Below are 57,075 nucleotides of genomic sequence, written 5' to 3' on the forward strand. Positions count from 1 at the left end.
GCCACCGGCACTGCCGACCGAAGCCGGCATCAATATGCCAAAAGCGACAATCCTGGGAGATGTTCAGACTGAAAAATGCTCCCTAAACTAATTGCAAAACCGGTCTCAAATAGTTTGACACGCTCCGAGCGACCAGGCGCAGTAGCCGCGCACGTCCACGCCCTTCTGTATTACTTCGTGGATGGCGCGCAGGTGCTTCTGGTAATAGTCGATCCGCAGCGGGTCGTGCACCCGCCCTCCTTCGGCCACCGGCGGATCGAAAAAGGCGGCGCCGTTCTCGGTGATGTACAGCGGCGGATTGCCGTAGCGCGCAGCCACCCATTCGAGCGTGTCGCTCAAGCCCCTCGCATACACCTCCCAGCCGGTCTCGGTGTAGGTGGCCAGCGGCTGGCGCACCGCCACCGCGCGCACCGGCAAGGCGGTGGCCTCGTCGCGCGTGACGCTGCGCGTGTAGTAATTGACACCGATGAAGTCGAGCCGCTGGCGAATCAGCTCGAAGTCTTCCGCCGGCCACTCGGGCCAGGCGTCGCCGTACACGTCCTTCATCTTTTCCGGATAACGCCCAAAGAACACCGGGTCGAGAAACTGGCCATTCATGTAGGCATGGCCGCGCGCGGCCGCTTGCTGATCGGCCGCGCTGTCGCTGGCCGGGTACTTCGGTTCCAGGTTCACCACCAGCCCGATCTCGTGCTTGCCCACCTCGCGGTACACCTTGACCGCCGCGCCATGGGCGCGCAGCAGATTGTGCGCGGCGATGGGCGCCTCGAAGCGGTTGTGGTGCCCCGGCGCCAGGGTGCCATTGAGGTAACCGCCGTCGGACACCACCCACGGCTCGTTGAGCGTGGCCCACGAGGTGACGCGGTCGTCGAGCCGCTCGAACATCACGCGCGCATAATCGGCAAACCAGTCGGCGATGTCGCGATTGAGCCAGCCGCCCTGGTTGTCCAGCGCTTCCGGCAAGTCCCAGTGGAACAAGGTGACCATCGGCTTGATGCCCTGCGCCAGCAGGCGGTCCACCAGCTCATCGTAGAAGCCGATCCCCACGGGGTTGACCGCGCCGCGCCCGGACGGCATGACGCGGCTCCACGAAATGCTGAAGCGGTAAGCCTGCAAGCCGATCTCGCGCATCAGCGCCACGTCTTGGGCGGAGCGGCGGTAATGGTCGCAAGCCACGTCGCCGGTGTCGCCATCGCGGATATTACCGGGCGAGTGAGCGAAGCGCTGCCAGATGCTCGGTCCCGCGCCATCGGCCAGCGGCGAGCCTTCGATCTGGTAGGCCGAGGTGGAGGCGCCCCACAGGAAGTTCTTGGGAAATTCGATTGCGTTGCTCATGGTTTTCCCTTGGTGTGATCGACTGCGATGAAAACGGTGGCCGGCAGCGCGCCGATGCGCAGTTCACCGCCGCGCCAGTAGGCGCGCTTGCCGTTGATGGTGGTGCGCGCGCCGCGCCAACGCTCGTCCAAGACGCGCAGCAGCACGCCACCCGGCGGCCGATTCATCTTACCGCCGATCGTCATGCTGATGCCGCGCGCTTCGGCCCGGATGGCGTAGTCCAGCGTTCCATACGTCGTGCGTAAACCCCGCACGCCGACACCGGCGCCGTCAAGCCATGCGGCTGGAATGCCGTCCGCGACAATCAAGGACTGATCGGACTCACGCTCGTACGCAAACAGGTCGAGCGCGGAGCGGATGTAGTCCGACGAGATCCAGCCGTGCGGCATATCGCCCACGAAGCGGGGCTCGCGCGCGTCGCGCCCCACCACTTCGGCCCACTGGTTCCACGCGACGGGCCGGCGGTCGCGCATGAAAAAATCGAGCAGTTCGTGTGCGCGCCCGCGCCATCCGAGCCGCACGAAAGCGGCCACGTTGCGCAGTTCGTACGGCGTGTAATCGTTCCACTCGCGCCGGCCGTCGCGCCGCGCCACCGCCTCACGCCAGTACCGCTCGAACGTCCCGTGCAGCAGGTCTTGCGGCAAGCGCTGTTGCAGGCCGCCCGGAGACAGTGCGATCGTGGTCGAGGTGGGATCGAAGTCGCCCAGTTCCGCCGCCCCGGCAAGGTAGTCGATACCGTGCGTGCTGGCGCTCAGGCGCAGGGACGCCAGCAGTTCGCGTTCGAACTGGTCGCCCTGTGCGCGCAGGGTGGCGGCGTCGCCGGTCTGGTTGAGCACCGTGGCCAGCATGGCGGCGTCGCGATAGCCGCGCAGGCCCCAAAAATTGTCCCAGTTCGAATGCATCGGCTTGGCCGAATAGCCTTCGTGGCTGATCGACGCCGGCAGCAAGCCATACAGCATGCGCCGCTGCGGCGCGAGATTGGCCGCGCTGCGTTCGGACTGGCGCTGCTGCTCCATGTAGGCCGCCGCCGCTTTCACGCGCGGCCACAGACGCGTCACCAGCTCGCGATCGTGGGTGTAGCGCCACATCTGCGCAAGCAGGAAAATGAACTCGCCCTGGCTGTCGTTTTCGGGCACCGGGTCGGACCCGCGCCGGTCCACGCAGCAGGGGATTTTTCCGTTTGCGAACTGGTATCGGGCGAACCAGCCGGCATAGTCGCGCGCGACGTTGTCGTTCCCGAGCCGCAGCATCGCTTCCGACATCATGGCGCCATCGCGTATCCACGAGCGTGCGTACGAGCGCGTGCCCGGCATCAGGGCCGCGCCGTCGCGCGTCATCAAGATGTGCGCCAGCGACGAACGCAAGGTATCGACCAGCGGCTGCGCCGCCGCCGGAACGGTGATCGACACGCGGTTCAGGCGCGCGCGCCACTGTTCGGCGACTTCATCCTGCATGGCCGTGAGCCAATGCCCGGGCGTGGCGCCGGCCAGTTGCGGTGCGCCCGGCTGGCCATTCAACGGCAGCGCAAGGCCGAACACCGCCGTCGCTCGCGGCGCCAGCGTGACGTCGTACGCCAGCGCGCCGGAGGCGAAACCGGCTTCGTCGTCCACCCGCCGCAGCGCGCTCCAGCCATCGCCCGCAAGGCGCGCCGGAATAGCGGCATGGTCGAAGGAGGACACGCCAGCCAGGCCGGGGACGGCAAGGCTCCAGACACGGGTGACGCCATCGACGGCGAAGCTGTCGCCATTCCACGCGAGCGCGCGGATCGGGCTTACGCCGGGAGGGGTATTCAAGAACTGCATCGGCGGATTGACTTGCAGGGGGCGCAGCGCCAACACCAGCCGCAAGGCCAAGGGAAGATCCGAGGTGTTGGCCAGGTCGTAGCGCGCAATCAGTTGCGAGGTGGCCGGCGTACCTTGCGCGAACGCGGTCGTGCGCAACTGCCAGCGCGGCGCCGTCCAGCTGACCGACGGTATCGGTAAATAGCCATCCTGCAGCGACTGTGAAATCGTCACATCGGCCCACGTGGCAAGCTTTCCGTTATCAATGACAAACGGCTCGATCGTAAAGCCCGCACGCGCCGCTTCGATGGCGCCGTCTTCCGAGATCAGCCCTGTCTCGCGGCCGCCGTCGACACCTAGCACGGTCCAGTAATTCTGCTGTCCCGACATGCCGCGCGGGTAATGGCCGCGCGGCGCTTCCTTCGCGAGCGCCTGGAAAAAGCTGTTGGCCGAGGCGCCGTAGGCCAGGTCCTTGAGTTCGATCCGCTCCAGCCAGTGCCGGTGCGCCGCAAGATCGGGCATCGTCACGCGCACGTAGCGCGCCTCCGACTCGCCCAGCAACAGCGGATCGGCGCCGCCCGTGCCATCGAGTACCCTGCGCACGGTGCGCCAGGTGCTGCCGTCATCGGAAAAAGCGACGTCGTAGCGGACGGCGTGCAGCCCGTCGGCCCAGTGCAGCACGATGCCGCCAAATTCACGCGGCACGCCGTAATCGACTGTCACCACGCCGGGTGTTGTTGAAATGACGGGTTCGGGCAGCGGTCCTGCCGGGGCAATGGCGCGCATGCGCAGGTCGTCGATCCAGAGCGACCCGCGCCCGCCGTCAGGCCCGGCGCTGACCACCAGTTCCATCTGCTCGGCGCGGCGCAAGGTGCGGTCCTTGGCCGGCCCCCAGGCAAAATCGATATGGCGCTTCTTGAAAGTGACCTTCTGCCACTCGCGCGAGATGGCGAAGTTGGGCCGGTTGACCCACCAGACGTTGTCGCCGCTGGCGTCGACCAGTTTCATTTCAAAATTGTTGAGCGGAGCGTCAGCGCGCATCCAGAACGAGATGGCATAGTCGCCGTCGAAGTCGAGCGGCAGTGCGCGCCGCGCGCTAGCGTAGCCGGCGGCGCTGCCGAAGTCGAAGTCGAAGCGCATGCCCTGCCCCTGCACGCCGGGCGCGCCCGACGCGCTGGCGGTGACCCCGTCCGACACTACCGCCTTCCACGCGAGGGGCTGTTCGAAGTCGTCGAGGATGCGTTCCTGCGCCTGCGCGCTGATCATGGCGCATAACAGCAGCGGCCACGGCTTCCTCATCCCTTCACGCTTCCCACCAGCAGGCCCTGGATGTAATAGCGCTGCAACACCAGGAACAGCAGCAGCACCGGCAGGATGGTGAGCACCGAGCCGGCCATCATCATCTCGTTATCCTGCACGTGCTCGCGCGAGAGCGACGCCAGCGCCACCGGCAGCGTATACAGGTCCTTGTCGGTGAGGACGATCAAGGGCCACATGAAGTCGTTCCAGCTCCCCAAGAAGCTGAAGATCGCCAGCGTCACCAGGATCGGCGCCAGCAGCGGCAGCACGATCGAGCGGAAGATGCGGAACTCGCTGGCGCCATCGAGCCGCGCCGCCTCCAGCAAGGCATCGGGAATGGTCAACGCATACTGGCGCACCAAAAAGATCCCGAAGATGCTGGCCGCCGCCGGCACCAGCACGCCGATGTAGGTATTGACCAGCCCCATTTGCTTCATGATCAAAAAGAGCGGCAGCATCGCCACCTGCCCCGGAATCACCAGGGCCCCAAGCAGCAGCTTGAAGATGCGGTCGCGCCCCGCGAAGCGCAGCTTGGCAAACGCGTAGCCCGCGCCCACGTTGAACGCCAGCGACAGCAGGGTCGCGGCCACCGCCAGCAACAGGCTGTTCAAAAAATAGCGCCCGATACCGGCCTGCGCGAACAGCTCCAGGTAATTGGCCAGCGTGGCCTGGCGCGGCAGCAGCGGCGGCGGAAAGTGGCTCGCTTCGCCGTGCGCCATGAACGACACGGACGTCATCCACAGCAGCGGAAACATGGCCAGCAGCGCGCACAGGACCAGCAGCGCATTGACCCACACGCCCCTAGGCATGGTCCCGCCGCGCGCGCTCATTCTTCCAGCCCGCGGCCGGCCACGCGCATTTGCAGCATGGTCACGCCGAACATCAGCAGGAACAGGATAAAGGCAACCGCCGTGGCGCTACCCAGGTTCCACCACTTGAAGCCCTGCTCGTACATGAAGTACAACACGCTGACGGTGCTTTGCAGCGGCCCGCCTTCGGTCATCATGTACGGCTCGGCGAACAACTGGAAGTAGCCGGCCATGGTGAGAATGCTGACCATGAACATGGTCGGCGCCAGGGCCGGCAGGGTGATGTGACGCAGCATGGCCACGCTGCGCGCGCCATCGAGTTCGGCGGCCTCGTACAAGTCGCCCGGTATGCTTTGCAGGCCGGCCAGGAAGATGATCATGTTGTACCCAAAATTCTTCCAGACCGCGAACAGGATAATCGAGGGCATCGCAAAACGCGGGTCGCCCAGCCAGTCCACCGGCGCCAGTCCCACCAGATCGAGCCCGTAGTTGATGAAACCATAGCGTGAGTGGTACAGGTAGCGCCAGATGACGGCGACGGCCACCATCGAGGTGACCACCGGCGCAAAGAAGGCGGTGCGAAACAGCGGCTTGAACCAGGCCAGCCGGGAATTGAGCAGCAGCGCCGCGCCGAGCGAGGCGGCAATCGACAGCGGTACGCCGACCAGCACGAAAAACAGCGTGTTGCCCAGCGCCTTCCAGAACAACGGCGTTTGCAGCAGTTCCGCATAATTGGCCAGGCCGATGAAGCGCAGGTTGTTCAGGTCCGCCAGCGCGTACAGATCGAAGTCGGTCATGCTCATCGCCAGCGCGGCGGCCACCGGCACGAAGAAAAACACGCCGATCACCAGCAGCGGCGGCCCCACCATCCACCATGCGGCGCAGCCCGTCTTCATGCCCTGCCCCGCTGGTCGAGCATCCAGCGGCGTTTTTCGAGGATGCGGTCGGTGCGCGCGTCGAGCTCCGTCACGGCCTGCTCGATCGTCATGCGGCCCGCCACCAGCGCCTCGGTCACGATGCGCATTTCGGTGCCGATGCGCTCCCATTCAGGCACCTTGGGCGGCGACTTGGCGCGCTCTAACTGCTCGCGAAAGGCCGCCGAATACGGATCGCCCTGCAGCGCCGGGTCGGCCCACGCGCTGCGGCGCGGCGGCAGGTTGCCGGTCATCTGGTAAAAGCGCCGCTGCACTTCCGGTTGCGACAGGTATTCGATCACCTTCCACGCCTCTTCCTTATGCTGCGACGCCTTGAACACGACCAGGCTGGCGCCGCCGGCCACCGAGGCGCCTGGGCCGTGCGGTCCGGGCAGGGGCGCCGTCATCCAGGTGTGCTGCTTGTCGGGCGCCAGGCGGCGCTTGAATTCGCCGATATTCCACGGCCCCGAGATATAGAACGCGAAAAAGCCCTTCGCAAATTCATCCCACACGTTCGAAATCGCCGTGGCCGACAAGCGCGGCGCCAGGCCATTTTTAAACAGGTCGAGGTAGAACTGCAGCGTAGCCCGAAAATCGGCATGGCGGAAGTCGCCGAAGCGCCCGCCATCGCGCAGCAGCGGCGCATCCTGCTGCAGCGCCAGCGACAGCAGTTGTTCGTATTCGTTCAGCGGCAGCAGCACGCCATAATTCTGCGGGCTGCGCTGCTTGATCGCGCGCATGGCGCCCGTCCACTCGGCCCAGCTGGCGGGCGGCGTGGCAAAGCCGGCATCAAGCAGCAAGTCCTTGCGGTAGTAAACCAAGCGCGTGTCGACATACCAGGGCACGCCGAACAACTGGGCGTCGATCTGGTTCGAGGCCCAGATGCCGGGAAAATAGTCGGCGCTCGTGACGCCATCGGCACGGTCGATACGATCTCCCAGCGGCTCGATCGCGCCCAGCGCCGCGAACTGGGGTATCCACGTGTTCCCGAGCTGGCACAGGTCGGGCGTGACGTCGCCGGCAAAAGCGGTCAGCAGTTTTTCCTGCGCCGACAGCCACGGCAACTGCTGCACCTTGATGCGGATGCCGGGGTTGAGGTTTTCGAAATCGGCCAGCAGTTCTTTGACCACTTCACCCTCGCGCCCCATGGCCCACAGGCGCAGCTCCACCGGGCCGCCGCTGCGCCGTTCGCAGCCCGCCAGCAGCAGCGCCAGCGCCGAACCGGCGACCCAGTGGCGCCGCCGCAGATTCATGGCTTGGCCCCGGTCTCGAGCCAGCCGCCCGAAAAGCCGGCGCGACGCAAGCCGGTGCGGATCACCGGATTGCCGCGCATGACGCGCCACACCGATTCGTCGCGGTGGTTGGCGATCATCGCCAGGATCGGGCCCTGGTCGATGCCCAGGTAGTCGGTATCGATCCAGCCGAAGCCCGGTACGCGCCGTCCGCTGGCCAGCTTGATGCCGAAGTCGAAGCTTGGATTGAAGGCGTCGAGGAAACCGTATTTACCGTAGATCTGCTTGCCGTAACGCGCATGCATGTCGGTTATCGCCGGAATCGCGATCTCCGGTGCGAAGGCGATCGACGCCGCCGCGCCGGTCGGCGCGATGGTGCAGTCGTCGTAGTGCTCCTTGCCCATGCCGCGCCCGGCGTAGCTGCGGAACTTGCGCCGCTTGCCGCCGTCGGTAATGGTGGCGTCGGCCGGGCCGTCGCTGGCGGTCACGCCCCACAGATTGGCGCCGTAGCCCTTGCAGCCGAGCGGATTGGCGATCGCGTAGGCCTGCTGCGCGTAGGTCGCGCGCCGGCTGTTTTCAAAGTAATCGATGCCGCGCTTGCGCATGTAAGTATCCTGGATGCCGCGAAAATCGATCCACACGTGCGAATACTGGTGCCCGAAATGGGAGGCAAACGCCAGGTGCTCCTGGCCCCACGAGGTGCCCCAGGTCTTGTCGTAGGTGCTGGTCCACTCGTCCCACGCCTTCGGGTCGACCGGGTGGGTCGGCGACGCAAGCGCCAGCACGTACACCAGCATCGCTTCGTTGTAGCCGCGCCAGTCGTAGGGCAGCATGCCGGTTTCCGGATGCCAGCCAAGCACGATGGCCGGCGGGCGCGCCTGCGCCCACTGCCAGTCGACGCGCTGATACAGTTCGTCGGCCAGGCGACGGATTTCAACCTCCTGTTCGTCGGCGCCGTCGAAGTACGATTGCATATGCAGCACGCCGGCAATCAGGAGGGCCGTGTCCACGGTCGAGAGCTCCGAGTTGGAACTGCGCACACCGGTTTTCATGTCCAGGAAGTGATAGAAAAAGCCTTTGTAGCCGCTCATGCCCTGCGCCTGCTTGCCCTGCGGCGCATTGCGGAAGAAACGCAGGGTCGTCAGCACGCGCTCGCGCGCCTGCGCGCGCGTGATGTAGCCACGCTCGATGCCGATCGGATAGGCGGTCAGGCCGAAGCCCACCGCCGCGATGCTGGAGAACGACGGCGACGGATAGCGGTCGGGCACCAGCCCGTTGACCGGATTGGCGGTCTCCCAGAAGAAGCGGAAGGTGCGTTCGGACAGGTCGTCCAGCAGGGCCGCCGCCGGCCCCGTAGCCGCACCAGCACCCGCAGGTGCGGCATGGGCCGGCGCCAGCGGCATCGTCGCGATGGCGCCAACCAGCGCGGCCATCGGCATCAAGCGTTTTCTCATCGACTTCCCTTATTCAAAATGCATAGCGCGCGGTCAGTTTGACTGTGCGCATCGGGCCGGTGATGGCGCCCGCGGTTCCCAGCTTGACGTTGTCGCCGCCAAGGTAATTGGGATTTTTGGTGGTCGGGCCGCCGCCCCAGGCATCGTAGGCGGCGTAGTTGACCGTGTTGAACACGTTGAGCACATCGAAGCGCACCGACACCTTGCCGAAACCGACGCCGACATCCTTGGCCATGGCCACGTCGACGGTGCGGAACGGGCCGCCGTCGCCCTTGCGCGAGACGCAGTCGTTAAAGCCTTTGGCGCAGTCGGTGATCCGGTACGGCAGGCCGCTGCCGAGCGTCAGTTTGGACGAGAGCATGATCCCATAGGGCAGCAGGCGGTCGCTCATCCCCGCCACCACCAGGCGGTGGCGCTCGACGGTGGTCGACGGATTCCATGAATAGGCGTACCGACCGTAGGTCCAGTTGAACATGTCGTTGTTCCACTCCTTGTTGGTGGTCTCGCCCTCGGAGTAGGTGTAGGTCGCGGCCAGGCCCCAGCCCGACGCGCTGGAAAACGGCTTGTCGCCTTTCAGATACGCGGACGAGGTTTTCGCCTGCGAGATGAAGTCGCCCAGGATCAGGGTGCCGTAGCCCGGCACGGAGCTGAACATCGGGTCGATCGGGCTGGCATTGCCCCAGCCGCCGTTGACGTCGCGGTTACCGCCGAACCAGTTGAACTGGTTGCGGCTGCGCGACACGGTCGCGCCAAACTCGGTATTCCACGCGCCCAGCGCCTGGCGCACGCCGAGGCCGAACTGGTCGGTGTACGGCAGCTTGTGTTCGCTGCGGATCAGCCGGATCTCGCCGCCCGGCTGCGAATTCTTTTGCAGTTCGTCCAGCGCCACGTTGGCGATGGTGCGGTCGTAGGCGCGCCCGGCGCCGGCAAAAAACACCGTATTGCTGTCGCCGAAAAGGTCGTACGACATGCCCACGCGCGGCTGCCACGCATCCTTGAACGACTTGCGGTTCGAGCCGGTGCTGATGTAGTCGCCGATGGTCACGCCGCCCTTGGCCAGCGACTGCGCATAGGTCTGGCCGCTAGGGGCGCCCGGGCGCGGGTCCTGCTTGCCGAACAGGCCCGCGCGGTCGGCTGGCGTGACATAGCTGTCGTTGAGCATATTCGTCTCGTAGTCCCAGCGCAGGCCCAGGTTCAGTTCGAGCTGCTTCGTCACTTTCCAGTCGTCCTGCAAATACACGCCGTACTGGCGGTCGGTGTAGCTCACGCCCGTGGGCGCCAGTGCGCGCGAAATTTCGAAGACCTGTGGAATGCCGGTCACGTTGTCGATCATCTCGCGCCGGATATCGATAGCGTTCGAGGTGCCGTACAGCTTGAAGTCGACCTTCTTGATCTTGACCCCGCCCTTGATGGTGTGGCCCGCAAGACCGGTCCAGGTCAGGCTCTCGCTCAACGACAGGCCTTTTTGCATGCGGTCCTGGGCGTCGGGCGAGCCTCCGGTAAACAGCACGTCGACCACGTTCTTGGTCTCGTTACTCGGCGAGACCACGTACTTCACATAAGGCGTCGACAACAGCGCGCTCGGATTCCAGTGGAATTTTTCGTAGCCGATGCGCGCTTCGTTCAGGAAGTCGCCGCGCGCAAATTCATGTTTCAGGTCGATCCGGGTTTCGTCGTTCTTGCGGTCCTTCTCGTTGCCCGGCACCGACAGCTTGAAGTCTTCCGGCACCAGGTCGTTCTCGCGCCGCACGCGGGTGGTCAGTTCGATCAGGTGGTCTTCGCCGATGCGCGTGGTGATCTTACCGAGCACCAGGTCTTCCTTGAACTTGGCCGTGGCCGATCCGGCCTGCGCCAGCAGGGACGGCACGATGCCGGCGTTGGGCAGCAAGTCCTGGCGCTGGGCGACGACCTGGCGCGGCGTGTCGATCCGCTTGCCTTCGTACGCGATGAAGTAATGCATCACGTCTTCCTTGATCGGCCCACCGAGCGTGGCCCCGTACTGCTTTTGCGAGAAGCGCGGGCGCTCCACGCCGTCGGCCTTGTTCTTCTTCTGGAACGGATCGTAGGCGGTCAGGTTGGCGCCGGTGCGGTCGAAAAACACATCGCCATGCAGTTGGTTGGTGCCCGACTTGGTGATCGCCGTGATCGCGGTCGAACTGACCTGGTCGAATTCGGCCTTGTAGTTTTGCGAAACCACCTTGTACTCGGCCACCGCCGATTGCGGGAACGGATTGCCGCGCGAGGAGTCGAGCCCGGACATGCCGCCGCGCAGGATGTAGTTCTTCTGGCCGACGCCGTCGATGAAGACGTTCACGTTATCCTGGTTCTGCGCCCCGCCCTGCAAGGTGCCGTAGCCGGTCTTGGCCTCGACATCGAAGCGCACGCCCGGCGCCAGGTCGGCAAAGGCGAGGAAGTTGCGCGACACCTGCGGCAGGCTGTCGATCTGCGCGCGCGACACACTGGTGCCGACTTCCGAGGTCTTGACGTTGCGGCGCTGGGCCGAACCCAGGATCACCACCTGCGCCATGTTGGCCGAATTGGCCGGATCGGCCGCCCCCACCGACAGGTCGAGCGAGGCGGTCTGGCCGATCGACAACGTGACCTTTTCGGTGCTCTGGCCGCCGACCTTGATCGCATACTCGCCCGGCGGCAGGCCGGTGAGCACGTAGCTGCCGTCGGCGCCGGTGCTGGTGCGGTAGTTGTAACCGGTGGCCGTGTTGCTGGCGACGACCGGCGTGGCCGGCGCCGCGGGCGCGCCGCTCTGCGTGATTTGTCCCTTGATGGTGGCGCTGCTTAACTGCGCATACGCCGGCGCGGCGGCCAGCATGGCCACCGTCGACAGTCCCACCAATGCCCTGCGCAGTTCGCGCACGCCTGCTTTCATCTTCATGCATTTCTCCCGTTGTTTTATAGTTGTTTGCTACCGCTTGCCGTTTTCCGTCACGCCCTGCGCATGTGCGCCGCACGAGCGCCGCACCACCAGTTCGGTTTGCACCACCTGCACGGTTTTTTTCGTCCCCTGCGGGTTTTCAATTTCGAAGGCCAGGCATTCGAGCGCGCGGCTGCCCATTTCGGTGATCCGCACGCGCACGGTGGTCAGCGGCGGCGTGACGAAGCGCGCCGTCGGCACATCGTCGAAGCCGACCAGCGCAATATCGCGCGGGACCACCAGGCCGCCCTCGCCCAGCGCGAACAGGCAGCCGATCGCCATCATGTCGTTGGCGGCGAACACCGCGTCGGGCAGGCGCTTCAAGGCGCGCAGCTGCTGGCCGGCGCGATAGCCCGATTCCTCGCCGAAGTCGCCGCGCAGCACTTGCGGCTCGAACGGCGGCGCGCCGGGCAAGAGGCGCGCCATGGTCTCGCGAAAGCCGCGCAAACGTTCTTCGGCGTCGAAGTTGTCGGCCGGGCCGGCGATCATGACGATGCTGCGGTGCCCCATCTCGACCAGGTGCTGCACCATATCGGCCGCGCCGCCGTGGTTGTCGACCGCAAGGGCCGAACAATCGTGGCCGGTGGCGCGCGTATTGACAAGGACGATGGGCAGATTGCCCGCCAGGTTGTCGGCCAAAAAACCGGCATCCACGTGCGGCGACATAACAACCAGGCCATCGACCCGGCCGCTCATGGCGCGCATGGCCAGCGCCGCTTCGCCGGCGTCGCCGTGCGAACTCGATACCAGCAGGTGCAGGCCGCGCCGGTGCGCCGCCATGTCGATGCCGCGAATGAGCTCCGAAAAGAACTCGCCATGCAGGTCGGGCAGCACCACGCCGATGGTCTCGGTGCGGCTGGTCGACAGGCTGCGCGCGCCGCTGTGCGGAATGTAGCGCAAACTGCGCGCCGCATCCAACACCAACTGGCGCGTTTCGTCGGTGACGGTGTCGCTGCCATTGAGCGCGCGCGACACCGAGGCGACCGACACCTTGGCCGCCCGCGCCACATCCTTGATCGTTACCGCCATAAAAACACCACGCTTTCATTCTTCCCGCATAAAACCCCGGTAACCGATTACATTTTTCTTAATGTACCGCAATCGAGCTCAGCACACCGTGGTTTTTATGTAAATTTTTCACCAAAAAAAGCATGACTTCTGGTCGAAATTTTGTTCTTTACACAAAGATGTCATGTAAAATTTAGCCGGATGTAACCGCTTACATTGCGCCGACCCTATGCAAACCACCGTACCCTGCCCATGACTCCGATCCCGTTCAGTCCCGCCGCCGGCGCCCGCTTCCTCTCCAACGGCCACTTGCGGGTGCTGGTCACGGCTGCCGGAACCGGCGCGACCGACCTCGGCGCACATGCGCTGACGCGCTGGCAGGGCGACCCGGTGGAAGACGGCGACGGTTACTTTATCTACCTGCGCGACATCGATAGCGGCGAGTTCTGGTCGGTCGGCGCCCAGCCCTGCGCGGTCGCCGGCGCCCGCTACGGTTTCGGCAGCGACGATGGCGGCGCGTGGCTGTCGTGCCGCCACCTCGGCATCGAAGCGCGGCTCGACATCGTCGTCGCGCCCGAGACCGACGTCGAACTGCGCACCCTGACCTTGCGTAACACCAGCACGCGCGCGCGCCGCATCGAGGTCACCAGCTATCTGGAAGTGGTGCTCAACAAGCGCGCCGCCGAAGCCGCGCACCCGGCATTCTCGAAACTGTTCGTGCAGACCGAATCGGTTCCCGCCGCCGGCGCGCTGCTGGCGCGCCGCCGTCCGCGCGGCGCCGACGACGCCTGCATCTGGCTGGTTCATGCCGCCAGCGGCGGCGAAGAAGCCGGCATCGAGACCGACCGCAAACGCTTCATCGGGCGTGGCCGCAGCCTGGCCGCCCCAAACGCGCTGGCGTCAAGCGCGCCGCTGTCGGGAACCGCCGGCAACGTGCTCGATCCGTCGTTCAGCCTGCGCCGCAACGTGGTGCTCGAACCGGACGCGAACGCCGTCATCGCCTTTACCCTCGGCGCGGCGCCCGACCGCGACGCCGCGCTGGCCCTGCTGGCCAGCGCGCCAACGCCGGAACTGGCCGCGCGCATGGCGGGCGAACGGCGCGCCGCGCTCCTCACCGCGCTGGCGCTCGATACCGAGCAAGGCGCCTACGCCGAAGCGCTGGCCGCCGCCATTTTATATGGCGAAAGCGCCCTGCGCGCAGCGGGCGATACGCGCCTGTCCACCGACAGCCTGCCCGACGCCCTCGGGCTGCCCAAGGACCGCGTGCTGTGCGTGGTCAACGCCATCGGTCCGCGCGACCCGCACGCGCAAGCCTTGCTGGACGCGGCGCGTTACTGGGATGCGCTGGCCCTGCCGCTGCACCTGGTGCTGGTCGGCGCGCAAGCCGACTGGCCCGCCTTGCCAGGCCCGGTCACCCTGCTCGACCCGATGCAGGTCGACAGCGCCGACCTGGAACGCGTGGCCGCGCAGGCGCGCATGGTGGTCAAGGGCGAGCTGCCGGCGTTCGGGCCGCGCGCCAGCATCCTGCGCCCTCCGCGCCCGCCGCACCGCAAGCACCCACAAGACGACGCCGAACCGGCGCCGCTGCGGTTCTTTAACGGCGACGGCGGCTTTTCCAGCGACGGCAAGGAATATGTGATCCGCCTGGCCTGGGATGGCGCCGGGGGTCTCTCGCGCCCTCCCCTGCCCTGGACCAATGTGATCGCCAATGAACAGGTGGGCGTGCTGGTGAGCGAAACCGGCGCCGGCTACACCTGGAGCCGCAACAGCCGCGAACACCGGCTCACGCCCTGGTTCAACGACCCGGTGCGCGATCCGCACGGCGAAGCGCTGTATGTGCGCGACGAAGACGACGGCAGCTGGTGGTCGCCCATGCCCGGTCCGGCGCCGGCAGCCGCCAGCTACGAGGCGGTGCACGGCTTCGGCTACACCACCTTCCGCCACGCCAGCTATGGCCTGGAGCAGGAATGCACGGTGTTCGTGCCGCGCCACGACCCGCTTAAGATCGTGCGCATCCGCCTGCGCAATACCGAGGCCCGCAGCCGCACGGTATCGCTGTTCTCGTACCAGCAACTGGTGCTGGGCAGCACGCCGGCCGACAGCGCGCGCCATGTATGCACCACGTGGGACACGGGCGTGCTGCTGGCCACCAACCGCATGGCCGGCCCGTTCGCCGACGGCGTCACCTTCGGCGCGCTGATCGCGCCGCCGGCCAGCGCCAGCTTTCACAGCGCCGACCGCGCCGCCTTCATCGGCACCCAGGGCACCAGCGCGCGGCCGGCGGCGCTGGGCGAAGCGCGCCTCGACGGGCGCACCGGTCCCGGGCTCGATCCATGCGCCGCGTTCCAGGCGCGCCTGACCATCGCCCCCGGCGAAGAGGTCGAATTTGCCGTACTGCTTGGCGAAACCACCAGCGCCGACGACGCCCAGGCGCTGGTGCGGCGCTATCGCGCCAGCGCGGCGGTGGAACAGGCGCTGGCCGAAGTACGCCAGTTCTGGCACGACACCGTCGGCGCCATCGAGATCGCCACGCCGGTGCCGGCGATCGACCTGATGGTCAACGGCTGGCTGGCCTATCAGAATTTGAGCTGCCGCATCTGGGGGCGCTCTGCCTTTTACCAGTCGGGCGGCGCGATCGGCTACCGCGACCAGTTGCAGGACGCCAGCGCCCTGATCTACACCCTGCCCGAAATGACGCGCAAGCAGATCTGCCTGCACGCGGCGCACCAGTTCACCGAAGGCGACGTGCTGCATTGGTGGCATCCGGCGCCGTTGGAAAAGGGCTTGCGCACGCGCTTTTCGGACGACCTGCTGTGGCTACCCTACATCACCGCTTTCTACCTCAAGTCCACCGGCGACTGGAGCGTGCTCGATGAAGTCGAGGGCTTTCTCACGGCCCCGCCGCTGGAAGATGGCGAAGACGAAGTCTTCCTGCACCCTGAACCGGCCGGCACCAGCGCCGACGTGTACGAGCATTGCTGCCGCGCGCTGGACCGCTCGCTGACGAAAGGCGCGCACGGCCTGCCGCTGATGGGCACCGGCGACTGGAACGACGGCATGAGCCGGGTCGGGCGCGAGGGCCGCGGCGAGAGCGTGTGGATGGGATTTTTCCTGTTCCGCATCATCAAGGACTTTTTGCCGGTGTGCGAGCGGCGCGGCGACAGCGCGCGCATCGCCGCCTACAGCGCTTACCGCGACCACCTGGCCGTGGTGCTCAATGGCGAAGGCTGGGATGGCCAGTGGTACCGGCGCGCGTTTTACGACAACGGCGCGGTGATGGGCTCGAGCGAGAGCGACGAATGCCAGATCGACGCGCTGGCGCAGGCTTGGTCGGTGATCTCCGGCGCGGCGCCAGCCGAGCGCGCAGAAATGGCGCTCGACGCCATGGAAGAGCGGCTGGTGTCGGACGCGGATGGCCTGATCCGGCTGCTCACGCCGCCCTTCGTGCACACCGCCCAAGACCCGGGCTACATCTTGGGTTACGTGGCCGGCGTGCGCGAAAACGGCGGCCAGTACACGCACGCGGCCTGCTGGGCGGTGCGCGCGGTGGCCGAAGCGGGCCGCAACGAGCGCGCCGCGCAACTGCTCGAAATGCTCAGCCCAATCAGCCACGCCTTGACCCCGGAGGCGGTGGCGCGCTATCAGGTCGAACCGTACGTGATCGCGGCCGATATCTATGGCGCCGATCCGCATGTGGGGCGCGGCGGCTGGACCTGGTACACCGGCTCGGCCGGCTGGGCCTACCGGGTCGCGCTTGAATCGGTGCTCGGCTTCACGCTCGAAGGCGGCGCCGCGATCCGCATGAAGCCGGTGGTACCGGCCGCATGGCCGCGCTTTAGCATCCGCTACCGCTTGCCGGACGGCGCCACCAGTTATCACATCGAGGTGATCAACGACGCCATCGGCGACGGTTCGCTGGTGGTGGCGGCCTCGCTCGACGGCCAGGAAGCGCCGATCGAGGACGGCGCGGCCATGATCCCGATGAAGGCCGACGGCGCGCAGCACCGCGTGGTCGTCGTGCTGCGCGCGGCCTGAGATGGCCCGGGTCCAGCTGACGGGCATCCGCAAATTGTATGGCGCGCAGGCGGTGCTGCACGGGATCGATCTCGATATCGGCGATGGCGAATTCGTCGTCTTCGTCGGCCCCTCCGGCTGCGGCAAGTCGACCCTGCTGCGCGCCATTTGCGGGCTGGAAGACATCGACGGCGGCGACGTCCTGATCGACGGCGCGCGCGTGAACGACGTGCCGCCGGCGCAGCGCGGGCTGGCCATGGTGTTCCAGAGTTACGCGCTGTATCCCCACATGAGCGTGTACGAGAACATGGCGTTCGCCCTGAAACTGGCGGGCAAGGGCAAGCCGCAGATCGACGAGGCAGTGCGCAAGGCTGCGCAGACCTTGCAGATCGAAGCGCTGCTGCAGCGCCGGCCCAAGGAACTGTCCGGCGGCCAGCGCCAGCGCGTGGCGATCGGGCGCGCCATCGTGCGCCAGCCGGCCGTGTTCCTGTTCGACGAGCCGCTCTCGAACCTGGACGCCTCGCTGCGCGTGCAGATGCGCATCGAGCTGGCCAGGCTGCACCGCACCCTGGCCAGCACCATGATCTATGTGACGCACGACCAGGTCGAGGCGATGACCCTGGCCGACCGCATCGTGGTGCTGCGCGCCGGGCGGGTGGAACAGGTGGGCGCGCCGCTCGATTTGTACCACCGGCCCGGCAGCCGGTTCGTGGCCGGCTTTTTGGGTGCGCCGCCGATGAATTTTTTACGCGGCGAGATCCGCCAGTGGAACGCCGGCCAGGCCGTGGTGGCGCTGGCCGGGGGCGCGCAGCTGATGGTGTGCGTAGCTGAGAAAATGGCGCCGGGCGCGCACGTTACCCTGGGCATGCGCCCGGAGCACATTGCGCCGCATGTCGCCGACGGCATCCCGGCGACCGTGTTTGCGGTCGAACGGCTGGGCGAAGGCAGCTATCTGCACGCCACGGTGGTCGGCAGCGCCGAGCAGGTGGTGGTGCGGGCCGACCCGGACGCCAACTGGGAGGTGGGCCAGTACCTGCTGCTCGGGGCGCCGCTGGCGCGCATTCACGTGTTTGGCGAAAACGGCAGGCGCTGCCCGCCGTAGAACGGCGACTTAGAGCCTATTCTTGTAGGGAGCGTAGCTGGATGCCGGTCCAGCGGGAGCGCGGACAAGGCGGGAGGAGGACGCATGGCTAGCCATGCTACGACGAGCAACGCCGTCCCCGCTTCCGAGGGGCCGGCAGCAAGCGGCGCCTTGCCTACAAGAATAGGCTCTTAGCATCGAGCGCGAGGCGAACTACGGGCGCCAGATCTCCATCTGCCCGTCGCTGTCGACCGATACAAGCACGCACTGTTGAAACCAATCGACCAGTATCAAACCATAGCGCTGGTTCAGCGCTGAAAAAGCATTGACTAACAGCATGTCGTCGCCGCCTTGAAGCGACGCGCCCAGTACGGTGACGGTTCCGGCTTGCTCTACGCCATACAGCCAGGCATTCGGCCCGATCTCCATGCCGAAACCGCAGCTCACCTGGCCTAGCGGTTGCGCAGAGGTCGTTAAAATGGGAGCAGGACAAGGCGTGAAATCGAACGCATTGCCGAAATCCGGCGCCAATCCGGCGATGGGTGACGCCGGCAGGTCGCGGATGTAGATCTTTTCCCAGCCGTGCCCGTTCCGATTGGCCGCTTCAAAGGTGTTCAACTCTCCGAGCATGGTTTGTACTTCGCCGAGACGATCCCTGGAAACAAATTCAAGCTGTCTCCATTCATCTTCGTGGAACTGGGGAGCGCGCTCAAGACTTTCCGGACTTGGCACGTCGAAATCAGGCAAGTCATTCGCGATGGTCGGCAGGCTGAACAGAATGGAATCCATGGGGGTATACTCTTATTGTATCGATCGTGGATTTTACGTCAGAGAGCTCGGGCAACGCCAACCAAAAACGTTATATAGAATCCGTTTTTGAACGGAAAACGCTGGCCGGAGATGTCCGACGCCTTTGACATCGCCAATCTGGCGATCCAGAACCCGTGTCATCGGCGCCAAGCCGAAGAAACCGCAACGGTAAAACCTGATCAGATGAGTCAATCAAGCCGCGAACATACCTTTCTACCGCCTCCATCCATGTCCGCCGCATTTGAGGCGTATGCATGGACACGCGACAGCATCGGTGAGTCCGGCGCCGACATCTACCGGCTTCACGGCAAAAAGGATTCGCCGGATCTGTTTCTCAAGCACGGAAACGATGCGGTTGCGGACCAGATTACTGATGAAATGACGAGAATGCAGTGGCTGGCCCGGTATATTCCCGTACCGGAGGTCGTGCAATTTGTTCGCACGCCGGATCAGGCGTGGTTGCTGATGAGCGCGATCAACGGGAAAACAGCGCGCCAGGTACTGGAATCGCACCCCGAACGTGGCTCTGCCGTTGTCGACGCATTAGTGGCATTGCTGCGCCGGCTGCACGCGATTCCGGTGAGCGCATGTCCATTCAACAGCGATCACGCTGTCAGGCTTCGGCTGGCACGGCAGCGCATCGATGCGGGCGCCATCGATGTCGATGATTTCGATGACGAGCGAACAGGCTGGACGGCCGAGCAAGTGTGGGAGGCGTTACAGGGCTATCTCCCGATGGCACCCGACCCAGTCGTCACCCATGGGGACTTCTCGCTCGACAACCTGATGCTTCAGGAAGGCGAGATAGCCGGGTGCATCGATGTCGGACGGGCTGGGATTGCCGATCGCTACCAGGACCTTGCCATTCTCTGGAACAGTCTCGGCGAATTTGGGGAGGCGCTGCAGGAAAGGCTGTTACAGCAGTACGGCCTTCCGGTTCCGGATCAACGCAAGCTGCAGTTCCACTTGCTACTGGACGAGCTTTTCTGAGCCCGGTTGCCAATGCGGAACTCGCAAGGCGCCTGCCTTACAACGATGAGGCCTGCGTGATCCGCTAAGCCGTCGGCTTGCGCCACATCTGTTCATAAAGCTGCCGGATGTCGGCTGCGATGAATTCCCACGCCCATGCTTTTTCCTCATCGCTGGCATCCCACATAATGTTTTCGGCATACGATACATCGACGATGGAGCGAAGTGCATCCGGGGCGGCCCGATACTGTTCGGCCAGGAAACCGGTCTGCGCCCGGATTGCCGCGATGTCCCTTCGCTTGATGGCCTGGGTAATCCTGTCGGCAAAGGCCTCCACCCACATATGGGGAAATTCATTACGTTCTGCAGGGTCCAGCCCCTGTCCGGCGAGCCGTTGCTCGGTCAGTGCCGCCTCTTCGGGAAAACGCACGCGGATGCTGCTGACAAGCCGGTTTTCATCAATATACAAATTCATCGGTCAATGACGCCATAAAGGGAATGCCATCGCAAAACCCAGGCTTTTCAGCCTGTCCATGAAAGCACTGACCGCTTCCGGGTCGGCCGACGCCGGCACATCAATTGCGTCATGCCTGCTCAGCGCAAAAGCGACCCTCTCCATTGAATTTCCTCATGTAAGTTCACGCTGATGATAACAGGACACACATGCCCTGGTTTTTGCCTGGCCGGCCTGCAGCGGGAGGCGCTTCGTGCCACACTGGCGGACTTGGCAATTTAATGCATGACGGGAATATAATCGATGTGGACTGGCGTACTGTGCGGCCTGCTGGCCGGCGCGATGTGGGGCATGGTGTTCATCGTGCCGGAATTACTGGCGGCGTTTTCGCCGGTCGAACTAGCCGTGGGCCGCTACATCGCCTACGGGGCGATTGCCACCGGGCTGATGCTGCCGCGCCTGCGTGGCCTGCTGGGACGGCTCGACCGCAGCGACTGCGGCGCGCTGGTGCGCCATGCGCTGGCGGGCAATATCGTCTATTACATGCTGCTGGCGCTGGGCGTCAAGCTGGCCGGGGTGGCGCCAACCTCGCTCATTATCGGCTTGCTGCCGATCACTCTTACCCTGCTCGGCCGCAAGGATCATGGCGCCATTCCCATGTCGCAACTGGCGCTGCCACTGCTGGTGGTGGGCGCCGGCATCGCCTGTATCAATGTCGATGTGTTCCTGCACGCGCGCGCCAGCGGCGCCAGTCCCGGCGCGACCTTGCTCGGGGTGCTGTGCGCGTTCGGCGCCCTGCTGTGCTGGAGCTGGTACGGGCTCGACAATGCGCGTTTCCTCAAGCGCAATGCGCATTTCAGCAGCGCCGAATGGTCGGCCCTGTACGGCATGGCCAGCGGCCTGATCGCGCTGGCGATCGGTGCGCTCGCCTTTGCCATCTGGCATGGCGACGTTACCGGCGCGGCAGGCGCGATAAGCGGACGCAACTGGACAGTGTTCTGGATCACCAATGCTTTGCTGGCGCTGGGCGCCTCGGTCATCGGCAACCATTTGTGGAATATCGCCAGCCGGCGCGTGCCGGTAACCCTGTCGGGGCAGCTGATCCTGTTCGAAACGCTGTTCGCGCTGTTCTACGGCTTCGTGTATCACCGCCAGTTTCCGAGGACGCTGGAAATAGCGGCGATGGTCTTGCTGGTGGCGGGCGTGGTATGGGCGGTGCGCATGCATGCGGTGCAGCCGCCCGTCGGGCAGGCGCAAGCGCACGGGTAGCGCCCCAGCCTGCCCGAACTGCCTAGCGCCGCTGCTGGGTCTGCTGCTGCAGCGACAGGCTCAGCTTGCCCAAGTCTTCCTTGCCCAGCATCGGCAACAGCGAAACCAGATGCGACAGGGTCGAGCTGTTGCTCAGTTCCAGCTCGGAGGACTGCACCAGCACGGTACCGGCGCCAGTAAAATCGACCTGCTTTTCCTCGCCCGACAGCGAATACCCGGTGATCGCCCCGGCCGCCGACACGAAGCTCCTGACGTGCTCGTAATCGTAGCGGTACGATGGACTCGGGCAATCGGCCCAGCCCAGCACCGCCTGTTCGTCTACCCGGCACGGCAAGTCGAGGAAGTGCACCGGCCCATTCGAGGAGGCGATGATCTTGCCGGTGCCGAGCAGGGTCAGGTAGCCCGGCAAGGTCGATTCCTGGCAGGTGACGTTTTTGGTAAAGCCCAGCAGGTTCTTGGCGCGGATGGTCATGTTGGCCGCGTCCAGGTCGTAGCAAGCCAGGTCGTTGCCGTTGTCGCCCAGGATCAGCTGGCCGCTGCCGTGCGCCACCACGAAATTGTTGATGTATTTCGGCGCATTGAAGGCGCGCAAGGTCAGGATATCGAGCAGGGAACTGCCCAGCGCTTCGAAGCTCAGGTTGCCGTAGAAGGCGATCATCTTACCCTTGCGGATGAAGATCTGTTCCTTCACGTCGACCACGAAGGCAAACCGGTTCAGGTTGTCGTTCTTGGGCAAGTTGTTGGGGTTATAGACAGTCATGACTTACCTCTCGCTCGCTTGAATGTAGACCGTGCCGTGGCCGCTGAATTTGACTTGATACGATTCCCCCGATGCCTGGCCCACGAAGGTCTTCCAGTTCAGGTCGGTGACGATGCTCGAACTGAGCTGCCCGGTGTGGCCGATATACGCTTGCGGATCGACGCAGACCGGCACTTCCGGCGTGACCGGCAAGCCGATGGCGTTGCCGTCAGAGAGGATCACGACATCGCCGTCGCCCTGGAAGGTGCTGGTAAACAAGCCCTGGCCCGATACCGCGCCGCGCGCCATGCCCTGGATCCCGCCCTGGTTACCCAGAAACATGGTGCCAGCCGTCATGCGCGCGTCAAACGCGAGCACGTTATCGCTTTCCACGTACAGGGTGTCGCCACGCACCGGAATCACGGTCACGAACAGGCCGTCATAGGCGTAGTAGACGGTGCCGCGGCCCTTGGCCATCATCAGCGAGTAGCCCTCGGCGGTTGCGGAGCGCATCGCCAGGCTTTGCACGCCCTGCCCGGCCAGGTAGGTGGGACTGAAGCTCACCTCGCCCTGGTACGAGATCATCGATCCCTTCTTGGCGTACATTTCTTCGTTATTGAGTTTGACCTCAATCATTTTTTCATTGATTTGCTGGTAAGCCGGCATGGCATTCTCCATTGATTCGGTTGTTCAAGGGCGCAGTGCGCCGTCCTCTCAGCGCTCCGCCGGCTGGATAAACACCACGCCCTGGCCGGAAAACTTGTGCTGGTAGGACTCGCCGGACGTTTCGCCGGACATAGTGCGCCAGTTCACGTCGAACACGAATTCCTGGGTAATATTGCCTTTGTAGCCGATAAACGCATCCGGATCGACGCGCAGCGGGTTGGCGGGTGTCACTTCCAGCATGATCAGGTTGCCGCGCGAGATGACGGCGAGGCTGCCCTGTCCCTCGACCGTGGTGCTGAACAAGCCCTGGCCCGAGACCGCGCCGCGCAGGCCGGCGAAACTGGTGCCGGTCTTGAGCGAGGTGTCGTAGGCGAGCAGGCTGCTGCTTTCGATGGTCATTTTTTCGCCGGACAAGGGAATGACGGTGATTTCGGCCGCGTTATGGGCGAAGAACACCGTGCCGGTGCCGGAGGCTTGCATCAGCTGCATGCCCTCGTTTTTCACCTTGCGCATGACGGCGCCGAAAAAGCCTTCGCCGCCGAGTAGGGATTTTTCGAATTTGATGGTGCCGGTATAGGCGACCATGGAACCGGCGATGGCAAGCACCGTTTCTTTTTGAAGGGTCACTTCCAGCAGGCGATCGGAATTGTTACGGAAACTGGTCACGGCATACTCCTGACAAAGGCGGTCGCGGCGCGCGCCGGCAACCAGAACGTTCCATTCTGGTTGGGTCGGGCGAGCGTGTCAAGACAGCAATTGGCCAGGCGCGCGCTGCCCGGATCAGTCGTAGCGCGAGCGCGACCGGTGCAGGATGCCGGAATCGCTGCTTTCGCGCGCATCCTTGATGCGGAAATCGGATGCCGGGCTCACGCCCGAGCGCTCGTCGTCGTTCTTGTGGCGCTGGTCGCGCTCGCGCTCGATTTCGCGTTCGATGCGCGACGCTGGCTGGGGATCGGGTTTGGTGGTTTTCATGTCAGACGCTCCGGCACGATGGCGGTGGCGATACGGTCAGGACGCGAAACGGGCAAAGCGCGGTTTTCATGATTTCTTTCGGTTAAAAAGTTACTGCATGAATTCAGTATGCGTACCCGCGCCCGCTGCGTATGTTCGACTCATAACATAAGACACCAAAAGTTTTCACCCGCCGATCCTAATAGGGCTTGCCGGGCAAGTCCAGCCGGATCTGCCAGAGCGCGCCGGCGCCCGTCATGAACAAGGTCTTGCCGTCGGCGCCGCCGAACGCGGCGTTGGTGATGTTGGCGTCGACCTTGATCACAGCCAGTTCCTTGCCGGCCGGCGAAAACACGCGCAGCCGCTGCGCCGTATGCTCGGTCACGTACAGATTGCCCAGGCAATCGACGCTCATTCCGTCCGGCACGGCCAGGCCGCTGACCAGGTCGCGTCCCTTGCCGGGCGCCCCGCGCACCAGGGAGTAGGCGCGCAGCACGCCGCGCTCGCCGCCGCCGCCGCCGCCGCTGACATACAGCATATCGCCCGCCGGCGACAAAGCAATCCCGTTCGGATTGGCGAGCCCGCCGTCGACCACCGTGACCTTGCCGCCGGGCGCCACCCGGTACACGCGGGTGGCGTCCTGCCCGCCCGGAGCGGCGGCGCGCTGGAAGGAGGGATCGGTGAAATAGATCGTGCCGTCGGCGCCGATGGCGATATCGTTGGGCGAATTGAAGACCTTGCCCTGGTAGGCGCCGGCGACCAGGCTGCGCTTGCCGCTGACCAGGTCGAAGCGCGATACGCCCTTGAACTTGTGGGTGCCGGCGACGATGTTGCCGCGCGCGTCGACCGCCAGGCCATTGCTGCCGCTGTCATCGATCGCCGTGCCGAGCTTGCCGTCCGGGCCGAGGCGCAGAATGCGCGAGGGAAAACCGGGGCCGAACGTGAAATGGGAAAAATACAACGCGTCGCCGATCCAGACCGGGCCTTCGTACAGGCCCGCTTCGGCGCTGGCCGGCGCCGTGCCGGGCACGCGCGTGGCGATCAGCTCGCCGCTGGGCGCGACGCCGCTGCAGCCCGGGGGCGCCGCCGACACCGGCGCCAGCGGCGCGCCCAGCAGCGCCGCAAGCAACAGGCGCAGGGTTGGCGCGGCCGCCCCGCGTGGGGAAAAACAGCGTAGCGTGGTCGGCATCATCGGTCGTATCCCTGGTAGTGTTAGCGCTATCAACGCGGAAATTGTAGCAGCCTTCCGCGCGCGCGGGCCGGCTCGGCGCGACTCGCCTATACTCCACGCATCGCCCTGTCGCACCGTGCGCAGCGGCACTTGAACAGTGAGGAAATATGGAACGTTCACACCCGGCCGGCGCCGGCGCGAGCTTATCGCAGGAGCACCTGGCCGAATTGAAGCAGGCCAAGCACCTGCTCGAGCATCCCGGCTACGTGGCCCGCATCACCGACGTGATCGGCATGCCGCTGGAAGCGGCTGTCAAGGCCCTGCCCGCTTCCTGGAGCGGCAAGATCGCCTCCGTCACCAACGCGTCGCTGACCAAATGCCTGAAAGTGGCCAACGCCACCCTGCGCCCGACCGGAACCTCATCCTTCCCCAAGCTGCACAGCGCGGCGGTGGCCTTGAGCGGCGCGGCCGGTGGCGCGTTCGGCATTGCCGGGCTGGCCGTCGAGTTGCCGGTGTCCACCGTCGTCATGCTGCGTTCGATTGCCGATATCGGCCGCGCGCACGGCGAAGACCTGGCCTCGGGCGAGGCGCAACTGGCTTGCCTGATGGTGTTTTCGCTGGGCGGCAAGACGGCCGACGACGACGCCACGGATGCGGGTTATTACGCGGCGCGCGTCGCGCTGGCGCAGGCCATGGCGGACGCCACCGCGTACCTGGCCAAGCATGGCATGGCGAGCGAAGCGGCGCCGGCGCTGGTGCGCCTGATTGCGCAGATCGCCACCCGCTTCAACGTGCACGTGTCGCAGAAAGCGGCGGCGATGATGGTGCCGATCATCGGCGCGGCCGGCGGCGCACTGGTCAACACCTTGTTCATCAACCATTTCCAGGACATGGCGCGCGGGCACTTTACGGTACGCCGGCTGGAACGGCTGTACGGCCCGGAAGCGGTCAATGCCGTCTACCGGCAACTACAGGACTGATCCACAAGCAAGGTGCGCGTACTGTTGACTGGCGCACAGACCGGCGTCGACCGCGACAGGCACAGTACGTCCACGACAGCCATTCATCCACCTGCCGCAGGACACTCAATGCCTTACAACCGCACCGCCATGCCGCATCGCATTTCCACCCACACCGAACCGGGCACGCCCGGCTGGGGCAGCATTGCCCTGCTCGCCGCCGCCGCAGGCCTGGCCGCGTCGATGGTCTACGTGCATGCCAAAAAGCGCGAAGCCGAACAAGCCAATCCCGCGCAAGGCCAGGTGATCGAGGTCGACGGTGTGCGTTTGCACTACCTGGAACGTGGCGAAGGAACGCCGCTGGTGCTGCTGCACGGGAATGGATTGCATTCGGATGACTTTGCGCTCAGCGGCCTGCTCGACGCGGCGGCCGAATCGCACCGCGTGATCGTATTCGACCGGCCCGGATTCGGCCACAGCGAACGCCCGGGCGACACCAGCTGGACGCCGGAAGCCCAGGCGCGCCTGATCTACAAGGCCTTGCGCGCGCTGGGCGTGGAGCGCCCGGTCATCGTCGGGCATTCCTGGGGCGCCCTGGTGACGCTGGCGCTGGCGCTGGACTACCCGCGCTACGTGCGCGCCATGACGCTGGTGTCGGGCTATTACTATCCGACCATGCGCCTGGACGCGCCGCTGGCCGCCGCCCCTGCCCTGCCGCTGCTGGGACACGTGTTGAGAAATACGGTAGCGCCGCTGCTTGGACGGCTGATGTGGCCGGCCCTGGCGCGGCGCATGTTCGGCCCGGCACCGGTGCCGGAGCGCTTCGCTCACTTTCCCGCATGGATGTCGCTGCGGCCGGCGCAACTGGGCGCCAGCGCAGCCGAAAGCGGCATGCTGATGTCGGCGGCGGCGCGCCTGTCGCAGCGTTATGGCGAGCTGCGGTTACCGATTGCGGTGCTGGCCGGTTGCGGCGACCAGATTGTCAGTGCCGAGGCGCACGCGGTGCGTTTTCACAAGGATGTTCCGCACAGCGACCTGCAGCTTGAAGAAGGCTGCGGGCACATGCTGCATTACGCCCATCCGGACGCGATCATGGCGGCGGTAGCCAGGCTCGAAGTCGGGGCACGTGCGGGCTACGCGCATATTCCCGGGTGGGCTCAGCAAGATACGGGGGCGACGCTGCATTAGGCAGCGCCGCGCCGAACAGTTTTTTTCACTGCCACAAGGAGATTTACCATGACACAATCGAAATCGAGCGATACGCAGAACAAGCAGTCGGGCAGCCCGGAAACCGAAGCGGACGTCAATTCGGCGGCCGGCAAGAAGGATGACAAGAGCAGCCACGATGAAAAAAGCCGTGTAAAAGCGGGCAAGGATGACGGGGCAGGTGGTGGGGCCAAGCAAAAGCAAAACCACTGATATCGGCCGATGCCGCCCCGTCGTCCCCGCGCAGGCGGGGACCCAAGTTCGTGCCGAAGCGACAGGCTGATTTACGGACTTGGATCCCCGCCTTCGCGGGGACGACGCGGCGGTGGTTCCCTATCGCGGCGGTGGTTCCCTATCGCGGCGGTGGTTCCCTATCGCGACGGTGGTTCCCTATCGCGACGGTGGTTCCCTATCGCGACGGTGGTTCCCTATCGCGACGGTGGTTCTCTACTAAGAGCCTATTCTTGTAGGCAAGGCGCCGCTTGCTGCCGGCCCCTCGGAAGCGGGGACGGCGTTGCTCGTCGTAGCATGGCTAGCCATGCGTCCTCCTCCCGCCTTGTCCGCGCTCCCGCTGGACCGGCATCCAGCTACGCTCCCTACAAGAATTGGCTCTAAGGCGGCGGTGGTACCTTAAAACCGCGCCGTGACCGTCGCCTTGTCACCCCCGCTTTTGCGGCGTGTTACTTTTCGCCAGCGTCTTGCGCAGCAAGGCCGCCAGTTCCACCGGCACGAACTTGGCAATATACGCGTCCGCCCCCACCCCATTCACATGATTTTCATTGGCCGCGCCCGACAGCGAGGAATGAATAATCACAGGAATCGTCGAGAAGCGGCTGTCCTGCTTGATGTTGCGCGTGAGCGTAAACCCATCCATCTCCGGCATTTCCAGGTCGCTCAGCACCAGCGCCACCTTGTCGCGCGCCGTTTTACCCTCTTTCTTGGCGGCGATATCGATCGCTTCGAGCTTGTCCCAGGCCTGCTTGCCGGAATTGGTCATCACATACTTCGCGCCCATCGCCTGCAGCGCGTTTTCGATCAGCGCGCGTGCGATCACGGAATCGTCCGCCGCCAGAATCACCTGCCCCTCGGGCAGATTGATCGGCGCGCCCATGCTGTCGACATCCACATCCGGCTCTTCATTGCTGTGCAACTGGCGCAAAATCGATTCCACATCGAGCACCTGGGCCAGGCGCGTGTTCGGCACGTCCCCATCGACCTTGGCAATGCTGGTCACCAGCGCGCCGCTGGCGGTTTTGTCGCCCGGCAGCACCGAGGTCCACTCCAGCCGCACAATTTCTTCCACCGCCTCCACCGCGAACGCTTGCGTGGTACGGGCGAATTCGGTAATCAACAGCAGCTTGAGCCCCGACGCCGGAATGCATCCCACCACTGCCGGGAGATTGATGACAGGAATAATCTGCTCGCGCAAATTAACAACACCCAACATATGCGGATGAGAATCCGCAATCGGCGTGACGTGCGGCATCGCGACGATTTCACGGATCTTGAACACGTTGATCGCATACAGCTCGGAGTGCTTGCCTTCGGCATCGCCACCCAGGCGGAACAGGAGCAATTCCAGCTTGTTGAGACTGGTGAGATTGCTTCTTTCGTCGATATCCTGTTGAACGTTATTCATTTTTTCCTTTTCCCTGCGCCCGGCTGGGGCGGGCTGCGGCAACTGTGTGAGCGCGTTGTGCTGCGATGACGCGAACCTGGCGTTCTGATGCATCGGCGGGCTTGGGCCGACAGGCGGAGCTGGTCGATCCCGGGGGATGGGGGATCAGGGTGAGAGGTGAAGCATGCAACGCCGGCAAACCGGCGCTCCAGTCCGATCGATTATACGGGTAAATATTCCTCCCGCATCATCAGCGTTCACCCCAAGCGACCCGGTTTGTTGCGCCGTTCGTACGTTTAATGCTGTGAGGCATTAATTTTCTTTCGATGCTACAATTTGTTTCATGCGCCGTGACCCGCTTTTCCCCGGCTTGTGCGGCCTGCCTCACGTTTTCCCGATGCCCATTTCCTGCATCATTGCTTTGTTAACAGTGACAACGAGCGCGCCGAATGACATAGCGTTCACGATGTGGCCCAGCGCTCCGGGCAAAAAGGCATGACTATGAATACCCGCAATGAAACCGACCGCCTGTTGGCGCTGCGCAAACTCAACCTGCTCGACAGCGCCCCCACGGAAGCGTTCGACCGCATCACGCGCATGGCGGCGCGCGTGTTCGGCTTGCCGATCGCGGCCGTGTCGCTGACCGACAGCGACCGCCAGTGGTTCAAGTCACGGGTCGGGGTGGCCCATACCTCGATTCCGCGCATCAAGGCGCCCTGCGCCAGCGTGGCCGACAGCGGCGCCATGCTGGTGATTGACGACCTGCATGACGATGCGTTTTTCCGCGACAGCCACCTGGCCCACAGCGGCGTGCGTTTCTACGCCGGCGCCCCGTTGATCACCAGCGACGGCTTCAACCTGGGTGCGATATGCGTGCTGGGCCTGGAGCCGCGCGCCATCAGCGCCACCGAACGCGACGCGCTGACCGACCTGGCGGCCATGGTCATGGCCCAGATCGAGCTGCAGCACACCCTGGGCCGGGTCGATCCGCTCAGCGGCATGCCGAATCGCAAACAATTTATCGAAGACTACGCCGACCTGCAAATGGACCGTCCGCATGGCGAGCAGCGCGTGGCGGTGCTGGTCAACATGGCCAACCAGGAGCAGCTCAACAACGCCGCGCGGGTCATGGGCGCCTCGTATTTTGATGACCTGATGAACGAGGCGATCATTTCCTACCGCGCCGTCATGGGCGACGAGCACAAGGTGTACCAGCTGGCGGCAACCCAGTTCATCACCATCGCCCCGCCCGGCACCGGCGATGGCGCCGGCGACGGCGCTTACCGGGCGCGCCTGGCGCACTGGCTGGGCAACCGCGCCGAATGGAGCACCTCGCGCTTCGTGACCACGCCGGCGATCGGCATCGCGCCCTTCCAGCTGGGCCGCACCGATTGCCTGGACGTCTTGCGCATTGTCCAGAACGCCATGCAGGACGCGCACCAGACCGGCCAGCTGATCGGCACCTATTCCTCCGCCCAGGATGACGCCTATCGCCGCCGCTTCACCCTGCTCAACGCTTTCGACGCGGCGCTGGGCGACACCAGCCAGCTGCGCCTGGTCTACCAGCCGCGCATCGACCTCATCAGCGGCGCCTGCATCGGCGCCGAAGCCCTGTTGCGCTGGCGCCATCCCGAGCTGGGCGACGTGCCCCCCGGCGAATTCATACCCGTGGTGGAACAGACCTCGATGGTGCGCGCCGCCACCAGCTGGGTGCTGCGCGAGGCCGTGCGCCAGCTGGCCGCCTGGCACGGCGCCGGATTGCAGTTGCAGATGTCGGTCAACGTTTCGGCCGCCAACCTGCTCGAAGCCGATTTTGTCAGCACCGTGACGGCCCTGCTGAACCAGCACCGCATGGCGCCGGGCTGGCTGGAACTGGAAGTGACGGAAAGCGCGATCATGGAAAACCAGGGCACCGCGCTGGCCACCCTGGCCGCGCTCGACCAGGCCGGCGTGCGCCTGGCGATCGACGACTTCGGCACCGGCTACAGCAGCCTGTCGTATCTGCAGAGCATGCCGGCGCACGTGGTCAAGATCGACCAGAGTTTTGTACGCAACATGGCGGGCGGCGAGCGCAACCGCACTCTGGTGAACACCATGATTTCCCTCTCGCACGAGCTGGGCTTTCGCGTGGTGGCGGAAGGCATCGAAACCGATGACGTGCGGCAGTTGCTGCACGACCAGGGCTGCGACGAGGGCCAGGGTTACCTGTTCGCCCGGCCGCTCGCGCCCGACGAGCTGTTCGCCTGGTGCGCCCGGGCACAGGCCAGTGCAGCGGCCAGCGACGCCACCCCGCGCGCGCCGTGGAAGCCTATTTGCCCGGCGCCGGCGCCGGGGATGCGTACTGCAACCTGACTACCCGTCCGCTGTGGTCCTCGACCAGGTAAATCGCGCCGTCCGGCCCCTGCTTGACATCGACCGGCGCGCCGGGCGCCTGCTTCGGCCTGGGGCCCCAGTCGCTGATCAGTTCGATCGTCTTGCCCAGCGGCGCGCCCTGCGCATCCGGCAGCAAGGCCACCAGCCGGCGCCCATTCGCGCGGTAACCGTGGTAGCCGATGATCAGGCTGTTCTTGTATTGCGCGGGGAACATGTTGGCCGTGTAAAAGGTCATGCCCAGCGGCGCCGCATGGGCCGGCAGCAGGCGCAGCGGCGCGCGGTAAGCGCCGCACTTGGCGTCCGGATACTCCGGGCTGGCCACATTGTTATCGTAGCAGTAAGGCCAGCCGTAGTTGCCCTTCGCCTCGATCAGGTTCAACTCATCGTGCGGCAAGTCGTTATCGTTCTTCAAGCCCTTCATGGCCGCCTGGATCGCGTCGCGCGAGTTTTCGCCCTGCCACAAGGCTTGCGTGGTCGGGTGGACTGCCAGCGCCATCGAATTGCGCAGCCCGGTCGCGTGGACTTCCCAGCTTTTGACGGTGCCGGCCGGCCATTGCATCTGATACTTGCGCAGCACGCCCAGCGCGTTCGCCCCGCTAGCTTCCGCGCACGGCTTGCCCGCATCCGGCGCCTTGCCATCCTTGCCTTCGCAATGGTCGCTGCCTGAACCGACATTCACATACAAGTCGCCCTTGGCGTCGAAGCGCATCGCGGTCAAAGGATGGCGCCCGATGCCGGGCAGCGCCGGCGTGCCGGAATTGCCGCCGATGACATCCTTGACCGTGCCTTCGGGATCGCGCGGATCGAAGCGGAAGATGCGCTTGATCGCGCCCACATACACCAGGCCGTCGGGACCGAGAACGATGCCGTTGGGGCGGTCGATTTTCTTCATCAGCAGGGTTTTCTGGAAACCCGCCGCGCCCGGCTTGAGCAGCCAGACGCTGCCCTGGTTCGGCTGCCAGCCGCCCAGGTCGACCACCAGCACGCTGCCGTCGGCCATCGGCTGCACGCCGCGCGCGAACTTGAATCCCTGGCCGATGATACCCGCGCAAAAACCGGGCGGCGTGGTGACCACCAGGCGTGGCGCGCCGCCGCAGGTGTCGGCGGCGGCGGCGCTGCCGGCCATCAGGAGCATGGCGGCGGCCAGCGCCGGGCGAACAAGCGTGCGGGAGTCAAAAGGCGTCATGCGGCATCCAGTCAGAAAGGTGCTGGAATTATAGAGGATTGCATGCACGCAGCATTTCCAGCCGCATTACTTGAGCGCGCCCTCTATTAATGCTTTGGCAATTTTGATGTGCATCAATTTTTTTGGGGCGCTCGCATGCGATTCTGCATGCCTCCGGACGCATGCTGCGTCGCAACAAATTGCTGATGCCAATGTCGTCCGGAACCACTTGTCCGGATTGCACCGGACACCGATGCACCTTTTTTGGACGACTCCCCTATGAACAAGAATGTAAAAGCCCACCTGCTTGGCGGCGGTATCGGCTCGCTTTCCGCGGCCGCGTTTATGATCCGCGACGGTAATGTTCCAGGCGCAAACATCCGCATCTACGAAGCGGCTCCCCAGCTCGGCGGCAGCCTGGACGGCGCCGGTTCCCCCGAGCACGGCTACTCGCTGCGCGGCGGCCGCATGTTCACCTTCGATAATTACGAGTGCACCTGGGACCTGTTCAAGTCGATCCCCTCGCTCGCCGACGAAAACAAGAGCGTGTTCGACGAAACCGTCGACTTCAACGAACTGCACAAGTCGCACTCGCAAGCGCGCCTGGTCGACATGCGCCGCGCCATTGTGCCGGTCACCTCGATGGGCTTTTCGATGCACGACCGCGCCCAGTTGCTCAAGCTGAGCCTGGCCAGTGAAGACACGCTCGGCGCCGACGCCATCAGCGACTGGCTCGACCCGGCGTTTTTCGAAACCGAGTTCTGGTTCATGTGGGCCACCACCTTCGCCTTCCAGCCATGGCACAGCGCGGTGGAATTCAAACGCTACCTGCACCGCTTCATGCTGGAGTTTTCGCGCATCGAAACCCTGGGCGGGGTGCGCCGCACGATCTATAACCAGTACGATTCGCTGGTGCGTCCCCTGCAGGCATGGCTGCAACAGCAAGGCGTGCAATTCATCCTCGACTGCAAGGTGACCGACATCGCTCACGCCACGGTCGACGGCAAATTCGTCGTCACCGGCTTCGAGTGCCTGCATTCGGGCAACAGCGAGCACGTGGACGTGCCCGCCGGCGACCTGGTGTTCTTCCAGAACGGTTCGATGACCGACGCGTCCAGCCTGGGCAGCATGACCAGCGCCCCCGAAAAACTCGACAAGACCGACAGCGAAGGCTGGACCTTGTGGGAAAAGCTGGCCGCCGCGCAACCCGGCTTCGGCAATCCGGCCGCGTTCAACAGCAGCATCGCCGAATCGTACTGGGAGTCGTTCACGGTGACCTTGCAGGACCCGCGCTTCTTCGACAAGATGCAGGCGTTCAGCGGCAACGAAGCCGGCACCGGCGGCCTGGTCACGTTCAAGGATTCGAACTGGTTCATGTCGATCGTGCTGGCGCACCAGCCGCACTTTGCCAACCAGCCGGCCGGCGTGCAAGTGTTCTGGGGTTATGGGCTGTCGCCGGACCGGATCGGCAATTTTGTCGCCAAGCCGATGTCGGACTGCACCGGCGAAGAAATCCTGCGCGAGCTGTGCGGCCATTTGCGCTTCGATCTCGACGCGGTGGAAACGGCCAATTGCATCCCTTGCCGCATGCCCTACATCACCAGCATGTTCATGCCGCGTGTGCACAGCGACCGTCCGCTGCCTGTGCCGAAGGAATCGAAGAACCTGGCCTTCATCAGCCAGTTCGTCGAGGTTGCCGATGACGTGGTGTTCACGGTGGAGTATTCGGTGCGCGCCGCCCAGATGGCGGTGTACGAACTGCTCGACATCCAACGCGAAGTGCCGCCGATTAAGCAGCACGATCACTCGTTGAGCACGCAGTTCGAAGCGCTGTTCAAGGCATTGAAGTAATTAAGTACCACCCCCGGCCGCCGTGCCGGGGGCGCATTCTACCCCGCGCCGGACAGGTGCTTTTCCATCTCAACGCAGTCCAGCGCAACGCCGCTCGGATGCGCATATACCGCATTACGCAGGTCGACAAATCCTGCCGCCCTATAAAACGCCACCGCATTGAGCGAGGCCGATAAATGCAAGTGCGTGCAGCCACGCTCGATCGCCATCCGCTCCAGGACGGCCAGCATCATCTTCCCGATTCCCCGTCCGCCCGCCCCCGGATCGACAAACACCGCATCGACCGCGCCCGTGCTCACATCCAGGATGGCGTAGCCCAGCATCGCGCCCTGCTCTTGCGCGATCACGGCGCCGCCCTTGCCCACCAGCCCCGGATACGATAGCGGCGCCGGCGCCGCCGACCACGGCCCGATCACCTCGGGCGCATAATGATCGCGACAACCGTGACGAATCGCGCGCGTGCGCAGCGCCCACATGGCGTCGATATCGGCCAGCTCGGCCGCACGCAATGCCGGCATGGCCCTCGCCTCAATCGACAATGAACAGTTTGGCGCCATCGCGCGTGGCGGAGCGATGCGCTTCGGCCTTATCGGCGACCTGGTAACTGACGCCCGGCGTGAGGATGAACTTGCGGCCGTCGGCCAGTTCGCTTTCGAGCTCGCCCTCGAGGCATAACAGGATATGTCCCTTGTCGCACCAGTGATCGGCCAGGTAAGCGGCGCTGTACTCGACCATGCGCACGCGGATGGCGCCGAACTGGCGCGTCTGCCACCAGGCCATGCCGGTTTCGCCGCGATGCCCGGTGCGTTCCACGCCGGCCCACTCGGTAATGCCAAAGGGAATATCTGAGATGTTCATGCGCATGCCTAATCGAATGCCGTGAAAGAGGAAGGGACGCGGCTTTTTCGCGTCCGTCACGGCATAAAATAGCATGGAGATGGAAATGGCGCTCGGGCGGGCCAGCGCTCGGCCGGCCCGCAAAATGAAGATGGCGGCGCGGGCGGTGATGTGCTGTCCGCGCCGCCAGGAAAACAGTCAGGCGTTGTTCCAGGCGCTCGCCTGCATCTGCTCGAAACCGATCTTGCCGGCGCGGTAGCAGGTGCCGGCGCACTCTTCCAGGCCGGCACGGTCGACGATGGCGACGGTGCCGCGACGATATTGAATCAGGCCGTCGGCTTGCAGCTTGCGCGCGGTCATGGTGATGGTTTCGCGACGCACGCCCAGCATGGTCGCCATGGTGTCTTGCGTGACCTTGATTTCGTCCGACAGCGAACGGTCGAGGCGGTCCAGCAACCAGCGGCACAGTTTTTGTTCGATGGTGCAGTGACGCCCGCCCACCACGTTCTGCGCCAGTTGGGCGAACATGGCGAAGGTGTAGCGCATCAGCAGCTGGGCCATGGCGCCACCGGAAGCGACCAGTTCGCGCAGCACGCTGCTTTTCAGGCGGTAGGCGTAACCGGCGGTCTGCACCACGGCGCTGCAGGTAGCGCGTTCGGCATCGTACATCGCCAGGCCCAGCACGCCTTCACGGCCGACCACGCCGATTTCGGTGGTGGCGCCATCTTCCATGACGTACAGCAGCGAGACGATGGCGTTGGTCGGGAAGTAAGCGTAGTCGAACTTGCTGCCGAAGTCATACAGATGCTTGCCTGCTACCATCGGTACCAGTTCCAGGTGCGGGAACAGGGCTTCCAGGTCGGTGCGGGACAAGGCACGCAGCAATTCGTTTTGCTGTGCGCCGGCGACGCTGATCATCGGCTTGACGGCGGCCGGCTTGGCTACTCCCCCCAGGGCGATGGTGCGGATAGCGTTGCTGGCGTTGCTGTTCAAGTCGATATTTTGCTTGCGGTACATGGTAGGCCTCGGTGTTTGTCAGGTTCAACTCATCAATGGCTCTACTGTAATGGTCGGTCACAAAAGCAACCATCGGACCAGTGGATGACACGCTGTAGGCATGAACAATGACGCTTTGTCATCTAAGTCCTACGCGACGTCAGACAGACACGCGGTGCCGGGGCCGCGTCCGGCACCAGGTAGTGCTCACGGCGCGGCGGCAGGGCTGGCAAGCGGCGCGGCGGGCGCACGCCGCACGGCGTCGATGCGGATCATCAGCGGGTGAAAATACCCGCGCACGATCAACGGCTCGCGATCGCGCAAGGGCGGCTGTACTTCATCGACGCAGAGCGATGTCGTGCTCGTTTCAAAGCGCAGGATCGTCTTCGCCTCGCGCTTGCACATGTGGCATTTCGGCCCTGTGCATTCACGGATCGCCTGCGCCTGGAACGTGCGCTCTTCCACGGGCGGCGCGCCCAGCATCGCGCACAGCCATAGCGCGCTCATCATCCAGCCAAAAAATACCAGCCCCACCAACACGTGCAAGGTCAGGCGCTCGTGCCACGGAAAACGTCCACCCGGCCTGACGGTGCCGTGCATGCCCCTGTCGATATCTCGTTGCGCCCTGCGCGTGAGCCCCGGTCCCAGCATGATGTTGGCGACAAAGGCCGCGCCCAGTCCCGCCCATAGCGACACCGGCATGAAAAAGACCCGCCAGAAACCGACGATGTAAATCAGTCCCGGCAAGATCGCCAGGACGATGACTATGCCGCCAAAGGGCGCATCCGGAGTCGCGGTGAGTCTTGCTGGCTTGTACATGAGAGATGATTGTTGTAAAAAACTACATTCTACAATGCACCGGCAGGAGCCCTTGCATGTCCGGGCAACGATCATCGGCCGCGTTACGCACCGGACCAGTCGTTCAAGCAAAAGCAATAGCGGAGAGATGCAGCCCCATGCCGGCCGTCGAGCGGCAGGCCAGGGTGTGAGGATGGCAGTACGGGCGGTGGTGTGCCCCGTACTGCCAGGAGACTCATGGCAACGTCGGGGGATAAAATACGCGCAGCGGAGACTGCGCGGCGAGCGCGGATTCGACCCGCATCAGGTGACGCACGATGTTCTGGCAAGCGCCCAATCCTACAAAGGACCGGCGCAGGACAATTTCACCTGCACTTTCCTGTTCGCGACCACCTTCGGTTCGGATGCCAGCACAAATGTTTTCGCACCGCCACTTAGAAGCGCAATTGATCCGCTCTGCAAGATTTGCCTCTCTCTGCCCATGTCGACACTGCTCGTATAGCTTGCCACGGCCGAGAGACATCGGCACTCGGCGATGGATTTGCTCATCTGGATATTTGTGTTTGCCAACACCAGATTCGATTGCGTCGAGATTTTCACGTCGGTGATCGTGACACAGTCGCGCAAATTATTCTGAAACGTCACTTCCACCGCATGCGCACTGCTAACAGCGGCGATACCGCTTAACGCTGCCAGCATTATGCGCTGGATCAAGTTATTCAAGAGTCCCCCCATTCGTCACCCGATCCACGGCAAGACCTGCCCATCAAACGCCATATCGACGACCACAAACGCTCCCCATATTAACCCATGAAGTATTTACACTTTAACACTTCATGTCGGCGAAATTGAAATGTCTGTATTTTTACATTGAGTACCGGCGACATCCAACGTCTGGCGGTACGCCGTCATGCGCGCGCCGAGCGCCACCAGGTCCAGCTTGCTCTTGCGCAGGCGCGGGAACATCTTCTCTTCTTCTTCGCGCGCGTGGCGCGTCACCTGGTCCCACAGCACTTTGACCGTGGCGTCGTACAATTCGCTCTCCGGCTCCATGGCGCGGATGCGGTCGATCAGTTCGCGCGCGCTGGAATGCTCGACGATAGCCTGGGCGATCATTTCCCCATCCTTGAGCACGCTCATTGCCGCCGGGTACAAGATCTCCTGCTCCAGCAGCGCATGCACGGTCAGGGCGTCGCAGATGTCGGTCGCGATGCGTTTCTTGCTCTCCGTCGAGCGCGAACTCAGGCCACGAAACTGTTCGAACAGCGCGGTAACCTCTTCGTGGTCGACGATGAGTATCTCGATGGCGTCGTCTTGCATGCTTTTCATGGTGGTTCCAGTAACACTGAGTAGTTATAAAATGATACCAAAAGTACGAGCGTGTGCGAGCGGAATCCGCCAGGCCGTGGCGCGATCGCCAAAAAGAGATGAAAAGGCAGGCGGCGGGGGTGATTTATGCGGTAGCGAGCACGTCCAGCGCCTGGCGCACGCGTTTCGCCAGCGGGCCGTGCACGACAGTGAAAGGCAGCGCGCGCCGCGTCAGTTCGGCCACGTACCACGCGTGCTGGCGCTGGCGAAAGAGCGCGTCCTGGCGCGTGCCGTCCTGGACGAAATCGAAGTCGGGTGCGCACAGCAGCGTCACGTCGTACCCTTGCGTGGCCAGCGTCGCCAGCGCGTCCAGGGCCGGATCGGCCCGGCCGAACATCGCCCCACTATAGAACAGGGTCGTCAGCGGGCTGGTATCGCACACCAGCCAGCGCGTGGCGCGCGCCAGCAAGGCCTGCTCGCGCGCCAGTTGGGCCTGCCCGATCGCCAGCATGTCGTCGAACACCAGCGCGCCATCCTTCCCAATCCACAGTTCGCGGCCGAATTCCGGCGCCCAGACGCTGCCCAAGGCCTGCGCCAGCGCGGCGGCAAGCGTGGTCTTGCCGCTCGACTCGCCGCCAAGCAGGCACACCTTGCGCACAAAACTGGCGTACACCAGCGGATGCAAGAACGCGCGCATGGCGTGCGGATCGGCGCGGATCGCCGTTCCGGACACCGGAACCAGCGCCCGCGCACGGTCCACCGATACATGTGCTACCTGTGCGCCAGGCCCGCGCCGCGCATCGAAAAAGGCGCTCAGCGAGCGGGCGAAGCCGTCGCCGTAGTCTTCGCTGGTAAAGACGGCATCGACCGTCACGCCCAGCATGTCCAGGCACAGCGAGGCGCAGAAATCGCGCTGCACCGCGTCGGGCGCGTCGTTGTCGGGCACGCGGTCGTCGCCTAACACCAGCAAGCGCACCTGCGGGTACAGCGCGCGCAGCCACGCCTCGCGCAGCGCCCTGCCGCAACCGGCGAATTCGGGCTTGGTGTAGCTGATCACGACCACCTCGTCGCAGGCGGCCAGCGCGCTGTCGATCACCAGCATGTGGCCACGGTGCAGCGGGCAGAATTTACCGACCACGAGGCCGCGCCGCCACTGCCTGGCAGGCCCGTTCATGGCGCCTTGCGCGCCAGGCGGCGCCACCACAGCCACGACACGATCGCGTTGACCCAGTAGCAGGCGTACAGGAACGCGGTCAGGTACAGGCCACGACTGGCGTACAACGGTACGGCGACCGTGTTCACCAAAATCCAGAACGCCCAGTTCTCCACCTTGCGCCGCATCAGCAGCAACTGCGCCACGACGCTGAACACCAGCACCGCCGAATCGATGAACGGCGCGTACGCATTGGTAAAGTAGTGCAGCAGCGCCCCGTAGGCGGCGGTCGCGCCCACGCCGGCAGGAACGAGCCAGGCCAGCGACCTGACGCTGGCGTGGGTGATCGGCAGTTCGCTGCCCTGCTCCCCGCGCCGCCACTCCATCCATCCGACGATGCCCGAGACGATGAAGAAGCCTTGCAGCGCCACGTCGGCATACAAATTGGACTGGTAGAACAAGACGCCGAACAAGGCGCAGCCGATGATGCCGGTCCACCATGTGTGCACGCTGTTGCGCCCGGCCAGCAGGATGGCGGCGCTGGCCCCCACGTTGGCCGCGATTTCAAGCGCGCCGATCACGCCATGCTCTCGCAATTGACAGGGTGAAAACGGTCGAACAGGCGACAGGCCATGTCGTCGATCTCGGCGCGCATGCTGATCTGGTCGAGCCAGCGCGCCGGGATGCCCTGCACGCCGTAGAAGGCGCCGGCAAGCTGGCCGCTGATGGCGGCCGTGGTATCGGCGTCGTCGCCCAGGTTGGTCGCACGCAGGACCGCGGCTTCGAAACTATCGGTATGGAAGAAGCACCACAGCGCCGCTTCCAGCGAATCGACCGCATAGCCGGTGCCCTGGATATCGCTGTCGGCCTTGTCGAGAAAGGCGCCCGTGGCCATGGCCGCCAGTTTCGGCTCGGTCGGCGCAAAGCCGGCGTTGGCCAGCAGCGCTTCCTTGGGCTGGCCGTCCAGCGCCGCGCTCAGGATGCCGGCGAACAGCTGGCAGGCCTGCACCGCTTCCGGCGCGCCGTGCGTGGTGCGCGAACTGTCGGCGGCATGCTGCAACACGCGCGCGCGGTCGGGATACGCGAACAGCACCGCGGGAACGAGCCGCATCAGCGAGCCGTTGCCGGCGCTGCGCGGATTGGTCGAGCCGCTGTACGGATTGCCGCTGACCGAAAAACGCGACAAGGCATCCTGCACCGTCATGCCGATGTCGAAACAGGTCCCGGTCGAGCTCAGGTAACCCCACTGGCACCAGTTGCGATAGCGGTTGATCTGGTCGAGCGGATCGGATTCGCCCTTGGTCAGGAAGCTCTCGGCCAGGCACAGCGCCATCGACGTATCGTCGGTCCACTGGCCCGCCTTGAGCCTGAACGGGCCGCCACCCGTCATGTCGGTCACCGGGGCGAACGAGCCGCGCGGCGAAAACTCCACGGTGGTGCCGACGGCGTCGCCGCAGGCCAGTCCCAGCAAGCTGCCCCGATAGCGGTCGCGCGTACTGCTCATGCCAGTTCCTCGCTCAGCGACAGGAACGAGTCGAGAATGTGGAAGTGGTCCTCGAAAAACTGGTCTTCCATGCCGGCCAGCTCCACGATGGGAATCCAGGCCGCGTGCGAGGCGTCGTCCGACGCTTCCACCGGCGGCAGGTTCTCGGTTTGCAGGTCGAAAAAGTGGGCGTGGGTGATGGTGCGGCCACGCTGGCTGCGGTCGGGATGGTCGAACACCTTGACGTCGACCAGCATGCCCTCCAATGTGGTGCCGAGCAGCGCCAGCTTGGTTTCCTCGGCCAGTTCGCGAATGGCGGCGTGCAGCAGGCGTTCGCGCTGTTCCACAAAGCCGCCGGGAACGGCCCACTGCCCTTTTCCGGGAAAGCCGCCACGGCGGATCAGGAGCACATTGCCGCCACTGACCACCACCGCGTCGGCGGTGGTGAAGATGGGCGGGTACGGCGCGCTTTTCCAGGCCGTTTTGTATGCCACGATGCGGCGGTGTTCTTCCACCAGCGCGGGGTAATGCGGCAGCAGCGCCCAGGCTTTCAGGTACTGGCGCACCGCGTGCGGCACCATGTCGTCGAGCACACTGAGCGAAATGTCGAGGTCTTCGGCTTCGAAGAACACGCGTCGTACGCAGGTGGCGTCGATGGCGCGTTCCGATTCGACGACGATGTTTTCCCATTTCGGGAAGTGATTCAGGTAGTAGCTCGACGCATCCTTGAAGTGGCCCACCAGCGCCACGTGCGCCGCATCCGGCGCGCTTTGGGCGACCGCCTTGCGCACCGCCGCCGACCACAGGGAATCGTCGTAGTAGTCGCGCACGGCCACGAAACTGACGCGCGCCCGGTCTTGCTCGGTCAAGGTGGCGCCGATCATCGCGGCGCGCTCCTCCCACGTGAACGGATTTTTCGCATTGCGCGCCTGGAACGAGGAGCCCAGCACCAGCACCACATGCGGTGCGCTCACCAGCGCGCGCTGGAGCAGGACGACGTGCCCGCGGTGGAAAGGCTGGAAGCGGCCGATCAGGACGGCGACGTCGGTGGAGGTTTGCTTGGTTTGTGTGTTCATGGGGTTCAATAGTAAGCGGCAATCGGCAATTGACGGCCGCTGCCAAAGGCGCGCGAACGCACCCGGATAATCGGAGGCGCCTGGCGCCGTTTGTATTCGTTACGCGCGACCATGCCGTGGATGCGCTGGACCAGCGCCGCGCCGCTGGCGCCGGCCACCAGACCGGCGACAAACTGCTCGGCCAGCGCAGCTTCGGCCACCGGCAGGCGGCGTCCTTCGATGTGCCACTTGAGGATCTCGTCGAGCACTTCGTACTCGGGCAGGCTGTCGGTATCCTGCTGGCCGGGCGCCAGTTCGGCCGATGGCGGCTTGCTCAGCACCGCCTCGGGAATCAGTTCGCGCCCGGCGCGCTGGTTCACATGGCGCGACAAGGCGTACACCTCGGTTTTGTACAGGTCGCCGATCAGGCCAAGGCCGCCGTTGGTGTCGCCATACAAGGTGCAGTAGCCGACCGAGATTTCGCTCTTGTTGCCGGTCGTGAGCAGCAAGGCGCCGGACGCATTCGAATACGCCATCAGGATGGTGCCGCGCACGCGCGCCTGCAGGTTTTCGAGCGGCAGGCCTTGCAAGGGCTGGTCGAACGCACGGTCGAAACCGGCGCCGTACTGCTCGACCAGGTCCAGGATCGGGTGCGTGTACAAGGTAATGCCAAGGTTGGCGCACAGCGCCACCGAGTCGCTGACCGAGCCTTCGCTCGAAAACGCCGACGGCATGGTCACCGCGATCACGTTTTCCGGCCCCAGCGCATCGACCGCCAGCGCCAGGGTCAGGGCCGAGTCGATGCCGCCCGACGAGCCCACCACCACCTTGGCAAAGCCGCAGCGGCGCGCATAATCCTGCAAGCCGAGCACGATCTGGCGACGCGCGAATTCGGCCACCGGCAAGCCCCCGCCACTTGGCGCGGCCAGCGCAAAGCCGTCAAATGCACTGAAACGCCCTTGCGCAAAGCCGATCACCTGGAAGTCTTCGCAAAAGCGCTGCGCTTCGAACACGATGCCCTGCGAGGGCGATACCGCGAACGAGGCGCCGTCGTACACCAGCTGGTCCTGCCCGCCGACCTGGTTCACATACAAAATCGGCAGTTCGTTGTGGACCGACGCCGTGCGAAACAGCGCGTGGCGCAGTTCGCGCTTGCCGATATCGGACGGGCTGGCGTTGATGCTCACCACCAGGTCGGGCCGCGCTTCGCGCAGCGCGGTGAAGGGATTGACCTTGTAGTCGCGCCCTTCGTGGTTCCAGCCGTCTTCGCAGATCAAAAAGCCGATGCGGTGCGCGCCGACCTGCAGCACGCAGGCGCCTTCCGGACCCGGTTCGAAGTGGCGGCGGTCGTCGAACACGCCATACGTCGGCAACAGCTGCTTGTAGTATTCGGCGACGATGACGCCGTCGCGGATGGCCAGCAAGGCGTTGAACAGCGGTTTGCCGGGGCCGCCGTTGGCGCGCACGGCGCCGACCACCGAGACCAGTCCGGGCAAGGCGCGCGATGCGTCTAACACGCGCTCCAGGCCAGCGGCCATGCGGGCCAGGAACGCCGGTTCTTCCAGCAGGTCGCCCGGATAGTAGCCGCACAGGGCCAGCTCGGTGAAAACGGCCAGGTCGGCGCCCTGCCCCGCAGCGCGCCGCATGGCCGCGATGATGGCGCCGCTGTTGCCGTCGATATCCCCGACGGTCGGGTTCAATTGGGCGATGGCGATTTTAAGCATCGGGTTCTTTCGATTGCCCGCTTGTCAGGCGGAAGGGTGATTGAACACCTGGCGCAGGTAAGCCAGGAAGGTCTCGTCCTTGCACAGCGTTTTGCCCTTGGAGTCGGACAGCTTGGCCACCGGCTGGCCGTTGCAGCTCATGAGCTTCATGACGATATTGAGCGGCGTGATGCCGACGTCGTTCGACAGGTTGGTGCCGATGCCGAAGCCGGTCATGGTGCGGTCGGCGAAGTGGCGGTACAGCGAAAACGCGGTCGGCAGGTCGAGGCCGTCGGAGAACACCAGGCGCCGCGTATGTGCGTCCAGGCGCAGCTTGGCGTAGTGCGCCAGCGCTTTTTCGCCCCACACCACCGGATCGCCCGAATCGTGGCGCAAGCCGTCGAAGAGCTTGGCGAAATACAGGTCGAAGTCGCCCAAAAACGCATCCATGCCCACCACGTCGGTCAGCGCGGTACCGAGGTCGCCGCGATACTCCTGCACCCAGTCTTCCAGCGCGGCCTTCTGGAAGTCGCGCAGGCGCACGCCGAACGACTGGAAGCTTTGCAGGTATTCGTGCGCCATGGTCCCGATCGGCACCAGCTTGTACTTCATCGCAAAATACACGTTCGAGGTGCCCTTGAAGTAGACCGGCACTTCGCGCGCCAGAGTGGCGACGACTTCCTCATGCCAGGCGCCGGAAAAACGGCGGCGCACGCCGAAGTCGAAAAACTCGAACGGATGGCGCCTGGCCGGCTCGCTGGCCAGCTCGCGCAGCAGGGCGATCTTCGCTTGCAGGCGCTTGCGGCCTTCGGCCAGCGCCGCCTCCTGGTCGAAACGGCGGAAATACAGCTCGTTGACGATGTACAGGACATAGATTTCGAAGCCCATCACGTGCACCTGCGGCCCGGTGGCGCGAATCTGCAGTTCCTCGCCATCGGTTTCCACGCTCAGGAAATGGCGCTGGAAGCGGAACACGGTGAGGAAATCGGCAAAGTCGCTCTTGATGAAGCGCAGGCCGCGCAGGTAGGCGATTTCTTCCGGCTTGAACGAGAGCGAACACAGATGATCGAGCTCGCGCTCGACGTCGGCCTTCAGTTCGGCCAGGGGGTACGCCGGCACGTTGCGGCAGGTGAAGGCATATTCGGCCTGGGCGGCCGGGTGGCGGTGCAACAGGGCCTGCCACATCGTGAATTTATACAGGTCGGTTTCGAGCAGGCTATGGACAATCGGGGTCATATGGTTCGCGTCGGCGCGCGTCAGAAAAGGGATAAGAGGTTAAGTAAGTGCGCATATATTCTTGTCATTTCCAGCTTCCATAAGCGGCGCCTTGCTGCGTTGCCCACCACTAGCAGTGCTCGCACTGCGTCGCGGCGTGCGCCTTGCCAGGCATCCGCTTCTGTTCGCTATAAATGACAATAACTTCTGCACACTTACTTAGCGGCGCGCGTTGGCAAGCAGCTCGGGCACGATATTGGCCGCCTGCGCAATCTGCAGGCCGCGCGCGCGCATGTCGCGCACAAAGTCGTCGTACTGCGCGTCAAAGCCGGTCACGGGGCTCATGCAGTCGGTCAGCAACACCAGTTGCGACAACTGCTGCGGGTCCCAGTTGGCGACGATATGCTCGGTGGTGGCGCGCACGCAGTGGCTGCCCGCTTCGCCGGTGATATAGACCTGGTCGGATCCGCGCAGCAGCGCCAGGAAGGCCTGGTTGACCTGGGTGCTGTCGTCGTCGGCGTCGGGCACTTCGGCCTGCACCGCCGAATAGTGCTCGGTCCAGGGATTGCCGCCCTTGCTGATCTTGTTCACCATGCCCAGCGTGCGCTCTTCCCACGCGTTATAGGCCGCGCGCACGTCGGCATGCACGTTGTGGCCCCAGGAGCCGATCTCGCAGTGCACCGGCCAGGCCATCAGGGTATAGCGCCCGGCCGCCTCCAGCGCGTCAAGATAAGCCAGCACGCGCGGCATGGCACTGGCTTTGCGCGGCAGGTACTTGCCCTGGCGCACGTCCGCCGCCGTGATCTGCGTGAACGGGGTGACCGCGCCCTGCCCCGCATCCATCCAGAACGAACTGTGGGCGATGTCGAAGCGGTGGTGCGAATCGAGCGTGATGCTGATCGCGGACAGCCCATCCCGGCCCTGCCGGATCAGCTCGGCCACGCGCAGCATGTCGGCATGCGCGCCGGTCACCGGCAACGCCGGCGCCGGGGCGGCGTTGGCGCCCGCCGGCGGCGCCAGATAGTCAACCGGCAAATCGCAGAAATCGTTTTGCGGATCGATCACGAGCAGGTGCAGATTGCGTTTCATTTGCTTGTCCTTGTGAGTACAGTACGACAAGCATAAGCTACTTAATTTACTTTTGCAACTAACTATGCAATAATTTGTTCAGCCGCCAGCCGGCTTGACCAGATGAAGGAGAAACCCATGTCGGCGAAGTTAATTTTGAGCAACCCCCACTTGACGCGGTCAGCATGAGCGCGGTCATCTGCACCGTCGATGTCGTGCTGCTCACGCTGCTGGGCGAGGAACTGGCGGCGGTGCTGTTGCGGCGCGAGCACGAGCCGTTCCAGGGTGCGCTGGCCATTCCCGGCGGCTACGTGCATCCGCAAGACGACCTGTGCGCCCACGACGCGGCCATGCGCGTCATCAAGAGCAAAACCGGCATCGTCGCACCCTACCTGGAGCAACTGGCCACGTTCTCGGGCGCGACGCGCGATCCGCGCGGCTGGTCGGTGTCGGTGGCGCACTACGCGCTGGTGCCGTACCCGCTGCTGGCGGCGCGCAAGGACGCGGCGGTGCAGATGGTGCATGTGGTGCCCGTGTCGCAACTGGGCACGCTGCCGTTCGACCACAGGGCCATGATCGACACAGCGCTCGAACGCCTGCGCAACAAGAGCCAGTATTCCTCCCTGCCCTGCTTCCTGGCCGGCGACACCTTCACCCTGCCGCAATTGCAGCGGCTATATGAGCTGCTGCTCGGAGAAACCCTGAACAAGGTCAGTTTTCGACGTAAAATGAGCGAGATGGACATACTCGACCCGGTCGACGGCCAGTTCGAAGCGGCCGGCGCCCACCGCCCGGCCCAGCTGTACCGCCTGAAAGCGGCAGTCAGGAAAACCCTCACCGTGCTCGAACGCGGCCTGTGAGCCCCGCCCACGCAGTCCGATTTGCGTTTCATGCAACACGCATGCGCTTATTGTCTTGCTATCCTTGCATTGCCGTCACGTATAATGACGGCGCATGAACAACCATAAAAACAGAAAAGATCCATCGATAAATTGATGATAGATTCCAACCAAACTGTCAAAGTCAGTAAATTCCTGTCCCTGATCCTGCGCCACAGCCCTGCCACCATCAAGCTCAAGCTCGATGAAAACGGTTGGGCCGACATCGACGAACTGCTCGCCGGCGCCGCCAAGCATGGCACCAAAATCAACCGCAAACTGCTCGAAGCAGTCGTTGCCGACAACGATAAAAAGCGCTTCACCATCAGCGACGACGGCAAGCGCATCCGCGCCAACCAGGGCCATTCGGTCAAAGGCGTCGACCTCGAACTGGCGCCCGTCACGCCGCCGGACGTGCTGTACCATGGCACCGCCTCGCGCTTTACCGCCTCGATCCGCGACCAAGGCCTCATTCCCGGCACCCGTCACCATGTGCACCTGTCGGCCGATACCGCCACCGCCGTCAGTGTCGGCCGGCGCCACGGCGTGCCGGTGGTGCTGACGATCAACGCCCTTGCCCTGCATGAGCAAGGCCAGCTGTTTTTTCTTTCGGCCAACGGTGTGTGGCTGACCAGGCCGGTGAACAAGCGCTTTATCGTCTTCCCTTGATTTTACTCTGAGGAAACTTACCGCGCAGCTCCGAGAATGGGCAGGGCATGCCGGGGATTGGCTTTGTGAAACAACAGACAAGCATTCTTTGAATAAATATTTGATTCCAGTTCGCATGGGCTAAGGTAGAATGGCCGCTCTATTATTCAATCACCGCATGCATCCGGCCACCCAAGGCCGCCTTGCGGAGGCAACGACGATGTGAGTGCAGGCGCCATGTTGCGATTCAATCCACCCGTACCACCTTCGTGCGGATCCCTGCACTCACCCGGGCCAGCGCGCCCCCAGATTCTTTTCGAACGCGACCTCCACCGCCATGAAAGCTGAAAAGCAGTTATCGCCCGTTGCAGAACTTGATGGCAAAAAGCGGCCGCTGATCGCCATTGCCGCCTCGTTCCTGTTCGTCGTCTGCATTTCGCTGGTGGCGGTGCAGGGCTGGAGCATTTACAGCGCGCGCGAAACCCAGCTGGCGCAGAGCGCCGCAGCCACGGCCAACACGGCGCGCGCCCTGGCCGATCACGCCGACAGCACCATCGAGCTGGTCGACACCATCCTGGCCGGCGTGGTCGAAAGCGTGCAGCATGACGGCATCACCCACTACGGCGAGCGGCTGCACCTGCAGCTGATCGACCATGTCAGCCGCACGCCTTCGCTGCAGGGCATGTATATTTACAACGCCAAGGGCGACTGGGCGGTGCACTCGCTGCGCGCCCCTGTACCGGCGCTCAACAACGCCGACCGCGAATATTTCATCTATCACCAGACGCACAAGGACAAGCTGGCGCACGTCGGCCCGCCGGTGCGCAGCCGTTCCACCGATACCTGGGTGCTGCCGGTGTCGCGCCGCCTGGAAAACCCGGACGGCAGTTTTGCCGGCGTGGCCCTGGCCACGGTTCAACTGGGTTTTTTCCGCACGTTTTACGACAGTTTCGACATTGGCGCGCATGGCAACATCACCCTCGCCACCGAACAGGGCGCGCTGGTCATGCGCCGCCCCTACCTGCAAGAGCAGGTAGGCGGCTCGATCGCGAGCGAACCCTTGTTCAAGCAGTGGCGCGAGCGCGGCACGCTCGGATCGGTCGCCATCGCGGTCGACATGGACGCGGCCAACCGCATGTACAGCTTCCGCCAGCTGCGGCGCTACCCGTTGTTCGTGGCGGTGGGCCTGTCGACCGACGAAACGCTGTCGAACTGGTGGGCCAACGCCTACCTCTCGACGGCGTGGGTGGTGATCCTGCTGCTGATCCTGTGCTGGATGGGCGTGCGCCTGTTCCGCCAGGTGACCCTGCGCGACGAGCTCGAAGAACAACTGCGCAACGCCCAGCTGGCGCTGGTGACCAAGAACCGCTCGCTCAAGCTGCTGGCGCGTAACGATGGCCTGACCGGGATCGCCAACCGGCGCCTGTTCGACGCCCGCCTCGACGCCGAATTCAACCGCGCCGTGCGCGACGGCACCTCGCTGGCGCTGGTGCTGCTCGATGTCGATTTCTTCAAGAAGTACAACGATCACTACGGCCACCCGGCCGGCGACGCCTGCCTGCAGTTCATCGGCCAGTGCATCCGCACCGGACGGCGGCGCGCCGGCAACCTGGCGGCGCGCGTCGGCGGCGAAGAGTTTGCCATCCTGCTGCCCAATACCGACTTGTACGGCGCCATCGTGGTGGCCGAAGCGGTGCGCCGCTCGATCGCGACGGCCGGGCGCGAGCACGCGGCCAATCCGGCCGGCATCGTCACCATCAGCTGCGGCGTACACGCGCTGGTGCCGACCAAGGACATGGACAGCAAGCAGTTGGTCGAAGCGGCCGACAAGGCCCTGTACCTGGCCAAGTCGACCGGGCGCAACCGGGTCTGCCCGGACGCGCCGGCGGCGTCGTCGCGGCGCGAACGCGCCTCCGTGCTGGGCGACTGAGACCCGCCGGCGCGAGCGGCGGTAGTAGTCCAACCCGATTGACCGGCCTGGCTGGCAGGCGGAAAAACCCGTACTCCACGCCGCCGCGCCACGCCGCGGTATCGGCCACCGACAGCACCGGCAAGGCCCGGTCCGCCGCGAAGCGTTCGATCTGCGCGCCGCGCATCATGCTGCCGTCGGCATTCATCAACTCGCACAGCACGGCGGCCGGGCGCAGGCCCGCCAGCACCGCCAGGGCGACCCAGCCTTCGGTGTGGCCGCGCCGCGCCAGCACCCCGCCGGCACGCGCCGCCAGCGGAAACACATGGCCCGGAGTGACGATGTCGCCGGCCCGCGCACCCGGAGCAATCGCCGCCCGGATCGCCGTCACCCGGTCAAACGCCGACACGCCCGTCGTCACGCCCTCCTTGAGCGTGAGGAAAGCGACGAACACCGTCAGGGTTATCGGGAGTAACTCAAGAAACAGGCTGCGCGGCGAAGCGGCCGCGACATTCGAAGGGGGATTGCATGGAGATGCCTCGCATAAAAGACGAGCAAATACTCTCCATATGAGAGAATACGAGTAATTACTCATATTGAAAACTCGCATTCCAAGGACCCGCGTGCGCCCTCTTCCCACGCCCCGCAAAGCGCCGCGCCAAGCACGTTCCCAGCACATGGTCGAGCAGATTTTGCAGGCCACGGCTGGCATTCTGGAAGAACGCGGTTACGCCGGCATGAACACCAACGCGGTGGCCGCGCGCGCCGGCGTGAGCGTGGGCTCGGTGTACCAGTATTTTCCGAACAAGGATTCACTGATCACGGCGCTGCACGAGCGCCATGGCGCGCAGATGTACGCAGCCATCGATGCGGTGCTGGCCAACGCCGGTGCGCGCACCCTGCGCGAGCATCTGGCGGCCATGGTGCACGCCTGGCTGGTGGCGCACCAGGTCGAGCCGGAGTTGCACAAGGTGCTGGAAAAGGAACTTCCATTTTTCGACACGCCGGCCCAGGACAGCGCGGCCGACAACAACTCCTTCCAGCGCATCCTGGACATGCTCGGCAGGCACCGCGACGAGATCGGCCAGCCCGACCTCGACCTGGCCACCTGGGTCCTGCTGCGCATGATGGAGTCGCTGGTGCACGCGGCCGTGATGGATGCGCCGGCGCGCTTCGCGCCGGCCGACATCGAACGCGGTATCGTCGATGCCCTGGACGGCTACCTGCGCGCCGGGCCGGGTAATGTGACGGGACCGAACAAGTGAATAACAAAAATCTGCTGATAAAGATCGTTCAGAATGCCCAGCGCCGGCATGTCAATCAGTTGCTTGCGCAAGAGAGCGGCGGCGCGCCAGGAGCATCGATCGTCAAGGCGATCTATTTTCCGGACTCAAGTGACATCCTTCAAAAAATCATTGCCATGCTCGGCGATGAAAGAATGAAAAAAGACACTTTTTACGCGCAGAGCTACCATTTGATTGACGAGAAAGCGCTGTCGGCAATCGCAAGCCTTCCCGACTTGCCTGCGTTACGATGTTTCTTCCCGAATTACCACGCCAACCGGGAGTACATCAGTTCCGATCTACCCGTCTTGGAAATACAGCGGGCGAGCGCCGCGCAGTGGTATCGATTCAACGCACTGACCAGGGAGCGGATCAGCATTTTCTTTTGCGCCGCACCGGACTTCTCTTGCGGCATGGCGATGGATGTCTGCGCGGGAGATCCATCGATTTCAAGCTCCGACGACCCGATTTATGATCTGTACAGCTGGGATTTCGGCCAACGCTGATCGCGCCTCAAGGCCGGCCGGCATACCCGCTCTCAGCCAGGAAGCGCTTGAAATCGGTGATGTGCAACATGTCGACGATGGCCTGGCGCTTGTCCCTGGCCTGCTTGTAATACGCCTCGGCAATCCGGAAACCCATGAAGTAACCCAGGTCGGCCGGACGGTCGCCTTCCGGAGCGCCGCTGTACAGCCAGCGATTGAGGTCGGCGCCATCCATGGCCGCCAGGAACTCCTTTTTCAGCTGCGCCTCGTTGGCATAGCCATAGCGGTAAATCGCTTCGTTGAACTTGCCCTTGGTGACCAACGAAGCGAGGAAATCGCACGACCCTTCCTTGATCGCATGGCCGAGCAGGGTTTGTGGATCAAGCCGCTGCTGGAAATGCATCAGCTCGTGCGTGACGATCGCCGGCAAGGTGTCGATAGTCGCCGTGCCCGCCTGCAACCAGGCGTCCAGCTCGCCCGTCGGCACGCCCGGGCCGCGTCCGTACATCTCGGTGCCGATCAACAGGCCATCGGTGGAGGCGGTGCCGCCGGCGCTCAGGCGTCCGATCACAAAGTAAATATCCGGGAACAGTGCCTCGGGATACAGCGCCTTGAAGCGCCGCATGTCCGCGCGGATCAGCGGTTCGAATGAGGCTGCGCGCAAGGTATTGGCGCGGATGGCGCGGTAATATTGCGCGTGCTTGCTGATGCGGCGGTACAGGCTGGCGCCATTGTTGATGCGCATGTGGACAAACCCCTGCAAGCCGACACTGCCGCCGTCCAGGTACTCGCGCTCGAGCAAGGCGCCCGGATCGGCAGCGCCGTCCAGCTTGTCATACACGGTCCAGAAACGCGCGATGTCGCTGCTAATGAAGCGGAACTCTTCCGGGCTGGCGTGAGCGGCACGGTAGGCGCGCTCGTTCGCGCTGGCGCTCGCGACAATGCCGGCCCAGCGCGGATCGGCGCGCAGCGCGGCAAAATCGTCCTCCTGCGCCAACTCGTCGAGCAGGCGGAACTGGCGCGTGGCGACGGCCTGCCCGAGGATGCCGAGCGCCTGCTCCGTGCGCCCGAGCCGGGCGGCGGTGGCCGCATATTTATAGTCCATCACCATGCTGGCGTAAGCGCTTTGCGCCGCCTTCCGGTAAGCCTCGAGCGCGGCGTGCGGCTTGTTCTGGTCGCGCGCCACGTCGGCCGCGCTGGCCCAGGCGCGCCCCGAACTCTGGCCGTGCGCCGGGCCGGCCAGCGCCGAGGCAAGCACGATGGCATGAAGGAGCGCGATTGTTTTCATGAAGGAGCCTTGAGGTAAAAAGGCGTCCAGTATGACAGCGCCGCGCGCGCGCCGGGAGGGCCGTGCGACAGGCTGCGGGAAGGAAGGAGCGGCTTGCTTGAACGATGCGCTAAACGACGCGTTAAACGACGCGCCCGTCCCGGTCGGGACCGATGTCGTTAAGGCGGATGGCGCTGGCCAATCCACGGCTCAGGTCGGCGAGGGTGTCGGCGTCGTCGCGGTTGAAGTGGATATCCATGTCGTCATGGCTCATCACCCAGATGGTGCCGTAGAACGCGCCGAACTGGCCGATCAGGGGCGTGACCAGCGCTTCGTTGATGTGGACGTTGTTCTCCGCCATCCAATGAAAATACTGATGCGGCCGGACAAACAACTGGGTGCTCCGGTACGAAAAGCACAGCCCGCACGGACTGTTCGAGCGCGGAAAGCGGCGCCCTTCGTACGGCGCCAGCGCGCCGGCGGTGGCGGCCCAGGTCAGTTCGTCGAAGTCGTTGTTGTCGAAAATGCTGATGCCGGCCGACTGCGCCGAACAGCGCAACAGCGCTTCCTCGCAACGTGCGCGCAAAGCGTCGCGCAAGGTCACGCCATCCTGAGCAACCACGCGCGGCATGCCGCGCATGACGGGATGGCCGGCGTGTTTGCGCGGACGCAACTCAAGTTGATTTGTTGCAATAATTTCGGACACTGACATTGAGCGCTCCGGTAAGAGGCCGCACAGCGGCCATGTAGCAAGTCTACGCCGAGTCTGGTGCGTTGTCTGTTCGCAAAGATACACAAGCGGTCTAATTTTCAGAGCAACCAACAGTTTATGCGGCACGCGCAATGGGGCGCAGGACCGGGCCTCGGCGATAGACAGGCCCGGCCCGCGTAATCGTTGTCCTACCCAAGCACAGCTTGGTCACCGATACGAGGCGCGCCGGGCCACGGCGATAATGAGGCTTCTCTCGAAAACTGATCGCCCGCACCCCATGACCAGCATGCAAAGCACCGTGTTCATCCCGCCGCACTTCGATGCCCCGCGCCCCGGCGCGCCCGCCGCCGCCAGCTGCCGCGCACTGTACGATACGCTCTCCCAGGCCGACCTGCCCGCCGGCGCCGAGGCCGACGCCCAGGCTTACCTGGTCGGCCAACTGGCGCGCGCCGCCGCGCACCCGTGCGACCTGCCCGACACCCCGGCCGGCCTGGATGGCTGGATCGCCCCGCGCGGCGCCGCCATCGGCGCCGCGTACCAGCACTACCTGGCCGGCCGCCGCGAGGGCGCCCCGCGCCGCTTCTTTACCAACAAATCGCACGCGCTGTACTTCCTGCGCTGCGTGGCCCCTACCAAACTGGTGGACGGCGCCTGGCTGTACGGCACCCTGCAGCGCTGGCAAGAGAACGACTTCCGCCCGCTGGTCAAGACCTATGTCGAAGAACTTGGCGATGGCTTGCCGGACAAGAACCACGTCACCCTGTACCAGCGCCTGCTCGACAACCATGGTTGCGCCGAGTGGGACGACCTTGGCGGCGCCCACTTCACCCAGGGCGCGCTGCAACTGGCGCTGGCCTGTGCGGGCGACGCCTTCTTGCCCGAGATGATCGGCTATAACCTCGGCTACGAACAGTTGCCGCTGCACCTGCTCATCACCGCCTACGAATTGAACGAACTGGGCATCGACCCCTACTACTTCACCCTGCATATCACGGTCGACAATGGCTCGACCGGGCACGCGCGCGACGCCGTCGACGCGCTTGCCCGGGTAATCGCGCGCGCCGCCAACCCGGCCGAGTTCTATCGCCGCGTGCGCGAAGGCTACAAGCTCAATGAACTGGGCGAAAATACCGCTTCCGTAATCGCCTCCTTCGACCTGGAACAAGAACTGGTGCGCATCCTCGCGGCCAAGGCCGTGGTCGGACAAAACATGCACAGCGATTACTGCCGCGTGGCCGGCAAGACCATCAACGCCTGGCTGGCCGATCCGCGGCAAATCCCCACCCTGCTGCGCGCGTTTCAAACCACCGGCTGGATCAAGCGCGGCGCCGCCCCGCACGAAAGCCGTTTCTGGGGCCTGCTGCAAGGCGACCATGCCGAGATGTTCGGCGTGTTCTCGAGCTACGAACTGCAGGTGCTGGCCGACTGGATCGCCAGCCCCGCGCAGGACGGCGACAGCGCCAGCCCCGCGCCGCGCGTGGCCTCGTTCCGCGCGCGCCAGCGCGCCCAGGCCCCGGCCCGCAACGCGGCGCCCAAGGTCCACGGCGCCCGCGCCCTGATCCGCTACCCGTACGCCGGCCAGGCCGGCGAGCACGAAGCCGAAAACGACCAGCTGCGCAAGCTCGAACAAGCCGTCGCGCTGGCGCCGTCGACCAACGCCGCCATGAAACTGTTGACCGCGCACATGTCGCCGGCCCGCCACCACACCCCCACCGGCCTGATGGCAACGCGCATGTTCGTGCGCTTGCTCGGATGACCGCCTTCACCGACAGGACCCGCATGAGCGCCACCATTATCTCCATCGACGGCCACCGGCTCGACCAGGCGCCGCCGCTCGGCATCGCCGGCGACGAGCGCCGCGCCGCGCTGTATGCCCTCGGCTGCGGCCTGAAGCAGCACGGCTACGTGTTTACCACCGTCACCCCGCTCACCCACAGCCGCGTCAACGCGCGCCTGGCCAATGGCTGGGCGCACGACCTGGCCGGCATTTTCGGCTGGAGCCGCCCCTTCAAGCCGGCCGTGGTCAACTCCACCCTGATAGAATTGCTGCACCAGGGCGAGGTTCTCAACCACGATAACGGCATGCTGCGCAGCGTGCTGCGCGCCTCGACGCTGGATGGCCAGTTGTACCTGCACTCGGCCTACCCCACCAACGCGTCCGACGCCGTATTCTTCGGCCCCGACACCTACCGCTTCGTGCGCGCCCTGCGCGCTTCGCTGGCGGCGCGCAGCCTGCCCGTGCGGCGCGCGGCTGACATCGGCTGCGGCGCCGGACCGGGCGCGATCACGATCGCGCTGGCCCATCCCGACGCCAGCGTGTTCGCGGTCGACATCAACCCGGCCGCGCTGGTGCTGGCCGACGTCAACGCCCGCATCGCCGGCGTGACCAACGTGGTGCCGACGAACAGCAACCTGCTGTCGCAGGTCGAGGGCCAGTTCGACCTGATCGTCGCCAACCCGCCCTACCTGATCGACCGCGAACAGCGCGCCTACCGCCATGGCGGCGGCGACCTGGGCGCGGCACTGTCGGTGGCGATCGTGGACGAAGCGATCAAGCGCCTCGCGCCCGGCGGCACCTTGATGCTGTACACGGGCGCAGCCATCGTGGCCAGCGCCGACCCGTTCCGCCAGGCGGTCGAACCGCGCCTGCGCGCGGCCGGTTTCCACTGGACCTACGACGAAATCGACCCCGACGTCTTTGGCGAAGAACTCGACGAAGCCCCGTATGCCTACGCGGACCGGATCGCGGCGGTGTGGCTGTGCGCCACGCGCCCGATTGGTGCCGCATGAGCGAGCCGGCATCCGGCACTCGGCGCGGCAGCCTGTTGATCATCGGCGGCGGCGAAGACCGCGAAGACGACATGCAGGTACTGGAACGCTTCGTCGCCCTGTGCGGCGGGCCGGACAAGCGCATCGTGGTGCTCACGGCCGCCAGCCGCGTGCCCGAAAAAATGTGGGCCATCTACGATTGCGCGTTCGGCGGCATGGGCGTGGCGCGCCGCAGCGAGCTGCGCGTCTCCAGCCGCCTTGAAGCGAACGACGCCGCCATGGCGGCCGACCTGGCGCAGGCGGACGGCGTCTTCATCACCGGCGGCGACCAGAAACGCCTGCTGGCGCTGATCGGAGGAACCAGGCTGGACGAGGCACTGCACGCGGCGCTCGCGCGGGGCGCGTGCATCGCCGGCACCAGCGCGGGCGCGTCGGCCATGTCCGCGCACATGCTGGCCGACGGCAAAGCCGAGCTGCATCCGGAAAAAGGCGCGGTCAGCCTGGGCGCCGGCATCGGCTTCGTGCAGCGCGTGGTGATCGACCAGCACTTTTCGCAGCGCCAGCGCCTTGCGCGCCTGTTGACGGTGGTGGCGCAGAACCCCTACCTGCTGGGCGTGGGCATCGACGAAGACACGGCGCTGTTGATCGAAGCCGGCGGCGGCATCGAAATCCTGGGCACCGGCGCGGTCACCGTGATCGACGGGCGCCACATGGTCTCGAACGTGGCCGACATCCGCAACCGCAGCGTGCCCGAAATGGTGGATGTGCGCCTGCACCTGCTGCCGTCCGGTTCGCGCTATGGCGCGCGCGGCGACGACGCCACGCCGGCCGCGCTGGCCGACTTTATCCATATCGTTACCAACATCGCCTAACAAATATGAACATCATCGAACAACGCGTGCTGCGCGGCCCCAATCGCTGGTCCCGACTGACCTGCCTGCAAACCGTGATCGACACCGGCGATTCGTGCGCCATCGATCCCGGCTTCGCCGACGCCTTGCTGGCGCAGTTGCCCGGCCTGGCCGGCCGGCGCAGCTTCACCACGCCCGCGCACGCGGCCGAGCAAGCGGCCGTGGAGCTGCAAGGCGTGGCCGGCACGCCGGTCAGCTTCTCCCTGACCGGCCAGGTCGACGACACGCGCTGGCGCATTGTCGTCGCTTACCAGCGCGAGCAAGTCGGCGTCGAGGCGATGGCGCTGGCGCTCGACATGGTGCGGGCGGCGGCGCGCGGCGAAGCGCCCGATTGGACCGAACGGCTCGACGCGCTGCGCGACGTGGCCGAACGCGGCGCCATGGGCACCAGTACGGCGGCCGTGGTGAGGGCGGCGCAGGCGCGCGGCATTCCCACGGTGCGCCTGACCGACGAAGCCAATCTGTTCCAGCTGGGCTGGGGCAGCCGCCAGAAGCGCCTGCAGGCGACCGTCACCGGCGCCACCTCCACCATCGCGGTCGGCA

General features: G+C 64.7%; 50 protein-coding genes and 1 pseudogene (1 of these 51 only partly in view). 18 read left to right on the forward strand and 33 right to left on the reverse strand.

Annotated features, from left to right (window positions below):
• Positions 1-105: 105 nt before the first annotated feature.
• From F2P46_RS09490 to F2P46_RS09525, 8 genes are read right to left on the reverse strand one after another with little or no spacing between them, the layout of a single operon-like run.
• Positions 106-1,332 carry a GH1 family beta-glucosidase gene (locus tag F2P46_RS09490; protein WP_166888064.1) on the reverse strand — a complete coding sequence of 409 codons (1,227 nt, stop codon included), beginning with the start codon at positions 1,330-1,332 and terminating at the stop codon, positions 106-108.
• Positions 1,329-4,412, reverse strand: coding sequence for a discoidin domain-containing protein (locus F2P46_RS09495; RefSeq protein ID WP_208296560.1), 3,084 nt, complete (start codon positions 4,410-4,412; stop codon positions 1,329-1,331). Before F2P46_RS09495 ends, F2P46_RS09490 begins: the two co-directional genes overlap by 4 nt.
• Complete coding sequence (locus F2P46_RS09500; RefSeq protein WP_208296561.1) at positions 4,409-5,221, reverse strand: carbohydrate ABC transporter permease; 813 nt, start codon at positions 5,219-5,221, stop codon at positions 4,409-4,411. The genes F2P46_RS09495 and F2P46_RS09500 overlap by 4 nt, the downstream gene beginning before the upstream one ends.
• Before the next feature lie 17 nt (positions 5,222-5,238).
• A complete protein-coding gene (locus F2P46_RS09505; RefSeq protein WP_166888070.1) occupies positions 5,239-6,117 on the reverse strand; it encodes a carbohydrate ABC transporter permease in 879 nt (292 codons plus the stop codon).
• Positions 6,114-7,388, reverse strand: a complete 1,275-nt coding sequence (locus F2P46_RS09510) for a sugar ABC transporter substrate-binding protein (protein WP_166888073.1) — start codon at positions 7,386-7,388, stop codon at positions 6,114-6,116. The genes F2P46_RS09505 and F2P46_RS09510 overlap by 4 nt, the downstream gene beginning before the upstream one ends.
• Positions 7,385-8,821, reverse strand: coding sequence for a glucoamylase family protein (locus tag F2P46_RS09515; protein WP_166888076.1), 1,437 nt, complete (start codon positions 8,819-8,821; stop codon positions 7,385-7,387). Before F2P46_RS09515 ends, F2P46_RS09510 begins: the two co-directional genes overlap by 4 nt.
• 13 nt (positions 8,822-8,834) lie before the next feature.
• On the reverse strand, positions 8,835-11,711 hold the full coding sequence (locus F2P46_RS09520) for a TonB-dependent receptor (RefSeq protein WP_166888079.1): 2,877 nt from the start codon (positions 11,709-11,711) through the stop codon (positions 8,835-8,837).
• Between the two features lie 30 nt (positions 11,712-11,741).
• Entirely contained in the window at positions 11,742-12,779 is a 1,038-nt protein-coding gene (locus tag F2P46_RS09525; protein WP_166888082.1) for a LacI family DNA-binding transcriptional regulator, read from the reverse strand.
• Positions 12,780-13,010: 231 nt separating this feature from the next.
• Between F2P46_RS09525 and F2P46_RS09530 the strand changes: the two genes are divergently transcribed.
• Complete coding sequence (locus tag F2P46_RS09530; RefSeq protein WP_166888084.1) at positions 13,011-16,793, forward strand: glycosyl transferase; 3,783 nt, start codon at positions 13,011-13,013, stop codon at positions 16,791-16,793.
• 1 nt (position 16,794) lies between these two features.
• The gene (locus F2P46_RS09535; RefSeq protein ID WP_166888087.1) at positions 16,795-17,874 is read left to right on the forward strand and encodes a sn-glycerol-3-phosphate ABC transporter ATP-binding protein UgpC; all 1,080 of its coding nucleotides are present in this window, start codon (positions 16,795-16,797) and stop codon (positions 17,872-17,874) included.
• A 192-nt stretch (positions 17,875-18,066) separates the two neighbouring features.
• Here the strand turns inward: F2P46_RS09535 and F2P46_RS09540 are convergent, their stop codons facing one another.
• Positions 18,067-18,642 (reverse strand): hypothetical protein, encoded by a 576-nt coding sequence (locus F2P46_RS09540; protein ID WP_166888090.1) that lies wholly within the window; start codon positions 18,640-18,642, stop codon positions 18,067-18,069.
• Positions 18,643-18,891: 249 nt separating this feature from the next.
• Here F2P46_RS09540 and F2P46_RS09545 point away from each other — a divergent pair, with 249 nt between their 5' ends.
• Complete coding sequence (locus tag F2P46_RS09545; RefSeq protein WP_267875847.1) at positions 18,892-19,653, forward strand: APH(3')-I family aminoglycoside O-phosphotransferase; 762 nt, start codon at positions 18,892-18,894, stop codon at positions 19,651-19,653.
• 64 nt (positions 19,654-19,717) lie between these two features.
• On the opposite strand, the gene F2P46_RS09550 is transcribed toward F2P46_RS09545, so the two are convergent.
• Positions 19,718-20,107 carry a hypothetical protein gene (locus tag F2P46_RS09550; protein ID WP_166888093.1) on the reverse strand — a complete coding sequence of 130 codons (390 nt, stop codon included), beginning with the start codon at positions 20,105-20,107 and terminating at the stop codon, positions 19,718-19,720.
• A 282-nt stretch (positions 20,108-20,389) separates the two neighbouring features.
• Here F2P46_RS09550 and F2P46_RS09555 point away from each other — a divergent pair, with 282 nt between their 5' ends.
• Complete coding sequence (locus F2P46_RS09555; RefSeq protein ID WP_166888096.1) at positions 20,390-21,355, forward strand: DMT family transporter; 966 nt, start codon at positions 20,390-20,392, stop codon at positions 21,353-21,355.
• A 22-nt stretch (positions 21,356-21,377) separates the two neighbouring features.
• On the opposite strand, the gene F2P46_RS09560 is transcribed toward F2P46_RS09555, so the two are convergent.
• The 5 genes from F2P46_RS09560 to F2P46_RS09580 all read right to left on the reverse strand — a co-directional run bounded on the left by F2P46_RS09560 (position 21,378) and on the right by F2P46_RS09580 (position 24,903).
• Positions 21,378-22,115 (reverse strand): AIM24 family protein, encoded by a 738-nt coding sequence (locus F2P46_RS09560; RefSeq protein WP_166888098.1) that lies wholly within the window; start codon positions 22,113-22,115, stop codon positions 21,378-21,380.
• 3 nt (positions 22,116-22,118) lie between these two features.
• Complete coding sequence (locus F2P46_RS09565) at positions 22,119-22,760, reverse strand: AIM24 family protein (RefSeq protein WP_166888101.1); 642 nt, start codon at positions 22,758-22,760, stop codon at positions 22,119-22,121.
• A gap of 48 nt (positions 22,761-22,808) precedes the next feature.
• Entirely contained in the window at positions 22,809-23,426 is a 618-nt protein-coding gene (locus F2P46_RS09570; protein ID WP_166888104.1) for an AIM24 family protein, read from the reverse strand.
• A gap of 114 nt (positions 23,427-23,540) precedes the next feature.
• Positions 23,541-23,732 (reverse strand): hypothetical protein, encoded by a 192-nt coding sequence (locus F2P46_RS09575; RefSeq protein WP_166888107.1) that lies wholly within the window; start codon positions 23,730-23,732, stop codon positions 23,541-23,543.
• Between the two features lie 178 nt (positions 23,733-23,910).
• A complete protein-coding gene (locus F2P46_RS09580; protein WP_229509192.1) occupies positions 23,911-24,903 on the reverse strand; it encodes an SMP-30/gluconolactonase/LRE family protein in 993 nt (330 codons plus the stop codon).
• Between the two features lie 146 nt (positions 24,904-25,049).
• On the opposite strand from F2P46_RS09580, the gene F2P46_RS09585 reads away from it, so the two are divergent.
• The 3 genes from F2P46_RS09585 (at position 25,050) to F2P46_RS09595 (ending at position 27,260) form a co-directional block, all read left to right on the forward strand.
• Positions 25,050-25,862, forward strand: a complete 813-nt coding sequence (locus tag F2P46_RS09585; RefSeq protein WP_166888110.1) for an EcsC family protein — start codon at positions 25,050-25,052, stop codon at positions 25,860-25,862.
• Positions 25,863-25,970: 108 nt separating this feature from the next.
• Positions 25,971-27,029, forward strand: a complete 1,059-nt coding sequence (locus F2P46_RS09590) for an alpha/beta fold hydrolase (RefSeq protein WP_229509193.1) — start codon at positions 25,971-25,973, stop codon at positions 27,027-27,029.
• A gap of 48 nt (positions 27,030-27,077) precedes the next feature.
• The gene (locus tag F2P46_RS09595) at positions 27,078-27,260 is read left to right on the forward strand and encodes a hypothetical protein (RefSeq protein ID WP_166888113.1); all 183 of its coding nucleotides are present in this window, start codon (positions 27,078-27,080) and stop codon (positions 27,258-27,260) included.
• Between the two features lie 445 nt (positions 27,261-27,705).
• Here F2P46_RS09595 and F2P46_RS09600 read toward each other — a convergent pair whose 3' ends face one another.
• On the reverse strand, positions 27,706-28,686 hold the full coding sequence (locus F2P46_RS09600) for a chemotaxis protein (RefSeq protein ID WP_166888116.1): 981 nt from the start codon (positions 28,684-28,686) through the stop codon (positions 27,706-27,708).
• Between the two features lie 474 nt (positions 28,687-29,160).
• Between F2P46_RS09600 and F2P46_RS09605 the strand changes: the two genes are divergently transcribed.
• Positions 29,161-31,017, forward strand: a complete 1,857-nt coding sequence (locus F2P46_RS09605; protein WP_208296562.1) for a sensor domain-containing phosphodiesterase — start codon at positions 29,161-29,163, stop codon at positions 31,015-31,017.
• Here the strand turns inward: F2P46_RS09605 and F2P46_RS09610 are convergent.
• Positions 30,974-32,224 carry a PQQ-dependent sugar dehydrogenase gene (locus F2P46_RS09610; RefSeq protein WP_166888119.1) on the reverse strand — a complete coding sequence of 417 codons (1,251 nt, stop codon included), beginning with the start codon at positions 32,222-32,224 and terminating at the stop codon, positions 30,974-30,976. The two genes, F2P46_RS09605 and F2P46_RS09610, sit on opposite strands and share 44 nt — an antisense overlap.
• 258 nt (positions 32,225-32,482) lie before the next feature.
• On the opposite strand from F2P46_RS09610, the gene F2P46_RS09615 reads away from it, so the two are divergent.
• Positions 32,483-34,054 (forward strand): oleate hydratase, encoded by a 1,572-nt coding sequence (locus F2P46_RS09615; protein WP_166888122.1) that lies wholly within the window; start codon positions 32,483-32,485, stop codon positions 34,052-34,054.
• A 38-nt stretch (positions 34,055-34,092) separates the two neighbouring features.
• Here the strand turns inward: F2P46_RS09615 and F2P46_RS09620 are convergent, their stop codons facing one another.
• The 13 genes from F2P46_RS09620 to F2P46_RS09680 all read right to left on the reverse strand — a co-directional run bounded on the left by F2P46_RS09620 (position 34,093) and on the right by F2P46_RS09680 (position 45,691).
• Positions 34,093-34,572: a GNAT family N-acetyltransferase gene (locus F2P46_RS09620; RefSeq protein WP_166888124.1), complete on the reverse strand. Its 480-nt coding sequence runs from the start codon at positions 34,570-34,572 to the stop codon at positions 34,093-34,095.
• Between the two features lie 10 nt (positions 34,573-34,582).
• Positions 34,583-34,912 carry a DHCW motif cupin fold protein gene (locus tag F2P46_RS09625; protein ID WP_166888127.1) on the reverse strand — a complete coding sequence of 110 codons (330 nt, stop codon included), beginning with the start codon at positions 34,910-34,912 and terminating at the stop codon, positions 34,583-34,585.
• A gap of 177 nt (positions 34,913-35,089) precedes the next feature.
• Positions 35,090-35,908, reverse strand: a complete 819-nt coding sequence (locus F2P46_RS09630; protein ID WP_229509194.1) for a Crp/Fnr family transcriptional regulator — start codon at positions 35,906-35,908, stop codon at positions 35,090-35,092.
• 186 nt (positions 35,909-36,094) lie between these two features.
• Positions 36,095-36,781: a hypothetical protein gene (locus F2P46_RS09635; RefSeq protein WP_166888130.1), complete on the reverse strand. Its 687-nt coding sequence runs from the start codon at positions 36,779-36,781 to the stop codon at positions 36,095-36,097.
• 243 nt (positions 36,782-37,024) lie between these two features.
• Complete coding sequence (locus F2P46_RS09640) at positions 37,025-37,408, reverse strand: DUF2195 family protein (protein WP_229509195.1); 384 nt, start codon at positions 37,406-37,408, stop codon at positions 37,025-37,027.
• 111 nt (positions 37,409-37,519) lie between these two features.
• Positions 37,520-38,014, reverse strand: a complete 495-nt coding sequence (locus F2P46_RS09645) for a hemerythrin domain-containing protein (protein WP_166888132.1) — start codon at positions 38,012-38,014, stop codon at positions 37,520-37,522.
• Positions 38,015-38,138: 124 nt separating this feature from the next.
• A complete protein-coding gene (locus tag F2P46_RS09650; protein WP_166888135.1) occupies positions 38,139-39,167 on the reverse strand; it encodes an AAA family ATPase in 1,029 nt (342 codons plus the stop codon).
• Positions 39,164-39,727, reverse strand: coding sequence for a nicotinamide riboside transporter PnuC (gene pnuC, locus F2P46_RS09655; protein ID WP_166888138.1), 564 nt, complete (start codon positions 39,725-39,727; stop codon positions 39,164-39,166). The genes F2P46_RS09650 and pnuC overlap by 4 nt, the downstream gene beginning before the upstream one ends.
• Positions 39,724-40,650, reverse strand: a complete 927-nt coding sequence (locus F2P46_RS09660) for an ADP-ribosylglycohydrolase family protein (RefSeq protein WP_166888141.1) — start codon at positions 40,648-40,650, stop codon at positions 39,724-39,726. The genes pnuC and F2P46_RS09660 overlap by 4 nt, the downstream gene beginning before the upstream one ends.
• A complete protein-coding gene (locus tag F2P46_RS09665) occupies positions 40,647-41,705 on the reverse strand; it encodes a bifunctional nicotinamide-nucleotide adenylyltransferase/Nudix hydroxylase (RefSeq protein WP_166888144.1) in 1,059 nt (352 codons plus the stop codon). Before F2P46_RS09665 ends, F2P46_RS09660 begins: the two co-directional genes overlap by 4 nt.
• A 5-nt stretch (positions 41,706-41,710) precedes the next feature.
• Positions 41,711-43,408: an NAD+ synthase gene (locus tag F2P46_RS09670; protein ID WP_166888147.1), complete on the reverse strand. Its 1,698-nt coding sequence runs from the start codon at positions 43,406-43,408 to the stop codon at positions 41,711-41,713.
• 24 nt (positions 43,409-43,432) lie between these two features.
• Positions 43,433-44,623 (reverse strand): nicotinate phosphoribosyltransferase, encoded by a 1,191-nt coding sequence (pncB, locus tag F2P46_RS09675; protein WP_166888150.1) that lies wholly within the window; start codon positions 44,621-44,623, stop codon positions 43,433-43,435.
• A 198-nt stretch (positions 44,624-44,821) separates the two neighbouring features.
• Positions 44,822-45,691, reverse strand: a complete 870-nt coding sequence (locus F2P46_RS09680; RefSeq protein ID WP_166888154.1) for a cysteine hydrolase — start codon at positions 45,689-45,691, stop codon at positions 44,822-44,824.
• A 164-nt stretch (positions 45,692-45,855) separates the two neighbouring features.
• On the opposite strand from F2P46_RS09680, the gene F2P46_RS09685 reads away from it, so the two are divergent.
• The 3 genes from F2P46_RS09685 (at position 45,856) to F2P46_RS09695 (ending at position 49,126) form a co-directional block, all read left to right on the forward strand.
• On the forward strand, positions 45,856-46,530 hold the full coding sequence (locus tag F2P46_RS09685) for an NUDIX domain-containing protein (protein WP_166888156.1): 675 nt from the start codon (positions 45,856-45,858) through the stop codon (positions 46,528-46,530).
• Positions 46,531-46,665: 135 nt separating this feature from the next.
• A complete protein-coding gene (locus F2P46_RS09690) occupies positions 46,666-47,217 on the forward strand; it encodes an RNA 2'-phosphotransferase (protein ID WP_166888159.1) in 552 nt (183 codons plus the stop codon).
• 316 nt (positions 47,218-47,533) lie between these two features.
• The gene (locus F2P46_RS09695; RefSeq protein ID WP_166888162.1) at positions 47,534-49,126 is read left to right on the forward strand and encodes a sensor domain-containing diguanylate cyclase; all 1,593 of its coding nucleotides are present in this window, start codon (positions 47,534-47,536) and stop codon (positions 49,124-49,126) included.
• Between the two features lie 91 nt (positions 49,127-49,217).
• Here the strand turns inward: F2P46_RS09695 and F2P46_RS37580 are convergent.
• Positions 49,218-49,535 (reverse strand): annotated as a pseudogene (locus F2P46_RS37580) (3,4-dihydroxy-2-butanone-4-phosphate synthase); the annotation flags it as partial.
• Positions 49,536-49,782: 247 nt separating this feature from the next.
• On the opposite strand from F2P46_RS37580, the gene F2P46_RS09700 reads away from it, so the two are divergent.
• Positions 49,783-50,370, forward strand: coding sequence for a TetR/AcrR family transcriptional regulator (locus F2P46_RS09700; RefSeq protein ID WP_166888165.1), 588 nt, complete (start codon positions 49,783-49,785; stop codon positions 50,368-50,370).
• Positions 50,367-50,894: a hypothetical protein gene (locus tag F2P46_RS09705; RefSeq protein WP_166888168.1), complete on the forward strand. Its 528-nt coding sequence runs from the start codon at positions 50,367-50,369 to the stop codon at positions 50,892-50,894. The genes F2P46_RS09700 and F2P46_RS09705 overlap by 4 nt, the downstream gene beginning before the upstream one ends.
• 7 nt (positions 50,895-50,901) lie before the next feature.
• On the opposite strand, the gene F2P46_RS09710 is transcribed toward F2P46_RS09705, so the two are convergent.
• A complete protein-coding gene (locus F2P46_RS09710) occupies positions 50,902-52,161 on the reverse strand; it encodes a hypothetical protein (protein ID WP_166888171.1) in 1,260 nt (419 codons plus the stop codon).
• Between the two features lie 121 nt (positions 52,162-52,282).
• Positions 52,283-52,852: a hypothetical protein gene (locus F2P46_RS09715; protein ID WP_166888173.1), complete on the reverse strand. Its 570-nt coding sequence runs from the start codon at positions 52,850-52,852 to the stop codon at positions 52,283-52,285.
• Positions 52,853-53,129: 277 nt separating this feature from the next.
• Between F2P46_RS09715 and F2P46_RS09720 the strand changes: the two genes are divergently transcribed.
• The 4 genes in view from F2P46_RS09720 to cphA are tightly spaced (at most 23 nt apart) and all read left to right on the forward strand, a layout consistent with a single transcriptional unit that may run on beyond the window.
• A complete protein-coding gene (locus F2P46_RS09720; protein WP_229509196.1) occupies positions 53,130-54,608 on the forward strand; it encodes an iron-containing redox enzyme family protein in 1,479 nt (492 codons plus the stop codon).
• Positions 54,609-54,631: 23 nt separating this feature from the next.
• Positions 54,632-55,642 carry a class I SAM-dependent methyltransferase gene (locus F2P46_RS09725; protein ID WP_166888175.1) on the forward strand — a complete coding sequence of 337 codons (1,011 nt, stop codon included), beginning with the start codon at positions 54,632-54,634 and terminating at the stop codon, positions 55,640-55,642.
• Entirely contained in the window at positions 55,639-56,493 is an 855-nt protein-coding gene (locus F2P46_RS09730) for a cyanophycinase (protein WP_166888178.1), read from the forward strand. Before F2P46_RS09725 ends, F2P46_RS09730 begins: the two co-directional genes overlap by 4 nt.
• Before the next feature lie 5 nt (positions 56,494-56,498).
• A protein-coding gene (gene cphA, locus F2P46_RS09735; protein ID WP_166888180.1) for a cyanophycin synthetase crosses the window boundary here: on the forward strand, positions 56,499-57,075 show its 5' end (the start). It continues 2,021 nt past the right edge of the window; only the first 577 of its 2,598 coding nucleotides appear in the window; its start codon is at positions 56,499-56,501; its stop codon lies off the right edge, out of view.

It is taken from the genome of Massilia sp. CCM 8734 (assembly GCF_011682155.1).
In the GTDB taxonomy this organism is placed as follows: Bacteria; Pseudomonadota; Gammaproteobacteria; order Burkholderiales; family Burkholderiaceae_D; genus Telluria_A; species Telluria_A rubra.

Bases quoted from the DNA above. Each gene is read 5' to 3' on its own strand.
- F2P46_RS09505 (WP_166888070.1), bottom strand. From the start codon at position 6,117: ATGAAGACGGGCTGCGCCGCATGGTGGATGGTGGGGCCGCCGCTGCTG.
- F2P46_RS09730 (WP_166888178.1), top strand. From the start codon at position 55,639: ATGAGCGAGCCGGCATCCGGCACTCGGCGCGGCAGCCTGTTGATCATC.
- F2P46_RS09500 (WP_208296561.1), bottom strand. From the start codon at position 5,221: ATGCCTAGGGGCGTGTGGGTCAATGCGCTGCTGGTCCTGTGCGCGCTG.
- F2P46_RS09530 (WP_166888084.1), top strand. From the start codon at position 13,011: ATGACTCCGATCCCGTTCAGTCCCGCCGCCGGCGCCCGCTTCCTCTCC.
- F2P46_RS09545 (WP_267875847.1), top strand. From the start codon at position 18,892: ATGTCCGCCGCATTTGAGGCGTATGCATGGACACGCGACAGCATCGGT.
- F2P46_RS09525 (WP_166888082.1), bottom strand. From the start codon at position 12,779: ATGGCGGTAACGATCAAGGATGTGGCGCGGGCGGCCAAGGTGTCGGTC.
- F2P46_RS09615 (WP_166888122.1), top strand. From the start codon at position 32,483: ATGAACAAGAATGTAAAAGCCCACCTGCTTGGCGGCGGTATCGGCTCG.
- F2P46_RS09725 (WP_166888175.1), top strand. From the start codon at position 54,632: ATGAGCGCCACCATTATCTCCATCGACGGCCACCGGCTCGACCAGGCG.
- F2P46_RS09635 (WP_166888130.1), bottom strand. From the start codon at position 36,781: ATGATCGTTGCCCGGACATGCAAGGGCTCCTGCCGGTGCATTGTAGAA.
- F2P46_RS09600 (WP_166888116.1), bottom strand. From the start codon at position 28,686: ATGAATAACGTTCAACAGGATATCGACGAAAGAAGCAATCTCACCAGT.
- F2P46_RS09585 (WP_166888110.1), top strand. From the start codon at position 25,050: ATGGAACGTTCACACCCGGCCGGCGCCGGCGCGAGCTTATCGCAGGAG.
- F2P46_RS09510 (WP_166888073.1), bottom strand. From the start codon at position 7,388: ATGAATCTGCGGCGGCGCCACTGGGTCGCCGGTTCGGCGCTGGCGCTG.
- F2P46_RS09690 (WP_166888159.1), top strand. From the start codon at position 46,666: ATGATAGATTCCAACCAAACTGTCAAAGTCAGTAAATTCCTGTCCCTG.
- F2P46_RS09515 (WP_166888076.1), bottom strand. From the start codon at position 8,821: ATGAGAAAACGCTTGATGCCGATGGCCGCGCTGGTTGGCGCCATCGCG.
- F2P46_RS09555 (WP_166888096.1), top strand. From the start codon at position 20,390: ATGTGGACTGGCGTACTGTGCGGCCTGCTGGCCGGCGCGATGTGGGGC.
- F2P46_RS09685 (WP_166888156.1), top strand. From the start codon at position 45,856: ATGAGCGCGGTCATCTGCACCGTCGATGTCGTGCTGCTCACGCTGCTG.
- F2P46_RS09550 (WP_166888093.1), bottom strand. From the start codon at position 20,107: ATGAATTTGTATATTGATGAAAACCGGCTTGTCAGCAGCATCCGCGTG.
- F2P46_RS09670 (WP_166888147.1), bottom strand. From the start codon at position 43,408: ATGCTTAAAATCGCCATCGCCCAATTGAACCCGACCGTCGGGGATATC.
- F2P46_RS09520 (WP_166888079.1), bottom strand. From the start codon at position 11,711: ATGAAGATGAAAGCAGGCGTGCGCGAACTGCGCAGGGCATTGGTGGGA.
- F2P46_RS09630 (WP_229509194.1), bottom strand. From the start codon at position 35,908: ATGTACCGCAAGCAAAATATCGACTTGAACAGCAACGCCAGCAACGCT.
- F2P46_RS09540 (WP_166888090.1), bottom strand. From the start codon at position 18,642: ATGGATTCCATTCTGTTCAGCCTGCCGACCATCGCGAATGACTTGCCT.
- F2P46_RS09605 (WP_208296562.1), top strand. From the start codon at position 29,161: ATGACTATGAATACCCGCAATGAAACCGACCGCCTGTTGGCGCTGCGC.
- F2P46_RS09580 (WP_229509192.1), bottom strand. From the start codon at position 24,903: ATGATGCCGACCACGCTACGCTGTTTTTCCCCACGCGGGGCGGCCGCG.
- pncB (WP_166888150.1), bottom strand. From the start codon at position 44,623: ATGACCCCGATTGTCCATAGCCTGCTCGAAACCGACCTGTATAAATTC.
- F2P46_RS09680 (WP_166888154.1), bottom strand. From the start codon at position 45,691: ATGAAACGCAATCTGCACCTGCTCGTGATCGATCCGCAAAACGATTTC.
- F2P46_RS09665 (WP_166888144.1), bottom strand. From the start codon at position 41,705: ATGAACACACAAACCAAGCAAACCTCCACCGACGTCGCCGTCCTGATC.
- F2P46_RS09720 (WP_229509196.1), top strand. From the start codon at position 53,130: ATGACCAGCATGCAAAGCACCGTGTTCATCCCGCCGCACTTCGATGCC.
- F2P46_RS09650 (WP_166888135.1), bottom strand. From the start codon at position 39,167: ATGAACGGGCCTGCCAGGCAGTGGCGGCGCGGCCTCGTGGTCGGTAAA.
- F2P46_RS09715 (WP_166888173.1), bottom strand. From the start codon at position 52,852: ATGTCAGTGTCCGAAATTATTGCAACAAATCAACTTGAGTTGCGTCCG.
- F2P46_RS09495 (WP_208296560.1), bottom strand. From the start codon at position 4,412: ATGAGGAAGCCGTGGCCGCTGCTGTTATGCGCCATGATCAGCGCGCAG.
- F2P46_RS09610 (WP_166888119.1), bottom strand. From the start codon at position 32,224: ATGACGCCTTTTGACTCCCGCACGCTTGTTCGCCCGGCGCTGGCCGCC.
- F2P46_RS09645 (WP_166888132.1), bottom strand. From the start codon at position 38,014: ATGAAAAGCATGCAAGACGACGCCATCGAGATACTCATCGTCGACCAC.
- F2P46_RS09700 (WP_166888165.1), top strand. From the start codon at position 49,783: ATGGTCGAGCAGATTTTGCAGGCCACGGCTGGCATTCTGGAAGAACGC.
- F2P46_RS09560 (WP_166888098.1), bottom strand. From the start codon at position 22,115: ATGACTGTCTATAACCCCAACAACTTGCCCAAGAACGACAACCTGAAC.
- F2P46_RS09575 (WP_166888107.1), bottom strand. From the start codon at position 23,732: ATGAAAACCACCAAACCCGATCCCCAGCCAGCGTCGCGCATCGAACGC.
- F2P46_RS09590 (WP_229509193.1), top strand. From the start codon at position 25,971: ATGCCTTACAACCGCACCGCCATGCCGCATCGCATTTCCACCCACACC.
- F2P46_RS09565 (WP_166888101.1), bottom strand. From the start codon at position 22,760: ATGCCGGCTTACCAGCAAATCAATGAAAAAATGATTGAGGTCAAACTC.
- F2P46_RS09535 (WP_166888087.1), top strand. From the start codon at position 16,795: ATGGCCCGGGTCCAGCTGACGGGCATCCGCAAATTGTATGGCGCGCAG.
- F2P46_RS09710 (WP_166888171.1), bottom strand. From the start codon at position 52,161: ATGAAAACAATCGCGCTCCTTCATGCCATCGTGCTTGCCTCGGCGCTG.
- F2P46_RS09660 (WP_166888141.1), bottom strand. From the start codon at position 40,650: ATGAGCAGTACGCGCGACCGCTATCGGGGCAGCTTGCTGGGACTGGCC.
- F2P46_RS09595 (WP_166888113.1), top strand. From the start codon at position 27,078: ATGACACAATCGAAATCGAGCGATACGCAGAACAAGCAGTCGGGCAGC.
- F2P46_RS09695 (WP_166888162.1), top strand. From the start codon at position 47,534: ATGAAAGCTGAAAAGCAGTTATCGCCCGTTGCAGAACTTGATGGCAAA.
- F2P46_RS09620 (WP_166888124.1), bottom strand. From the start codon at position 34,572: ATGCCGGCATTGCGTGCGGCCGAGCTGGCCGATATCGACGCCATGTGG.
- F2P46_RS09625 (WP_166888127.1), bottom strand. From the start codon at position 34,912: ATGAACATCTCAGATATTCCCTTTGGCATTACCGAGTGGGCCGGCGTG.
- F2P46_RS09490 (WP_166888064.1), bottom strand. From the start codon at position 1,332: ATGAGCAACGCAATCGAATTTCCCAAGAACTTCCTGTGGGGCGCCTCC.